Origin of the sequence: Candidatus Hydrogenedens sp., from assembly GCA_035361075.1 — a bacterium.
Lineage (GTDB): Bacteria > Hydrogenedentota > Hydrogenedentia > Hydrogenedentales > Hydrogenedentaceae > Hydrogenedens.
Genome location: DAOSBX010000001.1, coordinates 1 through 57,671 on the forward strand (window position 1 = coordinate 1; position 57,671 = coordinate 57,671).

The 57,671-nt window shown below is 35.4% G+C and carries 43 protein-coding genes; 24 read left to right on the forward strand and 19 right to left on the reverse strand.

Annotated features, from left to right (window positions below; all coding sequences use genetic code 11):
- Window positions 1–170: 170 nt before the first annotated feature.
- Window positions 171–1,376 (reverse strand): type IV pilus assembly protein PilM, encoded by a 1,206-nt coding sequence (gene pilM / locus PLJ10_00005; protein ID HOK08023.1) that lies wholly within the window; start codon window positions 1,374–1,376, stop codon window positions 171–173.
- Between the two features lie 735 nt (window positions 1,377–2,111).
- On the opposite strand from pilM, the gene rplM reads away from it, so the two are divergent.
- The 4 genes from rplM to PLJ10_00025 all read left to right on the forward strand — a co-directional run bounded on the left by rplM (window position 2,112) and on the right by PLJ10_00025 (window position 5,768).
- Window positions 2,112–2,546 (forward strand): 50S ribosomal protein L13, encoded by a 435-nt coding sequence (rplM, locus tag PLJ10_00010; GenBank protein ID HOK08024.1) that lies wholly within the window; start codon window positions 2,112–2,114, stop codon window positions 2,544–2,546.
- Window positions 2,547–2,570: 24 nt separating this feature from the next.
- Window positions 2,571–2,972 carry a 30S ribosomal protein S9 gene (gene rpsI / locus PLJ10_00015; GenBank protein ID HOK08025.1) on the forward strand — a complete coding sequence of 134 codons (402 nt, stop codon included), beginning with the start codon at window positions 2,571–2,573 and terminating at the stop codon, window positions 2,970–2,972.
- A 525-nt stretch (window positions 2,973–3,497) separates the two neighbouring features.
- Window positions 3,498–3,674, forward strand: coding sequence for a hypothetical protein (locus tag PLJ10_00020; GenBank protein ID HOK08026.1), 177 nt, complete (start codon window positions 3,498–3,500; stop codon window positions 3,672–3,674).
- 462 nt (window positions 3,675–4,136) lie between these two features.
- Window positions 4,137–5,768 carry a hypothetical protein gene (locus tag PLJ10_00025; protein HOK08027.1) on the forward strand — a complete coding sequence of 544 codons (1,632 nt, stop codon included), beginning with the start codon at window positions 4,137–4,139 and terminating at the stop codon, window positions 5,766–5,768.
- 127 nt (window positions 5,769–5,895) lie between these two features.
- Here the strand turns inward: PLJ10_00025 and PLJ10_00030 are convergent, their stop codons facing one another.
- Window positions 5,896–8,091 carry a hypothetical protein gene (locus PLJ10_00030; protein HOK08028.1) on the reverse strand — a complete coding sequence of 732 codons (2,196 nt, stop codon included), beginning with the start codon at window positions 8,089–8,091 and terminating at the stop codon, window positions 5,896–5,898.
- 158 nt (window positions 8,092–8,249) lie between these two features.
- On the opposite strand from PLJ10_00030, the gene PLJ10_00035 reads away from it, so the two are divergent.
- The 3 genes from PLJ10_00035 to PLJ10_00045 are packed head-to-tail and all read left to right on the forward strand — an operon-like array spanning window position 8,250 to window position 12,070.
- Window positions 8,250–9,560 carry a UDP-glucose/GDP-mannose dehydrogenase family protein gene (locus tag PLJ10_00035; GenBank protein ID HOK08029.1) on the forward strand — a complete coding sequence of 437 codons (1,311 nt, stop codon included), beginning with the start codon at window positions 8,250–8,252 and terminating at the stop codon, window positions 9,558–9,560.
- Between the two features lie 8 nt (window positions 9,561–9,568).
- A complete protein-coding gene (locus PLJ10_00040) occupies window positions 9,569–10,456 on the forward strand; it encodes a MaoC/PaaZ C-terminal domain-containing protein (protein HOK08030.1) in 888 nt (295 codons plus the stop codon).
- Between the two features lie 30 nt (window positions 10,457–10,486).
- A complete protein-coding gene (locus PLJ10_00045; GenBank protein HOK08031.1) occupies window positions 10,487–12,070 on the forward strand; it encodes an AMP-binding protein in 1,584 nt (527 codons plus the stop codon).
- Window positions 12,071–12,090: 20 nt separating this feature from the next.
- On the opposite strand, the gene PLJ10_00050 is transcribed toward PLJ10_00045, so the two are convergent.
- A complete protein-coding gene (locus PLJ10_00050; protein HOK08032.1) occupies window positions 12,091–13,743 on the reverse strand; it encodes a TIGR03663 family protein in 1,653 nt (550 codons plus the stop codon).
- 122 nt (window positions 13,744–13,865) lie between these two features.
- Window positions 13,866–14,561: a discoidin domain-containing protein gene (locus PLJ10_00055; protein HOK08033.1), complete on the reverse strand. Its 696-nt coding sequence runs from the start codon at window positions 14,559–14,561 to the stop codon at window positions 13,866–13,868.
- Between the two features lie 573 nt (window positions 14,562–15,134).
- Here PLJ10_00055 and PLJ10_00060 point away from each other — a divergent pair.
- Window positions 15,135–17,048, forward strand: coding sequence for an acyl-CoA dehydrogenase family protein (locus PLJ10_00060; protein ID HOK08034.1), 1,914 nt, complete (start codon window positions 15,135–15,137; stop codon window positions 17,046–17,048).
- A 90-nt stretch (window positions 17,049–17,138) separates the two neighbouring features.
- Here PLJ10_00060 and PLJ10_00065 read toward each other — a convergent pair whose 3' ends face one another.
- From PLJ10_00065 to PLJ10_00095, 7 genes are all read right to left on the reverse strand, one after another.
- Window positions 17,139–17,867, reverse strand: coding sequence for a glycosyltransferase family 2 protein (locus PLJ10_00065; GenBank protein HOK08035.1), 729 nt, complete (start codon window positions 17,865–17,867; stop codon window positions 17,139–17,141).
- A 76-nt stretch (window positions 17,868–17,943) separates the two neighbouring features.
- Window positions 17,944–19,005, reverse strand: coding sequence for a DUF1080 domain-containing protein (locus PLJ10_00070; GenBank protein HOK08036.1), 1,062 nt, complete (start codon window positions 19,003–19,005; stop codon window positions 17,944–17,946).
- A gap of 138 nt (window positions 19,006–19,143) precedes the next feature.
- Entirely contained in the window at window positions 19,144–19,605 is a 462-nt protein-coding gene (locus tag PLJ10_00075; GenBank protein ID HOK08037.1) for a hypothetical protein, read from the reverse strand.
- A complete protein-coding gene (locus PLJ10_00080; GenBank protein ID HOK08038.1) occupies window positions 19,602–20,879 on the reverse strand; it encodes a glycosyltransferase family 4 protein in 1,278 nt (425 codons plus the stop codon). Before PLJ10_00080 ends, PLJ10_00075 begins: the two co-directional genes overlap by 4 nt.
- A 23-nt stretch (window positions 20,880–20,902) precedes the next feature.
- Window positions 20,903–22,138, reverse strand: coding sequence for a glycosyltransferase family 4 protein (locus PLJ10_00085; GenBank protein HOK08039.1), 1,236 nt, complete (start codon window positions 22,136–22,138; stop codon window positions 20,903–20,905).
- A gap of 21 nt (window positions 22,139–22,159) precedes the next feature.
- Entirely contained in the window at window positions 22,160–24,505 is a 2,346-nt protein-coding gene (locus tag PLJ10_00090; GenBank protein ID HOK08040.1) for a glycosyltransferase, read from the reverse strand.
- 6 nt (window positions 24,506–24,511) lie between these two features.
- Window positions 24,512–25,585 carry a radical SAM protein gene (locus tag PLJ10_00095; GenBank protein HOK08041.1) on the reverse strand — a complete coding sequence of 358 codons (1,074 nt, stop codon included), beginning with the start codon at window positions 25,583–25,585 and terminating at the stop codon, window positions 24,512–24,514.
- A 117-nt stretch (window positions 25,586–25,702) separates the two neighbouring features.
- Between PLJ10_00095 and PLJ10_00100 the strand changes: the two genes are divergently transcribed.
- Window positions 25,703–26,929: a radical SAM protein gene (locus PLJ10_00100; GenBank protein HOK08042.1), complete on the forward strand. Its 1,227-nt coding sequence runs from the start codon at window positions 25,703–25,705 to the stop codon at window positions 26,927–26,929.
- Window positions 26,930–26,941: 12 nt separating this feature from the next.
- On the opposite strand, the gene PLJ10_00105 is transcribed toward PLJ10_00100, so the two are convergent.
- The 6 genes from PLJ10_00105 to PLJ10_00130 form a co-directional block, all read right to left on the reverse strand.
- Complete coding sequence (locus tag PLJ10_00105; GenBank protein HOK08043.1) at window positions 26,942–27,898, reverse strand: glycosyltransferase; 957 nt, start codon at window positions 27,896–27,898, stop codon at window positions 26,942–26,944.
- Window positions 27,895–30,024 (reverse strand): ABC transporter ATP-binding protein, encoded by a 2,130-nt coding sequence (locus PLJ10_00110; GenBank protein ID HOK08044.1) that lies wholly within the window; start codon window positions 30,022–30,024, stop codon window positions 27,895–27,897. The genes PLJ10_00105 and PLJ10_00110 overlap by 4 nt, the downstream gene beginning before the upstream one ends.
- A gap of 3 nt (window positions 30,025–30,027) precedes the next feature.
- A complete protein-coding gene (locus PLJ10_00115) occupies window positions 30,028–30,903 on the reverse strand; it encodes an ABC transporter permease (protein HOK08045.1) in 876 nt (291 codons plus the stop codon).
- A gap of 318 nt (window positions 30,904–31,221) precedes the next feature.
- On the reverse strand, window positions 31,222–32,838 hold the full coding sequence (locus tag PLJ10_00120) for a GLUG motif-containing protein (protein HOK08046.1): 1,617 nt from the start codon (window positions 32,836–32,838) through the stop codon (window positions 31,222–31,224).
- Between the two features lie 478 nt (window positions 32,839–33,316).
- The gene (locus tag PLJ10_00125) at window positions 33,317–35,788 is read right to left on the reverse strand and encodes a right-handed parallel beta-helix repeat-containing protein (GenBank protein ID HOK08047.1); all 2,472 of its coding nucleotides are present in this window, start codon (window positions 35,786–35,788) and stop codon (window positions 33,317–33,319) included.
- Between the two features lie 4 nt (window positions 35,789–35,792).
- Window positions 35,793–36,812 (reverse strand): hypothetical protein, encoded by a 1,020-nt coding sequence (locus tag PLJ10_00130; protein HOK08048.1) that lies wholly within the window; start codon window positions 36,810–36,812, stop codon window positions 35,793–35,795.
- Window positions 36,813–37,057: 245 nt separating this feature from the next.
- Between PLJ10_00130 and PLJ10_00135 the strand changes: the two genes are divergently transcribed.
- From PLJ10_00135 to PLJ10_00190, 12 genes are read left to right on the forward strand one after another with little or no spacing between them, the layout of a single operon-like run.
- Complete coding sequence (locus PLJ10_00135; GenBank protein HOK08049.1) at window positions 37,058–37,846, forward strand: hypothetical protein; 789 nt, start codon at window positions 37,058–37,060, stop codon at window positions 37,844–37,846.
- A gap of 42 nt (window positions 37,847–37,888) precedes the next feature.
- Window positions 37,889–38,875 carry a MoxR family ATPase gene (locus PLJ10_00140; GenBank protein HOK08050.1) on the forward strand — a complete coding sequence of 329 codons (987 nt, stop codon included), beginning with the start codon at window positions 37,889–37,891 and terminating at the stop codon, window positions 38,873–38,875.
- 24 nt (window positions 38,876–38,899) lie between these two features.
- Complete coding sequence (locus tag PLJ10_00145; protein HOK08051.1) at window positions 38,900–39,781, forward strand: DUF58 domain-containing protein; 882 nt, start codon at window positions 38,900–38,902, stop codon at window positions 39,779–39,781.
- 22 nt (window positions 39,782–39,803) lie between these two features.
- Window positions 39,804–40,739: a hypothetical protein gene (locus tag PLJ10_00150; GenBank protein HOK08052.1), complete on the forward strand. Its 936-nt coding sequence runs from the start codon at window positions 39,804–39,806 to the stop codon at window positions 40,737–40,739.
- Complete coding sequence (locus tag PLJ10_00155) at window positions 40,736–41,770, forward strand: VWA domain-containing protein (GenBank protein HOK08053.1); 1,035 nt, start codon at window positions 40,736–40,738, stop codon at window positions 41,768–41,770. Before PLJ10_00150 ends, PLJ10_00155 begins: the two co-directional genes overlap by 4 nt.
- 22 nt (window positions 41,771–41,792) lie before the next feature.
- A complete protein-coding gene (locus tag PLJ10_00160) occupies window positions 41,793–42,851 on the forward strand; it encodes a VWA domain-containing protein (GenBank protein HOK08054.1) in 1,059 nt (352 codons plus the stop codon).
- Between the two features lie 2 nt (window positions 42,852–42,853).
- Window positions 42,854–43,576 carry a hypothetical protein gene (locus tag PLJ10_00165; GenBank protein ID HOK08055.1) on the forward strand — a complete coding sequence of 241 codons (723 nt, stop codon included), beginning with the start codon at window positions 42,854–42,856 and terminating at the stop codon, window positions 43,574–43,576.
- A gap of 1 nt (window position 43,577) precedes the next feature.
- Window positions 43,578–44,432 carry a hypothetical protein gene (locus PLJ10_00170; GenBank protein ID HOK08056.1) on the forward strand — a complete coding sequence of 285 codons (855 nt, stop codon included), beginning with the start codon at window positions 43,578–43,580 and terminating at the stop codon, window positions 44,430–44,432.
- 1 nt (window position 44,433) lies between these two features.
- Window positions 44,434–46,305: a BatD family protein gene (locus PLJ10_00175; protein ID HOK08057.1), complete on the forward strand. Its 1,872-nt coding sequence runs from the start codon at window positions 44,434–44,436 to the stop codon at window positions 46,303–46,305.
- A complete protein-coding gene (locus PLJ10_00180; protein ID HOK08058.1) occupies window positions 46,287–47,096 on the forward strand; it encodes a hypothetical protein in 810 nt (269 codons plus the stop codon). The genes PLJ10_00175 and PLJ10_00180 overlap by 19 nt, the downstream gene beginning before the upstream one ends.
- Complete coding sequence (glnD, locus tag PLJ10_00185) at window positions 47,093–49,789, forward strand: [protein-PII] uridylyltransferase (protein ID HOK08059.1); 2,697 nt, start codon at window positions 47,093–47,095, stop codon at window positions 49,787–49,789. The genes PLJ10_00180 and glnD overlap by 4 nt, the downstream gene beginning before the upstream one ends.
- A 5-nt stretch (window positions 49,790–49,794) precedes the next feature.
- Window positions 49,795–51,219 (forward strand): PDZ domain-containing protein, encoded by a 1,425-nt coding sequence (locus PLJ10_00190; GenBank protein HOK08060.1) that lies wholly within the window; start codon window positions 49,795–49,797, stop codon window positions 51,217–51,219.
- A 13-nt stretch (window positions 51,220–51,232) separates the two neighbouring features.
- Here PLJ10_00190 and PLJ10_00195 read toward each other — a convergent pair whose 3' ends face one another.
- The gene (locus tag PLJ10_00195) at window positions 51,233–52,183 is read right to left on the reverse strand and encodes a hypothetical protein (GenBank protein ID HOK08061.1); all 951 of its coding nucleotides are present in this window, start codon (window positions 52,181–52,183) and stop codon (window positions 51,233–51,235) included.
- Between the two features lie 124 nt (window positions 52,184–52,307).
- Between PLJ10_00195 and mnmG the strand changes: the two genes are divergently transcribed.
- A complete protein-coding gene (mnmG, locus tag PLJ10_00200; GenBank protein ID HOK08062.1) occupies window positions 52,308–54,185 on the forward strand; it encodes a tRNA uridine-5-carboxymethylaminomethyl(34) synthesis enzyme MnmG in 1,878 nt (625 codons plus the stop codon).
- Window positions 54,186–54,188: 3 nt separating this feature from the next.
- On the opposite strand, the gene PLJ10_00205 is transcribed toward mnmG, so the two are convergent.
- Window positions 54,189–54,773 (reverse strand): sulfotransferase domain-containing protein, encoded by a 585-nt coding sequence (locus PLJ10_00205; GenBank protein HOK08063.1) that lies wholly within the window; start codon window positions 54,771–54,773, stop codon window positions 54,189–54,191.
- Window positions 54,774–54,883: 110 nt separating this feature from the next.
- Between PLJ10_00205 and PLJ10_00210 the strand changes: the two genes are divergently transcribed.
- Window positions 54,884–56,290: a trypsin-like peptidase domain-containing protein gene (locus PLJ10_00210; protein HOK08064.1), complete on the forward strand. Its 1,407-nt coding sequence runs from the start codon at window positions 54,884–54,886 to the stop codon at window positions 56,288–56,290.
- Window positions 56,280–57,656, forward strand: coding sequence for a PDZ domain-containing protein (locus tag PLJ10_00215; GenBank protein ID HOK08065.1), 1,377 nt, complete (start codon window positions 56,280–56,282; stop codon window positions 57,654–57,656). The genes PLJ10_00210 and PLJ10_00215 overlap by 11 nt, the downstream gene beginning before the upstream one ends.
- Window positions 57,657–57,671 lie beyond the last annotated feature (15 nt).

A 57,671-nucleotide genomic window follows, 5' to 3' on the forward strand; every position in this document is an offset into this window, starting at 1 on the left:
CTTTATAATCTATTTCTAATATGCTAATATAAAATAAAACTTATTCAGAGATCTCATATATATAAATGAAATAATAATTATTCCTAAAAAAAGTACAACAAGAGCAAGAAAATAAGGTAATATTGATTTCTTTACAGGTCGAAATTCTTCTGGAAGTAAGTTTATTCTTATCATATTTCTGCTAATCCTCGTGCTGTTAAACCGAAGGCGACAGCAAATTTGGCTGAATGTTCCTTAAATATATTTAAAGATGGTGAATTTGACAGTGCAACTTCTTTTGTTATTAATTCGACAACTTCTACAGTATCGACATTAAATTCTTCAACTAATGTTTCTCCAATAACTGGGTAACATGAAACCCCACCACATAATATAATTCTCTGAACGGGTTTTTCGTAGAGTTGGTGTTCAAAGAAATCGAAAGAACGGCGAACCTCAGAAACCATACGATTCATAGGGGCAGTCATGATTTCTTTAATAGTTTTTTCTCTGTATCTTGTGGTCTCTTCAATTGGAGTAGCATCTAATACAAGTTCTTCATCAAGAGGCGCTAACGGAGAGACGGGTTCTGGAATTTCTTCGGCTTCAACTGCTTCATGAGGTTCCGCTTCAACTACGTCTTGAAGTTCTGCCTTCGGTGCAATTTCCTTACTTGCATCTATTAGTTCTTTTTCCGCCTGACGTCTATCACAATGCTTCTCTTTAATGATGGAATCGAGGATATCTTTTGCACCCCACATAAGGTCTCTTATAAAAACAGATTTCATGTCCCGAACAAAGTGAATACTTGATGAAGAATAACCGATATCAAAAATAGCAATAGTTTCTTCTTTGTGTAATAAATTACTCCGTTCTATTGCATTGAGAATAGCAATAGAATCAATGTCAAACACAGAGCATTGAATTTCACATGATTGAAATATATTAAGTCGACTATTAATAGCCTCTTTTTTAGCAGCAACTAATAGAATTTGAGCTTGATGCCCTTTTTCGTTTCTTTCTTCTGAAATTAAATCCCACGAAAGATATACCTCATTTAAATCAAATGGAATATATTGTGACGCTTCTCTTTGAACAGCCTGATCTAATGTATCATTACTTTTTAATGTAATTTTTGGATAACGGACAACCGCTGTATTTCCTGGTAATGCAGTTACAATTAGACTTTGTTTATAGGATAATCCTGTTAATGCAGTGAGTATTGCATTTACTTGAGCTTTTACAGGGTCCATGTTTGATAGTTCTATATCTATTTCAGCGTATCCAACTTCTTCTACTAATATTTTTTTCCCATACTTGGATGCTTGAAGTGCTTTAACAGAATGAGCACCCAAGTCAATACCAATTACCTTTTTCGGTCGAGTAAAAGATTGCACTCTTTATATCCTTATGTTTTAGCACTTTGTTTAATCGTGTCAATTATTATATCATACCTAATCATATCTTAAAAGTCAAATTTTTCTTTACAAATTTTATCATATGATATTAATAATATCATATTACACATCAATTGTCAAGAATAAACTCAAAAAATTTAAATAAAATATTTAATTTAAAAAAATCCCGCGAGTGCCGTCGGACCATTGGAAACGTTGCGAACCTAATTTCAATAAAGTGGGTGTTCTCACGGTAGTCATCCGGCTTCCTTCCACTTTGAAGGCATGTCGTAGGCTACACGAATATTGCACTCGGCTTTGAACTCCCTAAAATTAGTTTTAAGGAACCACGTTTCTCGGTCCATATCGTACACCGCAGGAAAACATAATATCTTATAATACTATCTAATAATAACATGAATTCACTAAAAAAATCATTTTTTGTTTTTTTAATTAAAAAAAATATCCACAATTTCTAAAAATATTTTTTACAATTTTTAAAACAATATTTTTAATTTTTTATTTAATTTTAATTGTAACTAAAAAAATAAAATAAAAAAAATTTTTTCTACATTGAAATTAACGTTAATTATCAAACAAAATTTTTAAGTATGAATAAATGGGGAGTATTTGATAATCTTATCTTTTTTATGATATAATTTTTTTCCCGTTACATTGCTCCGAAAAAAACAAGTGATTTATGTTTTTGTATTTTTCCAAAAAAGGAGAACAAAAGTGAAAACGTATATACCAAGAGAAAGCGAAATTAAAAAAAAGTGGTATCTTATAGATGCTGAAGGTAAGGTTTTGGGAAGAATTGCGGCAGAGGCTGCAAAACTTCTTCGCGGAAAACATAAACCTTATTTTACCCCATTTATGGATTGTGGAGACCATGTAATTATTATTAACGCAGAAAAAGCAGTGGTTACTGGAAATAAAGAAGAGGATAAAATGTATTACCGCCATTCAGGTTATAAAGGCGGATTGAAACAGATGACGTATCGTCAAATGATAGAGCGTCATCCGACTCGTGCTATGGAATTGGCTGTTTGGGGTATGCTTCCACATAATCGTTTAGGAAGAAAAATCGTAAAACATCTAAAAGTTTACGCTGGCAGTGAACATAAACATCAAGCACAAAACCCAGAAGTTTGGGAAATCAAAGATTAATTTTTATAGGAGGATATAAAAACCGTGATAGACGCAAAAACAAAAGAAATTGTAGCAACAGGCAGAAGAAAAAGAGCGGTTGCCCGTGTCCGAATTAAACCTGGAACAGGGAAATTTACTGTTAATGGGAAACCCATTGAGGAATATTTAGCACGGGAAGTGTTGGTACGTATAGCAAAACAAGCTCTTGTCGTCACAGGGATGGACGGAATGTATGATATTCGTGCCCTTTGTGATGGCGGTGGTCTTTCAGGTCAGGCAGGGGCATTACGGCATGGTATTGCTCGTGCATTATTAGAAGCAAATGAAAATTTACGAACAACACTGAGAAATTACGGTTTATTAACCCGTGACCCAAGAGAAGTCGAACGGAAAAAATACGGGAAACCAGGTGCTCGCAAACGCTTCCAGTTCTCAAAACGTTAATCCATTTTTAGATATAGAAATTATAAAAGAGCGAAACCAGATAGTTTCGCTCTTTTTCTTTTGAACAATATTATATACTTTATAGATATAATATAATAATAGGTATAAATTCTATATTAATTAAAAAACAACTTTATAAGGTGTCATTGAATTATTAAGTTAGAAAATACTGTAGTAAAATTATTATGCACGTTTTATTTGGTGATTATATAATACGATCCGCTGGGGGATTGTTATGAAGGAGAAAAACGATGGAATTAATGAATATAGTGAAGATATCAGCAAAGGAATAAAGTGCTTGCAGGTACCTGCACGCAGCCGGACTGTTCAGAACTTGCCCGGACTGCCCATACTGTCAATCCAAACAGATAGGCTGGATAAGACATATCCAAGTGTTACTCCTGCGGTCACGAATGATCACAGAGAAAAGTAGGGGAACCCCAGATTGGATATAATAATCTATTGATTTTGGTGAAGTTGTTTGAATTGAAGATATCAATGTATAGGGCGAGATATGAGTTAAGAATGATTTTATCGCACTGTATATGGCTGTATCGGCTATTACGAGAAGGGAGATATCGTAGTGTGGAGATAGAGAATAAGCAGTTGGGGATGAGGTGGAGGCAGATGGAAATTATTTCGGGGGTTGTAGGCGAGGTAAGCGAGACAGTGGCGCAGAAAAGATGCCGGTGTTTGGGATAATTGAGCAAGAGGGTAGGGTAAGGGTGGAGGTGTTATCGCATGTTAAGGTAGAGACACTACTTCAGGAGATATCAAAAAAGGTGAAGCAGGGCAGTATTATACCGACCGGTATAAGGCATATGATACGCTTGTGATGAATGGGGAATATTTTAAGCATTTAAGGATAAACAAGGGACAGAGGTTTACCAATGGCAGAGTGTGTATTAGTGAAGTAGAAGGTTTTGGGAATTATGCTGAGGAGTGGTTGATGAAGTTTTATAGGGTGATTGCCAAGAATTTTGCTTATTACTTATAGAATTATAATTTTGGTATAATCATAGAAATGATGATTTATATGAGTTAATTTTAATCTCAATCCTATTAGTGGATTCAAAATGATAATTACCAGGTGATTTTACGTTAATAGTAATATTTATGGGTTGTCTATTTATAATAAATAATATTTGCGAATAGGAAATCTTGGTGAATAGATTTGGTCGAAGAGAATTCCTAAAAAAGACTTTGGCGATGACAGGGATGTATATCCCTTTTATTAACCATATTTCAGCCTTTGGGGAAGAAGAATGCATAACTCCCACACTCAGAGATTCAATGAAACGAGTATCCAAATGTTGTCTGGCTTGGCTTAATCCCGCCGAAAATTACCGACCAACAGGTGGTTATGAGGTTGCACATGATACGGGACGCTGGTGGGACGCGATGTTGAGGTATGAAGCGGTAAGTGGGGATAGGATACCACCAGATATTGAGAAGTATATGATGGAAAACCTATATACAATGACAAATAATCCTGCTGGGTTATTAATGAATATGTTTGGACCGCCTGAATCACAGGTAATCAACCTCCATAATATTCGTGAGACAATGCTTACTTATACTGCCTTGGTAAAATATAGAAAAAATGATTGGGCTTGTAAGCAGGGGAAAAAACTGGTTTCAGCTATTAACAGTACACTTAATCCAGATGGGCAATTAAATTATGAGCAATTAAAATCTCTAATAGAAGGGAGGAAAATCAATTCGGATCCGTTAATGTGTCCCTCCTCTCCTCCAGGAAAATGGTTTGACTCAACTGGTACTACGGGCAGAGCCATAGAGGCAATGCTGTATTTTTCAGAGGTTACAGGTGATGATAGTGCGTTTCAGCTTGCAAAACGTTTAGTGGAAGTGCATCTGTGTATGATTATAGATCCAAGTGGTAAAGTACGGTCTGAACTCCTTAACCCAAATCATGTGGGGCATAATCATTCATATTGTGGAACATTGCGAGGATTATTATTGTATGGGCTTAAAACTAACGAGCAAAAATATGTAGATGCTATTCTCAATACATACCGTAATGGACTATGGGGAACAACTATTAGTTACTCTGGATGGACTCCTCATGATTTAGGCAAACTACGTTTTCCCAATGAGGATGGTGACCCTGTGGGGGAACATGGTAGTTGTGCTGATGTTATGTTACTTGCACTTTGGTTAGGACTGCGGGTTGGACAGACCGACCTTCTGGATGATGTAGAACGACTAATTCGTGCAAGACTTTTACCATCGCAAATAAAAGACAAAAATAATCTGAGAAATGATGGTGCATGGGGTGTATACGGCCATCCTTTCGGTTTTGGTTCTATACTTGATGTATTTACAGCGGTACTCCATGCACTCGTAGAAGTAGATAGTCATACAGTATCCGTTCTTCCTGATGGAACATGTTCGATAAATCTGCACTTTACATGTGATACCCCATATGTGTCAATTGTTTTAAAAAGGGAAAAGGTAGCAACACTCTCTATTATTCCCAAGAAAAAGTCACAATTGCGAATTCGTATACCTTCATGGACTCCACGAAATTCTGTTCGAGTCCTTATTGATGGCAATGAAATAACACCTGTTTGGGATGGTTCTTGGATGGTTTTAGATGTTACAAAGATTGCGGATAGCAATACTATCCTCGTTCAGTATGAACTTCCTGAAAGAGAAACTACCGAAGTAATGCCTATCAGCAAGAAAACTTTTAAGTTATCATGGCGTGGAGATGAAGTTATCACATCTGAACCACCTGTACCGATTTATTCAAAAAAGGATAGTAGTGGGTAGGCAATACATCTTTTATGTTCGCTATATTTCAAAAAATAACTGCTATTGTGAATATACAAAACTTATTTGTGTAGTTCACAATTTTGCATTTTTTACTTTTTCAGTTTTCGGTAGTTGAAACTCCAATCTAAAATGAAAATGTTCCAGGAACTGTAAGTACTTTTTCAGATACCCTTTTTGGCTGATTTGCAGTCTTGTCCATTTGTATATATTTGCAGTATATAGGAACCTCAGGAAGTATACTTTGTATCTCAATAGTTAAATTATCAGTATTCGCTGTGATATTTAATATAGCACTTCTATACTTCACATTTTTTATAGAAAATTCATTTATATTCTCGGGTAGTTTTGGACTAATTTCTAACATATCAGGTTTAGGTGTTATTCCCATAAATCCGTAAACAAAAATTGAAGGTAATAAACTACTTTCAAAAAATTCACAGTCTATTCCTAAACCTCCTGGTGTGTTGCAACCTTGTAATGTTGTCCCTTGTTTTCCATCTTCATAATATTTCCTATATCCACCAGCAGTACGAACTTCTTTTTCCCATTCTACAATTTTTTTAAGACGTTGCCATGCATTATCAGGACCTAATGTTTGTAACCTTGCCCATAAGTCGTAAAAAGAAAAACCTAAAACCGCACCGCCATCCTGAACCTGTCCGCCCCATGGAATATTTTCAGGATGTGCCCAGCAGAAGATATACCAATCAATATTACGTAATGTTGTTGCACGGGGACCAAATCGCCAATGGTAGATATCATCGCCTTTCGAGGTGTCTGATTCAATAATTCGTTCCCCATTAAGCCATTTGAGAATTTCGGTTGCCTGTTCTTGAGATGCAATTCCATACCAGATACAATCGAGATTCAAGAATGTAAATCCGTAGTCGTGCTTATCTCCACTACGGTCAATACAGGTAAAAAATCGCTTTTTATCATTATCCCAGAACAAAGATTGGGCTTTTTCTCTGACTTTTTGGGCATGTTCACGAAGTTCTTTTGGGTCCAGGGCAAGGGCTCCACAGGGGATATTCCATTCTGGGTGTTGCAGGATCGCCTCTTCTATTTCTGCCATGGCAAGTAAAGATGCATGGTATTGATTTGTAGCATAACAATCATATCCACCAAAGGGTAACAAGTCCCAATAATTACTTCCTATTCCGTGTCCAATATTAAATTCTTTTCCTTTTTCTGTAATTTTGTAGCCAGGGATACCATCATGTCCTACCCAGGGGTTGACGATACAAAAATTAGCATTGCCACCTAATTCTTTCCGCTGATATTGGAGTGCTAACCGCATTTTATTAATTACCTGTCGTAAAAAGTCAATATCTCCTGTCCAGTTAAAATAATATCTGCAAGCTAAAATGTAAATAGGGTTGTTAATCGTATGGCGTGTATCAAAAAGGGAGAAAAAAGAGTCAATAAGGAATGTTCCAGAGCATGGTCCAGGTGCCAAACAGATACGAATCTGGTCTATAGTTCCATTCCATTGTGGATGTTTGTAAACGGGAATATGTGAATGAGCCCATCCAGGTGGGGTGAGTGCTGTGTTCTGATAATAGAAATAGAATCTTCTTTCAGGTGTAAACTCTGTATCTCCAACTCGTTTCCATTCCATATAAGGGAGTGAGTTGGTTTGTGTCTGAATATCTCGTTTCCAACGCAATTGAAAAAACGGAATATCCTCAGCAGTTAGATTTAAGTTAGAAATTGACGTAAGGGTGGGAGAACCTTCCCCTGTAATTTCCAATTTCCACTTGTTTTCAACAATACCATGCGAAATCACATTTTGTAGTTTCCACTGTTTAATTGCATTTTCTCCGCAATTAGAATCGTTTTTAGCATGTCGCAAATTATCGCCTACCCAGCCAGGAACCTGTTCCAAAGGTTGAAAATGCCAGCCTATCCCTTTATCTTTTTGTCCAAAGGTTTGTGTCCATAAGGGGAATGGCCAACCTGCATCATATGCATGAGAAAAGTGCTGATGTGTGTCAATATAGCCTTCATCATCAATACGAATAGATAAAAGGTCTTCCCTGTGAACCTCCTGTATGGGTTTATTCCTCTGCGGGTCTATAAAATCATTTACCCATGTATCTGCACAAAGTAGATATTCTTTATTAAAAAGGGTGTGACCATTCCCGAGTCTCTTAGAAAGGTGATACCATAAATATTCTGTCATTATTGTGCTAACTTCATTATCATCTGGAATTACAAAACGGGTAAAATTTTCAGGCAATAAATAATCCTCTGAAAAGGAGTTTAATAAAATAGAAAAGCATGCAATAGTTAAAAGAAGTAAGTGTGTTTTCAACATATCTATGTACCTTTTAGTAGAGGTTAATTTGTTAGCAAATATACATATTTGATAGATTTTTGAGTAATGTATAAGTATGATATATTGTATTTATTAAAAAACTTCTATTTGTTGAATGACGGGTTAACAATAACAGATTTAATATAGGATAATAAAATATGAAGATAACAGTTATTGGGACGGGGTATCAGGGGCTGGTTGTGGGTACTTGTTTTGCAGAAAGTGGGCATATTGTGACCTGTGTTGACTGGGAGAAGGAACGGATTGAATTACTTAAACGAGGTGATATTCCTATATATGAGCCTGGATTGAGTGAACTGGTTTCACGGAATATAGAAGAGGAACGGCTTTTTTTTACAGATTCTTTGGATGATGCAATTCAAAATTGTCTTCTTATTTTTTTATGTATGGACATAGTTTCATACCCATCAATAGATGATGTGGTTCAACCGATATTGGATGTCGCAAAGGTTATTGCACGAGTAATGACAGGATATCGAATTGTTGTTAATAAAATAACCTCACCACCGGGAACAGCGGATAAAATTAAGGCGGTAATGAAGGAACACACACAACACCCATTTGATATTGTTGTTAACCCGGATTTCTTAAAACAGGGCACAGCAGTTGATGATTTTCTCCGTCCGGATCGTGTCGTTGTCGGGTGTGAAGATGTCCGTGTTCAGGAAATTATCAAAGAGTTGTACAGTCCATTTCTTCGTACAGGTAAACCCTTGTTAATAATGAGTTTACGTAGTGCAGAATTAAGTAAATATGCAACAGCAGTTATGTTAGCTGGACGCGTCTCGATAATTAATCAAATAGCAGAGTTGTGCGAGGCTTGGGGGGCTAACATTAGTGAAGTTCGGGAAGCAGTCGGGGCAGATAGTCGTATTGGGTTAAATTTTCTATTTCCTGGTATTGGCTATGGCGGAGTATGGTTGCCAAAGGATGTGGATTCATGTATCCTTTTCGCTAAAGAGAAGGGAATTTCGTATCATATTTTCGAATCTATTCAAAAAGTTAATCAAGAACAGCGTGAAAAGTTCTTATCAATGGTTTTAAAATACTACAATAATTGTGTGGAAGGACGAGTATTAACGATTTGGGGTGCTTCATTTAAGGCACGAACGGATGATATACGTGGGGCACCTTCTATCTATATTATAGAGGAATTGTTAGGTCGTGGTGCTAAAATAAGAATTTTTGACCCATTGTCAGGACCTAAATTAAAAGAAAAGTTTGGAAATCAGATTGATATTGCTACAAAACAGTATCCACCTTTAGAAGGTAGTGAAGGTTTGATTATTTTAACAGAGTGGAATGAATTTCGTCGGCCTGATTATGAACGGATGGCACAATTAATGAAAGAAAAGGTAATTTTTGATGGACGAAATTTATATACACCTAAAACAATGGCTTCTTATGGTTTTCGATATTACAGTATCGGTAGACCCCCAGTAGAGTAGGATATTTTATGAGCAATGAATTAAGTTCATCATTTGTCGGTATAAAAAGTAGAGTGTTATCTATACCAATTTCACCAAGAGACTCTATGAAGTATTCCGCGGGAATACATGAAACCAATACTATTTTTTATGATGATAGAAATGAACCATTATTAGTCCATCCTATGTATGCAGTTGCTTTAACATGGAAAATCTCCTCACAATTTAGTACCTATTGGGATACAGCTGATTTTCCTATGAATGTTTTGGAACGGCAGGTTCATTATCTTGAAGAACTTCGTTGGTATCGTTCTTTTTTTGTAGGAGAAACATTGCATATCCAGGGAGAAATAAAAGCAGTGGTACCTCATCTTGCAGGAACATTATTCTGGATTGATTATACAGCCACAGATGATAAAGGTGAGGTTGTCTTCATAGAAGGTTTGGGGGCTTTATTAAGAGATATAAAGTGTAAAGATGAGGGAATAGGTAAGGAGTTGTTTTATCGTAATGCTACAGACCTCCAAAGGGGAGAAGAGACAATGTGGGAGGATAAAATTAATGTAAGTGTGGTAGATGCTCATATTTATGATGCATGTAGTGAAATACACTTCCCAATACATACATCATGGGCTTTTGCTCAAAAAGTGGGATTACCTGCCCCTGTTTATCAAGGAACGGCAACCTTGTCACAGGTAGTCCGCAAGTTCTATGAACATGATTTAGAACCACCTCAAAACAGGATTGAATATTTGTATGTCCGTTTTTCGTCTTTTGTTTATGGTGGGGATGAATTATTATTAAAGGTTAGACAAAGTAAAGGTGATGAATCTAATAAAAAATTGTATTTTTTTGAAGTGACAACACCGAGGAATGATTATGCAATAAAACATGGTAAAATTGTTTTTGTTAGTTAGAGTCCTAATGAATTTTGATAGGAGGAAAAGATGAAAAGTGAAGACAGAAAATTATTGTGGCACAGCGTAGATTACTGGGCAAGTGTTAAGCCCGAATCTGAGGCAGTTGTTTTTGGTGATACTCGTATGACATGGAGACAAGTAAAGGAAAAGGTCGATTTATTAGCAGGCTCTCTTGTGAGTATGGGAGTTGAAAAAGGAGATTGTATTGCCTTGTTATCTATGGCATGTCCTGAATTTATAACAACCTTTATGGCAACATCCAAAATAGGAGCAATATGGCAGGGAATTTCGCCAAAGTTTTCAAGGGATGAAATTTATTACTTCCTTTCAGATTCCCAACCGAAAGTGCTAATAGCATTAGACCACTATATGAATATCGGTTTATTAGAAATGATACTTGACTTTAAGAATAAATTTCCGTTTTTGCATGAGGTTGTTATCATTGGTGACCCAAAAGGAAGTGGTTTAATAGAGTTTAATGAGTTTTTATGCAAGAATACGTCTGAGTCGGAGAAGTTGTTGGAAAAAAGAATTAAAGAGGTCAATGAGAACGACCCAGTATTGCTAATGTATACTTCTGGCTCTACAGGGAAACCGAAAGGAGTTATTCATACCCATCGTGCAGTGATGTGTAGTGCACAGGTGGAAAGTAAGTATATGTATTGGGATTCCGATGCTCGTATATTGCTTCACTTTCCTATAAATCATGTTGCTGCAGATGTAGAAATGGGATATACCGCAATATATAATGGTGCCACGATTGTATTGATGGATAGATTTCTCCCAGAAGGTTCATTAATAGAAATTGAGAAGGAGAAAATTTCACATTTAGGTCAAGTCCCTGCAATGTATTTAATGCAAATGAGCACAGCCAAATTCCGTTCTATGGACTGGAGTTCTATGAAGGTTATGGTTTGGGGTGCTTATGCTGCGAATGAGCGAATGGTTAGAGTATTGTCAGAGGTTGCTAAGGAAAATAATTTTATGTTGTTAACAGGTTATGGCTCAACAGAAGTTTGTGGTTTTACAACGTTTGCCTCACCTGATGACCCTATTGAGTTACTGTTCAGTTCTACAGGACGCATTGTGCCTCCATACGAGGTGAAAATTGTAGATGAAGAACGAAAAGAATTACCAAAAGGGAAAATAGGGGAAATTGCTTTTCGGGGTCCAGTTATTATGAAGGAATATCTAAATAATCCTATTGCTACTTCTCTTGTTAAGGATAGTAATGGATGGTTTTATACTTCGGATTTAGGATGGGTCGATGAAAAAGGGTATTTGTTCGTGTGTGGTAGGAAATCGGAGATGTATAAAACAGGTGGTGAGAATGTTTTCCCTAAAGAGGTAGAAGATGTCCTTGAAATGCATCCTTCTGTGTTGATGTGTGCGGTAATTGGTGTCCCAGATAGCCTTTATGGAGAAGTTGGGCATGCTTTTGTTGTGCCTAAACCTGGAGCCATAATAAAGGAAAATGAACTGAGAGATTATTGCCGTCGCCATCTGGCAACATTCAAAGTCCCGCGTCGGTTTGATGTTCGACCTGTGCTTCCGATGCTTACTAATGGCAAGATAGATAAAATGACACTTCGCCAATGGATTGCTTCATAGAGGATTAAAAAATAAACATTTTAATTTCTGGTTTTAGTTGTTTGTGTTTCAATAAATTTGTCCCAGAGTTGTTGTTCAATATAGAGGTATCTAAATACACCAGGTCGAATGGAGTAAACCTCTTTCATATATGGGGAGTTACTTAAAAGTTCTTCGAGTCGTTCGGAAAATTCAGGAGAAATAATAATGAAGGGAACTTTAATATCTTCTGTAATAGGTATTTCCTGCCAAAACCCTTTTTTCTCAATTTTGCGAAGGTACCAAGGGATAGGCCAGTAATCATTATTTGATGATATAACAAATACAATAGGCTCACGGTTCTCATGTTTTAGTATGTCAGATAATTCATAAATACGTCCCATCATTTTTACTAACGAGGTAGTTGTATGAGCGTATACATAAGGGTTAGAGATGTCTGCGTAATAGATGTAATTCCCTTGATAAGTTAAATATCCCAAATGAATGGCTCCAATAAATAGTAGGATAAATAAAATAATTCTCAACCATATTCTTCGGAATGTAAACCAGAAAAATTGAAAACCGACACCAGCGAAGATAATCATACCTAAGAGTGGAAATAAAATGTTCCAAGGAGTTTTGTATGGAATGAGGGAGAACAATAGAAAGGTAGAAAAGAAAGAGATGAAGAGGAATATGTTTATTGCTATGGTAGTACGTTCTTTTTGGGAGTATGTTCTCTTTATGAATATTATGACGAGTTTAAGGACAAAAGAGATTATGCCGATGATGCAAAGAGGGATTATAATGCCTTCCGTCCATACAGGTCCAACCGTTTTATTAAAGTGAGTTATTATTTGTAAATAGTACCACCATGGTTTGTCATGAATTCCAGAAGAACCTTCTCCCGATGCTCTTACTATATATGTTTGATAGGCTTTGAAAAAGTCGATGAGACCTTGCCAGTTTGTGAAGAAGGAAGAATATAATAAAATCCAGGGGATAATAAACACAATAAAAAAAAGTAAAAGGTGTTGCCATGTCTTTCTTGTTGAAAACGTTGTGTTTGTGGATGGGTCATTTTCAGCAGTTATGTGTCGGGTTTTAAATAAAAAAAATGAGGTTGCTATGATTGCGAGACCTGTAGAGAAAAGAATGACAACAGTTGTTTCTTTCGTCGCAAAAGCAAGAGATAAAAAAAGCGCAGTAAACACTGTAGTTGATGTTTTGGGCTTATTAATATAAGCCCAGACAGAGAAAATGAATAAAGTGGCAAATAAAACAAAGAGAATTTCATGGATATAATATCTACTATAGAAGAAAAAGGCATGAGATATGGCAAGAAAGAGGGAAGACACTAAAAAAGCAATAGTACCGATGTATTTTTTAATAAAAAATAGAGGTAGAAAAAGAAGGATACTAAATAATAAGGGGACTATACGGAACATTGCCTCATTTGTATCCTTAAACTGATGTACTTTATAAAGATAAAAGACAGGAAGGGTAGAATAATATAAGAGTGGTCCGTGATGTTCGTAAGGGTCGTATTTGTAAATACCTTTTTCTAATAATATTCCTGCTTTGTAAGCTTGATTCGCTTCGTCACAATGCATCGGGCGGAGCGAGATTCCCTGCAAACGTGTTAAGATAATAACAGTTAAAAATAGAAGATAGATAATAACGAACAGTGTATTTAGTAAAATTTTTTTATCCATGGATTTATTTTTAGTTTTTATTTAATTATGGACACTTATAAATAAAAAGGCAAATTTGTAGTCAGATAAAAAAAGTGCCACTTTTACAAAAGTAAAAGTGGCACATATCTTCGAAGAATAGATTATTCTTTTCCGTAAATTTCAACTTCAATATAATGATTCATATCATTGTAAGAGTTGCCATTGCTATAAAGGCGAACATATCTGCCTTTTACACCATCATCAATACCAATAAGTCTGCCTTTATTATTCTCAATATATTCTTTATCTTTTCCAATACCTAATCCAGAAGAGTTGTCATAATCATTATTGTAAACTTGTTTTCCTCCATCTTTGAATTCAGGGTCATTACCAACTGTTACGATGAAATCTTTGTAAACGCGTTTTCCTTCATGGAAATGCCAGACAACAATCGCATAGATTGTAAGTTCTTTTTCGAGGTCGATTTGAACCCATTGAAGTCCAGCAGGAAGTTCAACCACACTCTTTTTACCATAATCTTTGTCGCCATCTGTAATTTGTTTTAGTTGTCCACGAGTAGGAGGAACACTGCTGGTTACAGGTTTATCTTTGGATGCAAGTTTGCAACCTTCGGGAACATAATAAGGGGGACGATCTTTGTAGTCTTCAGGTTCAAGATTAGGGCTATAGTAGTCAATAGGAGTGCCACCAAAGAAAGGTTCAGGGAGTTCAATTTTTAATTCAACCTTGCCCGCTGGTGGTGTGGCATCTGCACTCATAGCAGATGTGCTTGATAAGAGAAGTAAGCTAAACATCGTAAACATAAAGGTTGCAAGTGATAGTTTAAAGTAATTCATAATTAACTCCTTCTGATTGTTTTGGGTTAAATTAATTTATGGTCGAAAGACATGATATGTTTAATTTTCAGGTCCAACAGGACGATTAATTTTATCATAAATTTGACCCTATATTCATCTTTTGGGTTTTATTAAAACCTTCTTTGAAAGATTCATTATATAGAACGATTTTTTTAGCTATTATATTTAATGTCTTTTGTAAGATTGGGCATCTTTTATCAAACAACAAAGTGAATTTGTTAAATAGTTTATTTTAAATTCGGTAAATAGCAAAAATTAAAAGAATCATTTTTACTGAAATTTATTATTAAGTTAGAATGGAAAATCTATCTTGAAAAGGTTTTTATGTCTCTTTTAGGTATATAATGAATCATAGAAATTATTACGCAATTATTTTATAAGTGTTTTATTTCATTTGATTTGTTGGTAAAAGAGGGAATAGAGTTTTTCATAATTCAGAGATTTGTTGAATTTCATTTTGACAATTGTGTATAAATGGTGGTAAATTATTATTTACTTATCATTAAGTATATAAAACAATTGAAAATCTTAACCAAGATGAGGGTAAGACCTATGGCTACAAAAGAGGATTTAAAAGCAAAAGATGCAGCAATGGAACTTGCCGAAGAGGCACGAGAAACAGAATGGAAATTCCCAAGTTTTACTGCTGAGATGTTTCGTGGGAATTTTCGCTGGGATTTACTACATCCCTATCCTGCTCAATCGGAAGAAGACAAGAAGATTGGTGATGAACTGATAGCAAAAATTAAGGACCTTCTTGATAAGTATGTTGACCCGATTGAGATAGATAAGACAGGAGTCTATCCTAAAGAAGCGTTGGAAAAGATGAAAGAGATGGGCTTATTTGGAATGAAAATAAAGCCAGAGTATGGTGGTTTAGGCTTGTCGGTTACAAATTATGCCCGTGTTTTATCATTTATTGGGAGTTACTGTCAAAGTACAATTACATGGTTGTCTGCACATCAGAGTATTGGTGTTCCTGAACCCCTTCGGACGTTTGGTACGGAAGAACAAAAAAAGAAGTATTTGCCTCGTGTGGCAAAGGGTGAAATTTCAGCCTTCGCTTTAACGGAACCAGAAGTCGGTTCAGACCCAGCTCAGATGAAAACGACGGCAACACCATCCCCTGATGGTTCATACTATATTTTAAATGGTACGAAATTATGGACGACCAATGGTCCAGATGCAGATGTGATTGTTGTAATGGCAAAGACGCCCCCAAAGATTAAGAACGGAAGAGAAATTCCTCAAATTACAGCATTCATAGTTGAAACAAGCTGGCCAGGTGTCGAGGTTGTGACTCGTTGCAAATTTATGGGTCTTAAAGGACTGTCCAATGGGATGTTAAGATTTAATAATGTGAAGGTTCCTACTGAGAATATTATTGGTAAACCTGGCATGGGATTGAAGATTGCTCTTACTACATTAAACACAGGTCGCTTAGGTGTGCCATCTGCAGGTGTCGGGGCAGCGAAGAGATTTCTTGAAGATGCGGAATGGTGGGCAAAGAACCGTGTTCAGTGGGGAAGACCAATAGGACAACATCAAGAAATTGCTAAGAAAATCGCTAATTTCGCCGCAAATACATTTGCTACTCAAGCCATGGTGTTTATAACATGTTCCTTTGCGGACAAGAAGAATGCAGATATACGATTAGAAGCTGCTGCGGCAAAATATTTTGCAACTGAATTTGGCTGGCAGGGTATGGACGATTTACTTCAGACCTTAGGTGGTAGAGGTTATGAAATGGCAGAATCCCTTTATAATCGTGGGGAAAGGCCTTTCTTTGTTGAACGTGTTATGCGTGATATGCGTGTTGGTCGAATCTTTGAGGGTTCTTCTGAAATTATGCACCTAATCATGGCTCGTGAGGCTTTGGACACTCACTTCGGTTTAGTAATGCCAATTATGAAGCCACAAAAAGGACAAAGTGTGTTAAAGGCTGTTTTGAAGGCAATAGGATTTTATATGAAATGGTATCCAAAGTTATGGTTACCCACATCCATTAATTTCAATGTGAAGAAATTGAACGCTACGAATAGAGACCATTTGAAGTATACTGCGAAAACATGCAAGAAACTCGCTCGTAGCATTTTCCATACAATGGCTAAGTATGGTCCGAAATTAGAGAATGAGCAATTAATTTTAGGAAATTATGTAGATATTGGTGTTGACCTTTTTGTAATGGCTTCCTGTTTGTCTTATGCTGAGTATTTAATGAATAAAAATCCTAATGATGATTCGCCACAAGATTTGGCTGATTTGTTCTGCAAGAATGCACGTCAAAGAATAGAAAATAATTTCAAGGCAGTTAAGAAAAATCACAACTATATGTATAGGAAAGTCGGTGATAAATTGTTGGAAGGAAAATATCGTTGGTTAGAATTTGATGTATATGAAGGTTTGCCACCAAAGTATCGGGATTATGAAAAAAATTTACCAAAGTTTCCTGATGCAACAACATAAATATCAGTATTGAGAAGTATAAACTCTGGATAACTATGATGGTCGGAGAGGCTAACTATAGCCTCTCCGACAGTCTTATGTAGTGCAGTGCTAATTATATAAACCTTTGATTGCATTTAAACGGATTTTAAACAAATCGCAAAACATTTTAACAGAATCTTTTAAGGGGTGAACTCTCGATTCTTTGCGATTTCTCCAACGTGTAGGAACTTCTTTAATTTTAAGATTATGTTTTTCTGCAATAAACAAAATTTCAGCATCAAAACTAAACCGATTTAAGGTTTGTCTTGGGAAAATAATTTGAACAGCTTTTTTAGTAAAGCATTTACATCCACATTGTGTATCCTTAAAGTGAGTTAATCTAAAAAATCGTAGAATAAGATTATAAATTTTTCCCATGAGTTGTCGATAGAAAGGTTGAGAAATTTCAATTATTGATTCAGGTAACGCTCTTGAAGCTATGGCTACATCATAACCTTGTTGAATTTCATTGATAAGTTTTTGAGTTTCTTCAATAGGGGTAGAAGCATCTGCGTCATAAAAGCAACAAATATCTCCATTGGCATGATGAAGCATGGCTTCTTTGACAACTTTACCTTTTCCCTCGTTTGTGGTAAATTGAATAACTTTGATTTGTTCAGGATATTGTTCCGCCCAATGATTGGCTTTCTGGACTGTGTTGTCCTTACTACCGTCGTCAGAGATTATAATTTCAAAGGAAAAAGATTGCTTTTTCAAATACTCAAATACATAGTTTAAAGTTGCTTCAATTTGATGTTCTTCATTGTATGTGGGGATTATTAAGGAAAAATAAGGCAAAACAAAAACTCCTTTACCCCTCAATGTTGTTAGTATTCAATTGCAAAATATTAAATCAGTTTCTAATTATTAGTTCTTAGTTCGCTGGTTGGTACCATACATTTCTATAACGAACAGGGTCACCGTGGTCTTGAAGCATAAGCACACCTTTGGGTGTTTCCTGCTCACTTACACCACCTGGGGTCGGTCCTTTAAGTTCTACATTGTCATGAATAAGGATGCCATTGTGATATACCGTAATGAAAGCGTTTTTAATTTTTTTGCCATTCTCGTCGAATTTAGGACCTGTGAAAGTGATGTCATATGTTTGCCACTGTAATGGAGGTAGGGAAGCACAGACTTTTGGTGTCGCCGCTTTATAGATGCCTCCACAAAGATTATCCGCAGGTAAATCACCAAAACTATCTAACACCTGGACCTCGTATCTTCCAAAGATATAAACGCCACTGTTACCTCTTGCTTGGCCTGTCTCGTTAGGCATGAATGGACACATGAACTCAATATGGTATAACCCGTCTCCGTATTCTTCTTTTGTCCATAAACTTGTGGCTACTGTTTTAGCGGAACCATCTTCAACTAACTGCCAATGGGGTTTTACATCCCATTTATCTAAACTTTTGCCATCCATAAGAACAACAGCCCCTTCTGGTGGTTGTTGCCCTAACGTAGGTGATGTTAGAAAAACACGTTTGAGTTCGAACGTGGCTTTCTCTTTTCCTTGTTCAATGGTTCCTTTAAATGTTTCGTTCTTTATTTGTCCAAGAACCTTTCCTTTACCACCATAATTCTTCCCAAAATCTACATCACCATCAAAATTGATTTCCGCCATCTTTTTTGCTTTTTCCTTGTCTTGTTCCAAAATTCCAGCGGGTCCAGAAGGTGCTTTCATCCCTTTTATTTCTACACGTTGTTCAGGCTCATTCCCTTGGGAGAAAAGGAGTAGGCAACGATAACGACCATTTCCCTGGGCTATTACTTGGGCTTTGAAATTTTTACCTTCCCATAGTTTTCCACTTATGCTTCCTTGATAATTACCCATAACATAATCATCACTTTCCTCTGCATATATTGCAAGAGTTGACAAAAGAGCAAATGCAAGTAAAATGGAAATTAAAAAATGAGATTGTACATATTGCATGTATCGGTCCTCCATAAAATAAAAAGTTAGTTTTTAGAAGTAAAAAACACTTACCGCTTTATATTTTAAGACGATTGATGTTTAAAATGAAAATTTGTGTTTATAATTTTGAAGTAAGCCGTTTAATTATCTGGTGTTTTATATCTTTTTATATTTGAATAAATGTATATTTAGGTAAATGTATATATACAACAACTGACCTTTTATTCTGTTTTTTATAGACTTTAATAGGATAGAAATAAGAGATGTGGTTAGGGTTTTATATTCATTATGGATTGTAAATATAAAACGATGTTTTGCTTTTGACAATTGGCTTAAAAAAATTAAACGAGGACTTTCGAAGAGAATTACGAAATAATCTAATTTAGTTTTACGGATTATTTGAAGTATTTTTGGAAAAGTGGATATTGCAGAACGAAAATTAAGATGTTGTCCATCCCAAGGGAGAAAGACAATTTTGTCAGTTATATCTTTTAAGCAATCTTTTGGGAACGATTGTGGAACAAATATTAACAATTCATCTTCAGAATATTGTTCTCTTAAGAATTTTGCTGATTGCAAAAAATGTGGTCCATAACTATAAAACAAACCTATTTTCATTTATGATTCTCCTGTGTTGGCAAAGATTGTTCAATTAATGGAATATAATAATTGTTTACTATTTTTTCCCAAGTATGATTTTGAATGACATAATTTCTTGCATTACTACCTAATGTTATTCGTGTTTGGGAAGTATTTAAAAGGTTTTCTAATTCCTTTGCCAATGCAATGTAATTTGAAGGTTCGAACAGGATACCCGTTGAATTGTGTTGTATTATTTCTGATAATCCTCCAATATTACTGGCACAAACAGTTCTTCCAGTCGCCATTGATTCTAATACAACTAAACCAAATGGCTCTTCCCATAAACTTGGCACTACACAAATATCAGCGATTGCATACATTTTGAGTAGTTGTTCATGGGATAGCCAACCAGTAGGGATAAACCATTCATTGTACAAAGATATATTGAAAGAGGTAAGGTATATTTTAAAATCATTTCTTTTCTCTCGAAGTCGTTTTCCTGCCTCAAATAAAATGGACATTCCTTTTGTAGGTTCATCACATCTGCCAGACATAAGAATTATTTTTTCTTCATTATCTTTTTTGGGTTTGGGTAAAGGTATTTGTAAAAAAGGCTCTGGTTCTATACCTCCTGGGATAACAACACTACTAATTTTATATTGTTCTAATTCTTTTTGGAAGGTTTTGTTATAAACAATAATTTTATCCCATTTTTGCACTGTATTGTGATAATTACGAATAAAATATAATGAATAGGCTTTGCTCCTTATATAATCTTTTCCCCAACTCGTTATATTTGAGGTTTTAATTTCATATTTTAATCCTTCCAAAGAACATTTTCGGCAATAATCAGGCGTTTCGAATATGCTTAACTTACATGGTTTTTGATGTTTAAATCGTAATGGGTTTCTTAAACAAAAAATTTCGTGTGCAAATATTCTCGAGATAAGTGGTATATGTGGGTAGTACATCTTTATCAAATGTGTGACGGGTATTTTTATAATAAATCCATGTTGTAGAAAAATTAGATTTGGTTTGAATGAGTCTAAATAGAGTTTAATGCGATTGAATATTTCATAGGGGTTCCATTTTTTTTCTGGAATTAAAACTCGCTCCGCTGGGAAAGGAAGCTGGGTTGGGTCAAATTTTCCACGGTCAGTAGCCCCATCTTCTGCTATACCGATAAAGAGAAGAGGATAACCTTTTTCATGCAATTTTTTTAAGACATGATAAGTATCTACATCAGCACCGCCATTAGGTTTCCATGAAAAATTAAAATCTATAAATATTATTTTTTTCTCAGTTGCCAATCTATATTATCCTGTCTCATTTTTTATTTTGGTTTATTAAAAATAAGTGGCTCATAGTAATCCTCAACTATTTTTTCCCATGTATAGTTTTTAATTACATGATTTCTTCCAGCTGTTCCTAAGTTGCTCCTTAATGTTTCATTTGATAATAGAGAGTCTAAATGAGTCATTAATATATTTTTATCCGTTGGTGGGTATAATAAACCTGTTTCTCCATGTAGAATGACAGATTTAAGCCCACCTATATTGCTTGCAATGATGGGTTTACTGGAAGCCATAGCCTCCAATGCTACGAGCCCAAAGGGCTCTTCCCATAAGCTTGGGATAACACAAATGTCAGCGGTTGTGTATATAGAAGGTAACTCATAATGACTATACCAGCCAATAAATTTTACCCAATCGGGGTAACCTGTACTCCATCCCGAGGTGCATATAAGTTCAAAATCAATTCTTTTATTTCTTAATTGTTTGCAGGCTTCGTATAGTACATGAAATCCTTTAACCTCATCTTCGACGCGACCAGGGAATAGAATTTTCTTTATATCATGGCTGTAAATATTCGTATTTTGTGATGGATGGAACATCTGTGTATCAACACCACCTGGGATAATCCTCGTATTGGGATGGTAACATTTCCAGCAATTTTGCATAGTATCAGAGTATACGATCACTTGTTTTACTCTACTTAATGAAGATGTTAATATGTTAAGATAGTTCGTCTTATATGCTTTGGTTAGAATATATTCTTCAAGCCATGCATTGAACTGGTAAGATTTCAAACTTTCTTTTTGGTGGTGAAGGAAACATTGACGACATACATCTGTAGTGGATAAATAATCAAGAGGGCATGGTTTGTTGTTTCGGTATTTAACAATGTCTTTGTGACACAAGAGTTCATAAGCGTATTGACGCCAGATGATTGGAATAGAAGCATCCTTAAAAAATAGGGTGATAATGGGTTTTAGAAAAAAGCTATCCCCGATTATAAGAATATCGGGATTAAAGTCGGATACTGAATGAATAAAATAATCTTTTATTGTTTTTAGTGAGGATGTTTTGAAATTTACATTTAACTTTTTTGTAGGGAAAGGAAGTGTCTCTGGGATAAATACCCCTCTTGTTAGTTTTGTTGATGATAAAGATAGAAGCAAGACATCATAGTTCTTTTTGTGAAGTATCGAGAGGATATTAAAAACATCGACATCCGCACCTCCTCTGGGTGGCCAATTAAATAATGTGTCGATAAAACATATTTTCATAGTTCTATTAGTTTTTGATAATTATCTATGTTGTAATGAGCCATACCATTGGCTACCCCCATGGTCAAGGTGTAATACAACAACATTGTTTAGTCGATGTTCAGGACCGAATGTTTCTATGATGGATTTACCAAAGAACCAATCTGCTCCTTCAAAGTGATTGAATTCTGGATAGGTAATTTTGTTAAAGACCTCTTTTCGACAGCACTGACAGAAGCCGATTGGAATACCCTGAGCTTCTTTTCTTCTCCATTCGCCTGGGCTATTTAGTAATTCTTCATACTGTTCCCAGGGTTTTATCAAACCTAAGATTATCTTAGAAGTCGTCTCAGGTGATAACATTTTTCGACCATCGGGAGCAACAAATAAAGTAGAAGATTCCACTTTATTTAATTCTGCAAAGAAGTTGGGTGGTACTACAATGTCTGCATCTAATAAGACAATCCAATCCCCTGAGCATAATGGTAAAGAAGAATTGATGAGTACACCTTTTGATTTCCAGAAACTCTGATTGAAAGGTGAGCGGATAATTTTAATTTCTGGGAATGTATTTTCAAAACAATTTATGATGTCATCTGTCGCATCCAATCCTGGGACATAGGCTATGACCACCTCTATTTGTGCAGGCTTTATATTGGTTTGATGAACAAGGCTTAGCAAAGATGCTTTTAATCGGTTTGCATAACGGGAGCAAACATAGAGTACCGAAAACGTTGCTTTCCTCTCCTCTTTATGTTCTTCAATCTGTTTCCATAGTGTTATCCCTTGAGTAACAATTTCACCATCTATGTTCCAAATGGATATTCTCGGTTCTAATATCCCAGGAAGTCTTGTCGGGACAAAAGCAGAGTTTGCGAATTCTGTTGGAGCAACAACTTCATTGTCTCTGATAAGGATATAATAGCCATCTTTGTCAATATGTAAAGTAAGTTTATGGCTTTGAGCTATCATGGGGCAGACGAGTTTTATATGAGGTCCAAAACTAAATCCAATTTGTTCTGCAAAGCCACCTCCAAAGGTCACAGAGATAGTTAATGGTGGTTCTGTTCTACACAAAGGAGTGCTCTGTAACTCATTACGGCTAAAAGAAAACCAACGCACCGCTCCAGGCATATAGTGGGTCATGTGATTTTCTATCTCATAATCTTCAGGTTGAACTTCTTTCCATGGTTTTTCATGAAGCATTATTTGAATTGCATTATTGTATAACTCTTGAAATTGAGAATAGATATTTAAGTGTTCTTTTTCAACTTTATCTAAATAATATGGAGGTGATTTCCGAAATATTAACGGGTCTCTTATAATATCTCCATCGATAGGTTTCGGCGTAAATATTAGTTTTATAAAGTTATTTTTACCTTTGTCACAAACATATCTTAACGAGCAGGATGCACATTTTGTACCCCATTCCTTTTCCTTTTGCTTTTGGAGTTCTAATATTTTTTGCTCTAATAGTGTCGTATTTTCGGGAAGTGGTTGAGGTTTCTTCTTTGATTCCCAGTGTCGAGTTAATTTATGCCATGCCCATAGAGGGACGTATAAGCCAGGATGATTGAGTATCCATGGCAAAACTAACTGGTCAATACCGCTGTGAAATGAAGTTTTTTCTCGTATCTTCATTTCCAATATTTTTCTAATTTTGGAGGCTTTGAAATTCCATAAAAGTTGAGCGAGTTCAAAGGAGGATTGAAGGTAAAATTCAGTATCGGAGAAATACTGTTGTGTGTTGATAATGGCTGGAAATAATTGCGGTTCGACAAGACAATAAGGAATTCCTAAAATGTTAACTGGAACATTTGAATGGTAAAATGTTTTGCTTATTTTAGCCCAATCTTTTATTGTTTCTTGATTTATTTCTATGTTTTTATTATTTATGAATGGATATTTATGAACAAATGTAATTGAGGCAAACGTTTTAAGTACTTCTATAATATCTTCTTCTGATGAGTTTAGATTAAAAGGAAATGGATAAACACAGTAAAGCCGTATAGGTATGTTTAATTCATTACCTATATGTGCCCAGTTTTTTAATTGGTCTAATGAGAGATTTGTAGCAATTAGAAATATATCAAGCAAATTAAAGTTTTTAAGATTTTCAATATTCTTAGGCGGTTCGGTAAGATTTGTTCCCCAGGAGACATTACATTGAATAATGTCATTTATAAATTGTAAAAGATTTTTTATATTTCCAATGTCCTCATGTGAACCTGAAAAGAAATCGGTTTTATCTACCTTAAAAGAATCATAATTAACACGAGCCCATTTTTTTAAGTCTTCTAATGGTATGATTTCATTAAATCGGTTATATTGGAAGATAAAACCTCGTTTTGTTCGCATCTTTTTTGTTATTTCAAATTCTTGACTCATAGACTTTTATTTGATTAACGATTTTAATTGTCTAATTGAATTGTATAATTTTGGAAACTGGTTTTGAGTATATATTTTAGCTAAAAGCCATTTTCGTTCCCATTTCCATTTTCCTTGGGGGTTCATGGCTTTATCTCTAAAAGTCTGATTCCAAAAATAACAGACCGTGCTACAACCTTTACAGCCATTTTCGCCAATGGCTTTTTCAATTTCATCTTTAATTACTGGACTGTTGATAATGTCATCCAATAAAGTAAAATTTATATTCCTTGTTTCATCTTTTTCCCATATCGGATAATGCCAACAAGGGACTACCCAACCTTCTTCATCAATGCCAATATGAGATTTGGGAATAGAACAATTTTTACCAGGATGCATAATTAAATCGGGATAACGAAAGCTGAGTTCAAATCCCTTAATCATGTCTTTTGATAAAGAGACATGTCGACGTTCCTTTTTATCTCGTTCTAATATCTCATACAGTTGATTGATTGCAATTGGAATAAGTTCCATAGGGACTAATTCTTTTTGATGATACGTCTCGGTAAAAGAAAAGCCATGCCAGACGAGGGGGTAGGATTTAAAATACTCATAAGTTTCAATAGATTTATCATAATTGCTTTTTTGTATCACTGTATTAATAGCCACCTTGGCTCCTTTTTCGATGAGAGATAAAAATGCTTCATTAGTCCGTTCAAAAGTCCCTTCACCACGAATGGAATTATGTACTTCACCGACACCATCAACAGAAATATTCAGAATAACATTAGGGTGATCAGCATAATACTGAATATCTTCACGTGTAAATCGTGTCGCATTTGTAAGTACCCATATTTCAATAGAATGTTGAGATAGTTTGTCAATCATCTCTTTGAGATAGGGTAAAAGGGTAGGTTCACCACCTCCAATAACTACACGTTGAAATTTCTTTCGGATTGCAAAATCAGAGATGTGGAGTAGTTGTTCTCGTGAGAGAGTTTTCTTCTCTCTCGAAACTACAGGGCACATTCTACAGTTAAGGTTGCAACACGAAGTCACGCAAACTGTTATTTGTTCCCAGTTATAAAATTCGTCTGCCATTGTTTCTTAATAGGTAAAGTTATTAAAATTGTGATTGAAATTACATAAAGTATACCATTGAATATTAGTTGAATATAAAATAGAAAAGATATGAAACCTTGAACTGCTGAGATTTTTATGGCTTACGAAAAGGAAAGTTCTCGATTAATTCATTGGCAGGTTAGTAAACAATTAGAATTAACAGAAATTGTTTTTTTTCTAACAAACCGATGCAATCAACGTTGTTTAACGTGCTGGCAATGGGAGGAGGATTTTAAATCCGTAGGGAAAGAGCTCTCTGATGAAAAGTGGATAGAATTACTTTATGATGCTATCGGATTAGGTGCTCAGCATTTATATATTGTTGGCGGTGGAGAACCTATGGTTCGTGGAGCATTAGTCTTAAAATTAGCAGAGATAGCAAAACAACATGGGATGTTCTGTGTCTTACATACAAATGGGACACTGTTAAAAAGGGAGCAAATGGATAGATTCATCGAATTAGGTTGGGACCAAATTATTGTGAGTATTGATGGGCCCAGTGAGGCAATAAATGATGCAATACGAGGTGAGGGGACATTTAAAAAAGCAGTGGATAGTTTGAGTTATATAAATGAGCATCGGTGTTTTAAGCCACATCCGACTCCTGATTTGGGAGTTAACGTTACAATTACGAATAAGAATTACATGTATATTGAGGAAATGGTGTCTTTAGCTTCAAAAAATGGTTGTGGAGGAATTCATGCTACTCTTGTACAACCTTTTAATAAAAATGCTGAACAGTTTGTATTGAGTGACACTGAACAGAATGAGTGTATTATGTATTTAGAAAAAGCAAAGAACATGGCTGAAAATTTAGGAATGTATCACACATTTGATTCAGTTTTAAAGAGTTTGAACATACATAATGATGAAGTGGAAAAAGAATATGTGAAAGAAAATGGTATTAGAGAAGAAAAAGGGGAATTTATTGACACCTATTGTTTTGAGCCATTTTTATCTATGACTGTTTCTGCAGATGGCAAAGTCAGCCCTTGTTGTATGTTTTGGAATGAACAAAACCCTTCGGTATTGGAGTATTCGCTAAAAGAAGTCTGGGAAGGTGAATTTTTTAAGTTGCTGAGAACACAACTTCAAAAGAACAAAGATAGTTTGCCAGATATATGTGTTCGTTGCCCTTCTCAGTTGAGGAAAAGAACAGAGGGTATTAGAAATGAATTAATTCAAAAATATATTAATACCACAAAGAACCCAATATTATTGGCTCAGCGATTTGTAAAAAGGCTACGAAATGAGGGCTTACAATCTGCATTTCAAAGATTAAAGGAATGGCTCTTTTTGCAGAAGAAAAAGATACAGTTATAGTTAAATCCAATGCTATTGTTTTTTGGAAACCTGTTTTTTGCCTTTTTTCCAGCCGAAGAGATGAGATAATCGCTGGCAGATAGTAAGAAAAACAATTTCGATGGTGTTTTTTAACGGAAGGTTTTGTTGGGAGCATTTGTTTAATTGGTACTTTATATCTCGAATACCGCTTCGTATCCCTGTAGTAGGGGGTACCATTAAATAACCAGGCCAGTAGTTCTCATAAGACGGCATGTTCGATGGGTTTGGGTATAATTCGTCCATATTCAGTTCACGGTGGAGAACAATACTGCAACCGTAGCCGTAGTTATACCATGTACGTAAGAAAGAACGGAAATTTGTATCAAAGTCATGATACACAATAGCATCTTTTTGGTAAGCAAACCGCCAACCTTTTTTCCATAGATGAATGCTTGCAGAAATGTCCTCTCCACCTGGGTTACGTATGTCTTCAGCAAAACCACCGATATCTAATAAAGGTTTTTTTATGAAGGAACAATTACACGTAACTAAATAGTGAAGTTTTTCTGGGGGTTCTAATACATGATGGAATAAAGAATGTCTTGCAAAAACGGAGGCTTCTGATACTGCTTTTACACGTCCACCCACACCAACAATTTTATTAATGGGGTCAAGTGTTGAAATTAATTTTTTTAGCCAGTGTGGATGTACTCTACAATCCGAGTCTGTAAATGCAACGATTTCTCCATCCGCTACTTCTAAACCTTTGTTACGAGCAATACCAGGACCGCTGTTTTGTTTTAGTCGTATATATCGGAATTTATATGAATGCCATTTTTTTGACCATTCATGACAAACTTCGGGAGTTCTGTCAGTTGAGGCGTCGTCTACAATAATAACTTCATAAGGTTCATCATATTCAAGTGAATCAAAAGATGTAAGTAGGTGGTGCAACCGTTCAGAATCATTGTAAGCAGGGACTATTATAGACGCTTTGATTTCACTCATATTGTTATTTCATCCTGATTACTATCTTCTGGAAATGAAAATTGAATACCTCCGTCGAAAAGTAAATGAGAACCAGTCTGTAAATTGAAAACAGATTTTTGTTCAGGTGTTGCAATTGCTTGTATTATTCGCGCATGAAGTGAATATTCAGGGTTAATTGCAGACATTCGGAATGAATTTTTTTGGTGTGTAAATAAAAAAACGTTTGGTAATTTATTACCTATTGCATATATATATTCTGATGGGTTGTAATTTTTATTTAAATGGATATATTCTGTCTGTTCTGGCGGAATTTCAGTAAATTCCCCTGTTTCGAACGATGTTTTCCAGTGTTGATATGCATATATAAGACCAACGGAAATGTTATATTCTTCTAATGATAGTGGCTCCTTAACAATGAGCCATATTTTTGAGTATAGGAGATTTTCTTCGGTTTTAGGAAGTAATTCCCACTTTAAGCGGATCGGAAAGCGTTGGGATTCTCCTTCCCATATCCATGTGTCATTTTCTTTATATGGTGTGTTCCATAGAAATGTTTGGCTGAGAAACCACATCCCCTGTAGTCGAAATTGAGTATGGAGATGGACTGCTTGAGTAAGAAGTTTTTTATCTTTTTTTGATATGAATTCAATAAATCCTTCCCCTAATCTTGCTTCAATGTCTTTTAGTGTAATGGTTCGTTGTTGTATCCATGCTGTTTTCCATGCTTCATATTCTTCTTTTTCAGCGAGAGAAATTCTTATGTTCCCGATTTTATGTTCACCCATTTGAAGAAGTGAACTTGTCTCGGGAATTTGAAGATGACAACATATAAACCTTGACCTTCCTATATAGTCAGTATTGCCAATGGTTAAGGATGAACCTGGTTCAGAGGTTTCAAATTCTATTTTTAACAGAGGATATTCATCGGAGTTTAGGCTGGTTAATAGAAATGTAGAATTTTCACCAATTTTAGGTGGAACCATTGTTGTCCAGCCAAGATTTCCAGGGACAATCGGAGCAAACTTATTCTCATTTCCATTGTAGAAAAAGTGGTCATATATCTCTGGAAGAAAAATACGGAATTCTAATGCCTGTATTGGTATTTCTTTATTTAATTTATATCTTGCATTTAATTCAATATGTTTATTTTTAATTTCAACGTTCCATTTCCATTCCACAGGTAAACGATAAAGCGTTCCTTGGGCTATTAAGGATTGGTCTTCTCTTTCGGTTACAAGCCAGTCTCCCATAGAAGATGGGTGAACTTGTTGTAAGTGAACGAGAACGCCTTCTATCCCTAATGGAGATGTAATTTCCTTTTTATCATGAAATAGGGAAAGTTTACCGTGGCTGAAAATCGCCTCAATATTTTTGTTTGGTGAGGAAATCGTATGAATTCCCTCTGCTCTGCCAATTTGACGTAGGTAATAATCAATGGTAGCGGAAACAGAACCGCGATCGATAAGTTTTCCTTTATCAAGTAAGAATACTCTATTGCATAGGGCGTTAACCGTGCCAAGGTCATGAGATACAAAAACGATGGTTTTACCTTGTTCACGAAGTTCACCAATACGCTGACGACATTTTCTCTGAAATTCCTCATCGCCTACGGAAAGCACTTCATCCACCAGAAAAATGTCAGGATTGACAAATGAGGCGACTGCAAAACCAATGCGAACATACATACCACTGCTATATGTGTCAACGGGTTGGTCAATAAATTCACGGATACCTGAAAAGTCTATGATTTGCTCAATAACCTCATTGACCTGAGCACGACGCATTCCTAAAAGGCCAGCGTTTAAATAAATATTTTCTCTACCTGTCAGTAAGGGGTGAAAACCAGCGCCTAACTCCAGTAAAGAAGCCACTCTACCATATACAATGACTCTCCCTTCTGTAGGTAGAGTTACGCCAGCGATGATTTTTAAAAGGGTGCTTTTACCAGATCCATTTTTACCGATAATGCCCACTGTTTCACCACGATAAATATCGAAACTAACATTATTGAGGGCACGAAAATGTTCACTTTTTTTACCACGTATCCAATCTAATACCCCTCCCTGTCCTCGCAGGTCTCTGAAACCTCTGCGGATTGGGTATTCTTTAACAACATTTTTTATTTCGATAATAGGTTCATTCATTCGTTACATATAATCGGAAAAAGTAGGAGATTGTTTTCTAAATATATAGATGCCAATAAGTAATGAGAATATACTAACACATATAGTATAGACTAAAAATGAAGGTTGAGGTGCTTTACCATAAAGAATACATTCCCTCAAATTTGTAAGTATTCCTACCATGGGGTTCAAAATGTAAAGATGATAGAACCAATTTGGCAAGGTTTGATTCTCGCATGCTCTTTTCACCCATTCTACTGGATAAAACACAGGTGAAGCATAAAAGCCAAAGGTTAATCCAACATTTACCATGTTACCTATGTCTCTGAAATGAATGTATCCAGCAGAAAGCAGAAGTCCTAATCCTGCTGATAGACAAAACAGAATTGGAAGGATAATGATAAGCCAGAGAACATTAATTGTAATTGTTCCTTTAAAAAACAAGTGAATGATGATAAGAGTTATAAACCCGATAGATAAGTTGACCATAGGATAAATGATGGAGGAGAGAGGAACAACTTCACGAGGGAAAAACACTTTCTTTACAAGATTTTGATGGTGAATTAATGATAAGGTCGCTCCAGATACAGATGTTGAGAAATACTGCCAGAAAATTAATCCACATAGGATTTGAGTGGCCATTGGGATTTCAATGGTATCGGAGATAGTCAACCTCTGTTTGAATACAAATGAAAAAATAAAAAGGAGCAGTAACATCAACGTAATTGGCTCTATAATTGCCCATAAAAAGCCCAATATAGCATAACGGTATCTTGCTTTAATTTCACGCCAGACCAATCCCCATAAAATTTCCCTCGCTCTTATTAAGTCGATTAAAACGCGAGTAACTACTTTCTGGTCTTTACTATCATAATATATTTTATTTTTTGCTAAGTTCATATCCAAATCTAAACTATGGTTGATGTAGCCTTTTCTATTTTTTGAAACAAATAAATTATAATCAAAAAATAAGTTATATACTTTTTTAACAATGATTATAACTGAATTCTAACAGAATTTAGAATTGAGAAGAGATGTTTTTAATGTCTCCAGATGTGTATTAAACATTCTTACTATATCATGAAGGGGAAAGCGTAGTTTTAAAGATAAATTCAGGAATTCTTATATTTTGATAGTATATAGGTGTAAGAACGATATCATGTTCATTCTCAATGAAGTTTTGTCAAAGATACAATAAATAGATAATGTTATATTATATTATTTCATCTGCTCCTGTTTACGCATACCGCTTATAAGCGAAATAATTAAACTGAAAAAGAAAATATCAAGTAAGTATTTCCACCAATAGTTACTCTTTAATGATTTGCTACTGCATCCGCAACTATTTGTTTCTGGCTCTTCTGGTAAATCTTTGTTTCCTTCTTTATTTTCTTCTTTATTTCCTTCTCCTACTGTCCCTTCTCCTTCCATTCCTTCTTTATTTCCCTCTTCTATAGTATCAATTATCCCCTGGGTTGGTCCTAAGGAGCGTAGATATGGGTAACTTTGTCCGTCATCTATTGTCCAGACATTGTTGAAATCCCAACCTACATATGTGGCTTTTTGTTTCATTTCATTAGTTGTTTTACCTATTCCGCCGTCGGAAGTATTTAGTCCAGAAGTCGTCTTATTCCAATAAGAACTTGTTATTGTGCCTCCTTCGTTATAGCCTACTAACCCACCTAATTGTATAGAAGCTCCCTGAGCACCTGTCCCTTTCACTTGACCTATGGAATAACATCGTTGAATTGTGGAGGCATTATACCCTACTAAACCACCACCCAATAAACCTGAGTCTCCTTCGCTTCCAGGAGACACTTCACCATTTACAAAACTTGTAGAATAACATTCACTGATTATACAATTTTGGGAAGCACTGTCTTCATCTGATATGCTGTTAAAACCAACTAAGCCACCAACACTTGCGAATGTTATACCTGAAACACTCACGGAACCTGAAGAATAACATAGAGTTAATACTCCTCCATTTCCACCTATAAGTCCCCCTGCAAGAAGAAACTCTCCAGAGCTACTTACTGTCCCTATAGAATAACATCGCGTTATTGTTCCAAAATTAATACCTATAAGTCCGCCAGTAACTGGACCTCCCCCAGAACTATTTACTGTGCCTTTGAAATGACATTGCGTTATTGTTCCAAAATTAATACCTGTAAGTCCGCCAACAAAAGTGCCCGCTTCTTCTCTTCCTCCTCCATAACTATCAACTGTGCCTGTGGAATAACATTGCGTTATTGTCCCAAAATTAATACCTGTAAGTCCGCCAACAAAAGTGCCCGCTTCTTCTCTTCCTCCTCCATAACTATCAACTGTGCCTGTGGAATAACATTGCGTTATTGTCCCCAAATTTACGCCTGCCAATCCACCTATAGCCACATCATACATAGAGCCTTCTGTTATATCTATATTCTCTAACCCTAAATTATAAACCTCTCCTCCCTCGGCTATTCCAGCAAATAAACCGACAAATCCTCCTGCAGGATTATTGGTATTGATGTATAACCCAATAATTTTCTTATTATTACCGTTAAATTTACCTGTAAATGCATTAGCATCTCCAATAGGTTCAAAACCAGTGCCTCCATTCCAATTCCTTGTAGCAGTGGCATCTATGTCTTGTGTTAATTCATATTCGCCATTTAGCGGGTAAGCAGAGTCTTTACCAATTTTTTGTAATTTTTCAATTGTATCTATATATATTACTGCTTGTGCAGGTGGGACTATGAAAAATAAATAATAGATACTTAGAAGAATAATGAAAACAATGATTAGGTTTATATATCTATATTCCTTTTGAATATTAGCAAACGTAGACATTTTTGTTCTCCTTTTTTTGTCTATTACTTTACCAAAAATGTTACTGTTTAATAAAACAGCATCATAAAACGTATCTATTTGTTTATATTTATATTTATATGTTTTAAAGTTTTAAAATTTTATACCTTTTTAAAAATCATTTTTCAAATTGTTTTAAGATTCGTTGATTTGGTATATACCGAATTATTCGTTAAAAAGATGAGGACAGTCATCATGAAATAGAACTGATAACAGAGATATCTACTATTTGTTATTATAGTGGGTTACTTTTTGGTAAACTGGATATCTTAACCATATATTTTCACATTTAAGGTATATATAAGGCTATTAATGGTGAAACATATTGGATACAATGTTTAAAACAAGATTTTTTATTTATATAGGGATTTTTTTAGTTATAAGAATTTACATCACTATTTCAGGAGAAGGGCGTTATCCTTGTGTTTATTAATACAGTTGAGATATTTTCACAGCTATTTTATTTGGGTTGTGGAAATGGTGGTAAGGATTTCATTGGGTCGAAGGAACTTCCATCTCCACCAATTCCACTTGGTCCTGAAGGGGTTTGGACTGGTATTGGAGCCTGTTCAAGAGGGACTCCACCAGGGGATAAGAATGGTTCTACGAATTTCTCAATGTCAAATGGAGCTTGTTGCTCTTCTTGCTTTAGAGGCATAATTTCCTCAGTAGATACTTTGAATTCGTTATCTTCTATTTTCACTTTCCATATTTTACGGTTCTTTAATTTTTGAGGTTTTGGTTTCTCAACAGGCCAGGTACGACGGAATTCATTAAAATAACAGCCAATTTTATCAATTGGAATCTGTTGAAACTTTAGATTTTTCAATGCCAATGAGCGAATTTCTAACCAATAATCATCTTTTTCTGGGTAGAGAAAGAAAGGTTTAGCTATAATACTTGAATTGTCAAAACCTCTTTCTTGCCATTTTGAAAAAGGAATTTTTTCTGAATCATTTTTTTTGTAACTTTGCCAGGCAACTCTTACTTCTTTGCCAAAATGGTAAATAAGGTTAAAATCGAATTTATTAGTTTCTGGGTCAAATGGAGATAAGTGATATATCACAGCACTTTCTTTCTCAGTAGCCATATTAGAAATACCACAGAAGTCGTCTCTTTCATAGGAAATGATATTACGAAAGACTCGATTATTTGTGGGTTTTTTTCTATCATCTTGATATAGTGATAAGAGTTCTGGATAGCGAGTACTGTATGGGGGTTCTTTAGGTTTCATTGCTTCAAGTCGTTCGTCCATGACATCCCAGCAGTATGTCTCCCATCGTGCATCTATGTGAACGGCAGGTATGCAATCAACAAAGATATTATTTTCTACTAAATTATCCCGTCCTCCGCCTATCATGACACCACATAAAGGTACGCGATAGATTATATTGCCGTAAACAGTTACACCACTTGTGCAATCATCTAAATATATTCCCCAAGCCCATAGTGGAGATTCATATTGAAATGAAAAGTCGCCTTCTAAGGAGTCTTCATGTCCTAATCCGAAACCATAAACATCGTGGAATATGTTATACCGTAGGATATTCCCTCGATTTGTCCAGTCTCTACCCATATAGAAAGCACCAGCATCACCTGTTTCCTGGCATACACGATAGATACGATTATATTCGATGATATGGTCATTTCCCCCTAATATAATTGCGGAATGAGGTGAATCATGAATATCATTATTGGCTATTCGGTTTGATACACCATTTATTGATATTGCTGGATGGTAAGTTTTGAATATCTGGGCAAAATTATAAATGTGATTGTTTATTATTTGGTGTCCGCCAGGAGTTAATGTCTTTTTATCTCCGCCATTAACAGAAATGCCCGAACCACCCAATTCGAATAAATCACACCCTTCAACGCGATTATTTTTGCCCCCATTTATAGAAATGGCTGAACGATATATCCCAGACAAGGAAGATTTGGCTATTAAGCAGTGTTCTGAATTATTAATAACAATGCCTGTGTCATTTGAGCCGATAAAATTAATTCCAATAATGTTAATATAACGTGCATTTTTTATCTGGATTAGGTTGTTCAATGTAGCAAGTATATAGTTTTTTTCTGTACTTTGCTCGCGTAGAGGTGGATAATAATACAATTCATTTTTGTTACTATCAAAATACCATTCTCCCTCGTCATCTAAGAGGGACAAATGATTTTGTAAGAAGAAGCGTCTACCTTTTTTAGCTTCATAGTTGAATTCCCCATCAATTTCAATCGTATGCGTATTCATATCAATCGATTTTATCTTAATTATTTGGAATGCCCAATTGTAATTGGAGAAAGTTGCTATTTCTAATGGTGATACTTCAGTATTTGCAAAAATGGATGGTAAGAGTGAACACTGAAACGCATGTTTTGCATTTTCAGGGATTACATTTGTTATGAAAGCCCATGCTCCACCTGGTAATTGTTCCTCACTTTTATTTGGCCATCTTGCTAATGTTTGTATTTTATCGTTGAATAGTAATATTCTTGGTTCTGATTGAGGTTTTTCTATTGTTGTTTTATAAATGTTTCCCTGATAAGTCTCAAGATTATTAATTTCTTTTCCCCCAATAATTTTAACAGTTTCCCCTTTGTAATTTTGCCATAGTACTGGAAATTCTTCACTCCCAGAATCAGCTTCATTTAATTCTAATGGGGAAGAGAGAAAATAATTTCCTTGACGAATAAGAATAACCCCTCCTTTTTTTTCTCTTTTGGCTATTTCCTGACGAAGTGCATCTCGGGCTTTTTCTAAGGTGTTGAAAGGTCCATCTGACATGTCTGGTAATGGTTCGGGTAAAGTTCCTGACCAGGTATCATTCCCGATGGGTGATACATAAAAAATGGGATATGAATCACTATAAGGGTTAGGGGCAATAGCAAAGATAAAAGACAAAGTAGATAAAACAAATACTTTTTGATACATCTTTTTATATCTCCGTTCTAATGGTTGATTTTAATTCTGATTTGGTGAGTCGTTTTAACGTATCAATATATTCTTGGGACACAACAGGATGTTTCAAAAGTTTTTCTTGCTGAATCCATAAATTATTAAACCATAATATTGTTTTTTCATGACCTATTGTATGAATAAAAACATTAAAAAAATCATCTGGCTCATCAGGGAGTAAATGAAATTTTTTGCTTCCCCAACGCCAGGAGGTGTTGATTATTTTTGCAATCAATTCTTGGGATTTGATAGGTTTGATAACTTTTCTACATGCAATTAATTTAATTCTGTGCTGACTTGAGGAACTACGTTTTATAACAAAATCACCAGAGGCAATTTCTGGCAAAGCAATGCTTGTTTTACTTTGTTCATCATACAAACGAAGAATTATCTCAATAATTTTTGACTTTATTTGGTTCGTTTCCTTTATGGAAAAAGTATGTGGTTTTTCTACATTGGTAAAGAATTGCAAGTCTTTATTAACGCCGAGTTCATCATAGCCAGCAAGCCACTGGGTTAAATATGCATATATCTTTCGATGAAAATCTTTCCTCTTATATCGGTCAGGAAAGAAAAGATAATCTCCTAAAAAAGGTTTAACAACATATTCAGGACACCGTTTATACAGTGTGATTAAAAGGTTATGTTCTGCTTTTGCAACCTTTGAAAACTCTTCACCGTCTTTTGCTACAACAAAAGCAAAATAAGCATTTTTCATTCTTTGGTTTTCTGCTTTTAGTTGAAATATGAATTGATACTTTCCTTCTTGAAATAGATGAAATTTTAAAGAGGTTACTGGTGATGTCCCTAAAATTTTCTGGATTGTAGGTATAATAAATTTGTCTTTTATACTTAGATAAGTGTTAAATGAATTTACCAAAGTGTCGAACTGGTAAAAACGTTTTAATTCATTTCCCCAGTAATCAAACATAGGACGGAATCCCGTCCATAATAATTTGATGGGTATCCCTCCAAATTTTGGATGTGCTATTTTTTTCATCTTGTTTATAACCTATGTGTGCGGATTTTCTTTTTGATAATTACTTTATAGTTTAGTGAAATTATATTACTTTATGTGGTATGCTTTCTCTTTGGTTAATACAGAATAAAATCTAATTCCCTGTATTCTAATCATTTTATTTTTTCGTTTCAATTATAAATCTATTTTAGGAACTCCTCCTGATATTCGTATTATTTTACAAAATTATGAAGGGACATATTTTATTTTTCATCACGATAGTCTTTATGAGCATGGGTATTTGTTCTTTTTCGGAACAAGTGCCACAAATATCCATTCACCAGATTGAGAAAAGAATATATGTTCAAAAGCTTTTTCAAATTATGATTACCCTTCAAAATATAAAGAAGGAAACAGAACCTTATTGTTTTTTCCCTCCAGAGTATGAAAACAAAAATGAGAATTTGTTTTTGGAAGTAAAGAATATAAAAAGTAATGAATCGGCAGATAAGGTAAATTTAGAAATATGCATGGAAGGTGTTGCGAAAGAAACAGGGACGTATGAAATTGGTTCAATAAAAGTCCCTTATGTCCTTCTTTCAGGAGAATTAGAATCTGAATTTGTAAAAGATAATACAAGAGCCCTTCCAACATCCTATTGGGATATACCCCCAATTTACATTGAGGTCAAAAAAGATAATACAATGTATACATTAATTTTTGTTGGGGGTATTATTGTATTAGTAATTTTTGTTGGTATAGGTTTGTTTGTTTATAAGGGAAAAAGGGGTGAACAAGTGGTTCAATTGGAAATCACAGATGCCGAAGTTTTACACACAGCAAGGAAATTCAGGTTAGACGGAGATTATTATGAGTATTTCCGAACGTTATTGCATATAGTTCAAAGATTAAATGAAAAAGAGAAGAAGACAGAATTGGAAATGTTAATAAATAAGATAAATGAAAAGATGAACGATGTCGGATACAGAGGCTTCAAACCCTCTGAGACAGAGTTAGAATGGTTCTGGAAAGAGGTTGAAAATTGTATAGATAGGTATAAAAAACAAGAGTCTTAATGTATTATGTGAACATAGTTATTTAATAGAAAGGAGATAAAAATGTCAACCAGTGTTCAAGCAATAAGAGCACGTGTAGAACGATATGCAGATTTGATGAATCGTGTTCGGCAGGAGATAAGTAAAATCATTGTTGGTCAGCAATATATGATAGAGCGAATGTTGATAGGATTGTTAGCCAATGGGCACGTATTATTAGAAGGGGTCCCAGGGCTTGCAAAGACGACAGCAGTAAATACACTTGCAAAAACATTAGATTGTTTGTTCCATCGGATTCAATTTACCCCTGATCTTTTACCAGCAGATTTGATTGGGACATTGGTTTACAACCCTAAAACGGGAGAATTTACCACGAAAAAAGGCCCGATTTTTGGGAATATAATATTGGCAGATGAAATAAACCGTGCCCCAGCAAAAGTTCAAAGTGCCTTATTGGAGGCAATGCAAGAACGGCAGGTAACGATTGGCGATAACACATATAAATTGGAAGAACCTTTTATGGTATTGGCAACTCAGAATCCAATAGAACAGGAGGGAACTTATCCGCTACCAGAGGCTCAGGTTGACCGTTTTATGTTGAAATTAAAAGTTACATACCCAAACCGTAATGAAGAAAAAGCCATTTTGGAAAGGGTCGATTTGCTTCACCAACCTTCTGTTTCCACAGTTTTGTCCAAACAATATGTTTTAGAAATGCGTGAAGTAGTAAATCAGATATATGTGGATGAAAAAATAAAAAACTATATTGTTGATATTGTCCAGGCAACACGTAATCCAGATGTTTTCGGGTTAAAAATAAATCATTTAATTGAATACGGTGCTTCGCCACGTGCTTCTCTTTACCTTCAACAGACAGCTCGGGCATGGGCATTCTTACAAGGAGAAGGGAATGTGTTTCCGCATGATATAAAAGTGATGGCACCTGATGTATTAAGACATCGAATTAAAGTGTCCTATGAGGCGGAAGCAGAAAATATTACCAGTGAGGATATTATTCAAAAGATTCTTGACCATGTGCCTGTTCCGTAATTAAAGGGAGTATCAGGATATATTATGTTGACCTCCGAAGTATTAGCAAAAGTCCGTAGAATACAAATACGGACAACAAAATTAGTGAACGAGATTCTTGCGGGCAGATATGAAAGTGTTTTTCGTGGGCAGGGTGTTGAGTTTAAAGAAGTAAGGGAGTATGTTCCAGGGGATGATATACGAAATATAGACTGGAATGTCACGGCGAGAACAGGTATTCCACACGTAAAAGTACTTACAGAAGAACGAGAACTAACTATTATGCTTGTGGTCGATGCAAGTGGTTCTCAACGATTCGGTTCTGTAACACAATTTAAGCTGGAATTGTCTGCGGAGGTCTGTGCGGTACTTGCTTTTTCAGCGATACAGAACAACGATAAAGTTGGTATGGTCGTATTTACGGATGATGTAGAACTCTTTTTACCACCTCGAAAAGGAAGAAAGCATGGATTAAGGGTTATTCGAGAGGTATTGTACCATGAACCTAAAAGTAGAATGACCGATTTAAACAAAGCATTGCAATTCTTAAGTCAAATATTGAAGAGGAAAACAATTATTTTTATCTTATCCGATTTTTATGGGAATGATTATGAAAAAACACTCCGAATTCTTTCACGGCGTCATGATGTTATTGCGTGTATTATTACTGACCCGAGAGAATTAGAATTGCCTGATGTAGGGCTCATATCTACTATAGATGCGGAGACAGGAAAAGAGGTTATTATTGATACTGCTAATAAATATTTGCGAGAGCAATATATGAATCGTGCAAAGGCAGAATATGAAAGAAAAAAGAAAATTATTTATCAATCTGGAGCAGAATTTTTAGATATACGTACAGATAAACCATACATTGACGAGTTATATCGGTTTTTTAGAGCTCGTGAAAGAAAGTCAAATCGTTAAACAGGGATAATATAAAACGATTATGTTGTTCAGTTATCTTTTAACTACATATATATTTGTATTGGCTAATAGCTCGGCTGTTGTTGAAATTACCGCACCGAAGATACCATGGTTTCGGTCATCAGAATATACGGTTCAAGTTGAATCTATGGGGAAGAGGGAATGTCCAGACTGGAAAAATGCTTATAAAGATATAGAAATAATAGAAAAACCGACACATAATGAAACTGATACAAAATGTAGTAAAAAGTTTTTATTAGACCCGTTAAAGGCAGGAAATTATTTAATTCCATCCGCAGTAGTTAAAGAGAATGATGGGAGTATGTGGAAAACATCAGCGTTTGTTTTAGAAGTGCGAGAACCTACAGAGGAGGAATTGAAAAATATCCAAAACACGGCAGGTGTTATTGAACCACAAATTAGAAAGTCATTAAAAGGAATTATCACAGTAATTCTTTTGATAGGCATACTAATGGCTGGATTGGCAACGGTAGTTTATTTTGTCAGGAAGCGAACTGGCTTAAAGCCAACCACCAGTGAAGTGATAGAACTGCCATGGGAAAAAGCATTTCGCCGATTACGAGATTTGAAATCTAAAGATTTTCCATCACAGGGATTATTTGAACAGTATTATGTCCAATTAACATGGATACTCCGTTATTATATTGAAGATAGGTTTAAAATTAATGCCCCTGAACAGACAACACCTGAATTTATAGAGACCACGATGAAGGAGAAAGTATTAACTACCGAACAGCAAAAGTTATTGGCATCTTTCCTTAAACATTGTGACCAGGTAAAATTTGCTAAATTAGTACCTACAGTGGAGCAGATGGAATCAGGATTTAATTTAGTATGGAATTTTGTAGAAGATACAAAATGTCCGCTTACGGATGATAAGCCATTAACAGCCAATTTACAAGCAACGGAAAAAGAAGTTATGGTAAGGGAACAATGAGTCCAATTCTACAAAATAAAGGAATGTTTTTTACTTACCCATATATGTTTTTATTACTAATTCCTGTATTTATTCTTTTTCTACTACAAATAAGAAAAGAAAGTACCGCCTCAATTGTGTTTTCTACCAATTCGTTAGTGTCACAATTGGTATCGTATACAAATGCCTGGCGTAAGTTTATAGCCCCATTATTAAGTTTTATTGCATTTATCTTCTTTATTATTGCTTTAGCAGGTCCTACGTATGGTGTGAAACTTAATAAAGACCGTGCTAATGTAATCGATATTATGTTATGCCTTGATATTTCAGGTAGTATGAGCCAACAGGACTATGTATTAGACCGTCGTCCTCGTGACCGTTTATTTGTAGCAAAAAAGGCTGCAATGCATTTTATTGAACATAGAAAGGAAAAGAAATCAAACCGTTTTGGATTAGACCGCATCGGTTTAATTCTATATGCAGGATTGGCATGGACACGTTGTCCGTTAACATTGGACTATGAAGTTTTGCTAAAAGCATTAGATAAGACCGATTTTGCCCCTCAGGAAAAGGATGGAACCGCAATTGGTTCGGCACTCGGGCTGGCAGTGCGAAGACTAAGTGAAAGTGAGGCAAAAAGCAAAGTTGTTATTTTATTAACAGATGGAATTAATAACCGTGGTGATATTACCCCCTTGGAAGCAGTGGAGATGGCAAAAGAGAAAGGAATCAAAGTATATACAATTGGTGCAGGAACTTCTGAATCAGGTTTATCAATGACAGCAGGTGGTATGATTATTCAAAATCAGCCTATTGATGAGGCATTATTACAAAAAATAGCAGAAGATACAGGTGGGAAGTATTATCGGGCTACAGATACTGAGGGATTATTAAAAGCATATGATGAAATTAGCCAGTTAGAGGCGACAGAAGTAGATATTGGGGATTTCTATGAATATGAAGAGGTCTTTTTACCTTTTGTGATAATAGGCACACTGTTTATGTTAGGTTCTGTTTATTCAAGACGTATTTTATGGGACCCTTTACCGTAAAGGAAGGAAAATAAAGAGTTATATGTATTTTGCATTTTCATGGAAATATTTACCGATTTGGATATTAATAACTGCCATTGTAATATTCCTTGTTATCTTCTCTCTGTTTAGGTTAGAAAAACAGAGACATAAGCGAATTCAGAAATTTGTGGAGTATACCCTTGTACCACGTTTATCTGTCGGTGTTAACCCCTTATTCCGTAAACTTACAATATTTGCGGTTGTGGCAGGTATTTTCTTTTTAATTTTGACTCTTGCTCAGCCTCATTGGGGCTCATCATGGGAAAAAACACAAAAATTGACACGTGATATATTGTTCGTTATTGATACTTCGGAGAGTATGTTAGCAGAAGATTTACCACCAAATCGTCTGGAACAGGCGAGACAAAAGGTATCTATTCTTATGTCCCGTTGCCCAGCAGATCGTTTCGGTATAATTGCCTTTTCGGGAGAGTCAGCATTGGTTTGTCCGCTAACATTAGACCACGCCTATGTAAAAACCATACTTCGTGCCCTTAATACAGATATGCTAAGCAAAGAAGGGACAGATATTTCAGACGCTCTTAATGAAGTTGAACAGGTATTTAAAGAGGATATTCAAAAGTCTGGGGGAGGTGATAAATATGCCCGTGCTGTAATTATTATGAGTGATGGGGAAGACCTTTCTGAAAATGTGGAATTAAAAGCAGAGTCTTTGGGTGAAAATGTTTCGCTTATTGTTTTAGGGATGGGGACACCTGAAGGAGCAGAAATAAAATTTCCAGAATGGATGAAACGATATGTACGAACATCAAATTTAAAACAAGTACATAAATCTGTTTTAGATGAGAAAAAATTAAAGGATATTGCTATTAAAGGGAACGGATTTTATGTCAGAGCGACCATGGACGACTCAGATATTAATTTGATATTAAACGAATTAGAGAAAATTAGATTGTATTATCAATCAGATGAATTAAGGTACCAAAAAGTGAATCGCTATCGTTGGCCTTTATTTATTGCATGTATTATCTTCTGTTTTGAAAATGTTTTATGGCTAATGATGACATACAGGAAAAACACATCATTTCAGGTGGGTTAAATATGAACACTTTTATAATAGAAAAACTAAAAATTGTTTTGCTAATAGTTCCTCTGTTTGTGTTTCTTGTAAATTTTGACATACCTGCTGATGATGTCTACAAAGTCTGGGAAAAGTCTCGTAGTTTAATTATGGATGGAAAGATGGAAGAAGGTTGGAAGTTATATGAAGGAGTGTTGATAAAAAATCCGAAAGATATAAATGTAGTTTTAGGTGCTGGATGTCTAAGATATTACCAAGCAGAAAAGAGTTTACAAAACAAGTCTACTGATAATATAGCGAATTATGTAAAAGAAGCGGAACAGAACTTTAATACGGCTGTGCTTCTTGCAGATAAACCTGAACTAAAATCTAAAGCGTTATTTAACAAAGGGAATTGTAGTTTATTGTTGGCAGATTTTCAAAAGAGTAATCCTGAGGCAATACAGGAATGTGTTACACTATATCGTAATGCTGTTCAATGTTATCGTGAAGCCTTAGAGATACAGCCTAATTTTAGCGAGGCAAAAAGAAATTTAGACCATGCGTTATATGAATTAAAGCAATTACTTCGTCAATCTCAGGAAAATAAACAAGACAAGGAGAATGAGCAAGATCAAAAACAGGATTCTGAACAGAAAACAGCAACTATGTTTTTGAACACGAGAACAGAAGTTCCTGACGCAGAAGTACATGTATTAGAGGAACAACCTAACGTTGTAGAATTAAGAAAGAGAAATAAATAATATGTATAGTAAGTTTAAGGTTAAAATGTTAGGATGGAATTGTCAAAGTAACAAGAGTGTAAAAATTGTTATTATAAGTTTATTTCTCATTGCGAAGTCACTATTTGCAGATAATAGTGTGCCTCCATTATTAAGTAAGCCAGAAGATATACAAGAATCCCAGAAGCCTGTCGAGGCAGAAGTTACAGCTGTAAAAATAATGGGAGAGCAGGGGAAAAACGTTCCTGAAGAAGAAAGTAATAATGGTAATGCTAGCCTTTTGGAAGGGAATGAAGCAGTATCCTTCATCTTAAAAAGATTGGGTGTCAATGGCTTTGATGTGATATATAAAGATAAGCAAACGATACAGGATGGAAATCTATCAGAACTCCAATTCCCGATAAATGAAGGTATTAAGTTCTTTATCCAACCTCAAGGTGGAAAAGAAACGGGTGTTTTTGACCTTAACACACGAGTTCAGATGGAAGTGGAAGGGAATTGGTTAAATATAATAGAAGCCATGGCGAAGGCAAAAATAGGAGACCCACTTGTTTATAAAGGTATTTCCAGAGAAGGGAATGATTATATAATTATATTGACCTTGGTTCGTGATAGTGAAAAGAATCAGCAAGGAGGGAATGATAATCAACAAGAGGGTCAAGATGATAAGGATCAACAGGAGCAGAAAAAAGAAACTCAAATGGAGGAAAATAAGGAAAATAAAGAAGAAAAAAAGGAAGATGAAAAGAAAGAGGATGCTAACGAGAAAAAACAAATTGAGTTATTACTGGAATCTCTTGAAGAAATAGACCAGAAAGAACAAAAAGAGATGTTGAACGACCGAGAACGTATTATGTTACCTGATAAATGGTGGTAGAATGAAGGTAAAGATTTCTAAAAATAATAGTTTTTATCTTTATCGTTTTGTAATGGACTTCATTATTCTTTTCATTTTTATAATGCAGGTATGTTTTTCTGTTGATTCTCCAATTCAGGTTCAAGTTGAACCTTCCGAAGTAGGGGTAGGTGAAAGTTTTGAGGTTACAGTGATTGTTCGTGGTTCGAATGTAGGGGAACCAAAATTTGAGGTTTCAGATGGTATTCAAATATTGCCTGATCCAGTATATTCAGGAATGAGCACAGAAATACGAATGACATTTGGACAATCTCAAATTATAACAACAAAAGAACGTCGCTATCGTGGAATAGCTAATAAAGAAGGAGAATGGTCTATCCAAGTGTCTGTGTTTGTAAATGGGACACAGCAAGAGTCACCAGATGTTAAAATTAAAGTTGTTCCCGCTAATTCTGCAACACCAACCAATCCCCAAACGCCTTCATTACCTCAAAAACAACAGAAAACTCCCTTTACCCGTAGAGGGCAAACAATTTCGCCTGGACAAAGGTCGGCAAATAATGCTGAATTAGATAAAATATTGAAAGTTGAGAGTGAAGTATCAAAGAAGATTGTATTCCAAGGTGAAGTTTTAACATTAATTTTAAGGGCTAAAATACTTGAATCGCAAAATTTTTCATTGAGGACAACTACTGGAAATATTCCAGATTTGCCTGAATTTGAGGGCTTTTATGTGGGTAAGATACAACAAAATAGTCGACGAGAAAATACGACAGAGGGAATGTATAAGATTATAGAACTTGTAATCCCAATTTGTCCAAAAAGTGTTGGTACTTTAACAATAAATCCATGGGTTTGGGACAATTGTTATGTCCAATATAGTACATGGGGTTGGCCAGAAACTTACCCAATTGTTAAGAATTCAGAACCAATAAATTTGGAGGTTAGACCTCTCCCTCCTTCTCCCGAAAATTATTTTGGAGCTATAGGCAAATATACTTTGACGTCAAATGTATCTCAGACGGAAGTAAAGGTTGGTACTCCAATTTATTTGTCTATGACGTTTCGTGGTGAAGGTTACCCAGATTTTTTAAGACCACCTGCAAAACCTAATTTAGATTGGGCATATATATCTGACCCAGAGGTTGTATTGGTAAATGCAGAGACATGGGATAATGTTGAAAAGACCTTCCGATTTTCTATTACTCCAATGAAACCTGGTGATTACCAGATACCCTCCATTGGATATGACTATTTTAATCCACAGTTGGGACAATATGCTTCACTTCGAACAAATGCATTTCCACTAAGAGTGATAGGGGATGCTTTGGAAGGGAATAATGTAATAACAGCAGGGGGAACTCCAAGGATTGAGGCAAAAACAGTGGATGTTGCCAATTCAGAATTATTACCTATCATAACGGAAGGGGTAAATTTAAAGCCAGTGGGTTCACATAAGAAACTTATTCCCTATGTTATTTTTATATTTCCACCTATTTTATCAATTTTATCTTTGGGATTAGGTTTTAGAAAAGAATACTTAAAAAATAATCCTATATATCGAAGGAAAATATATGCTTATGAAAATTGCATAAGGAAATATGATGAATTGCGGAATATGGGCAATATATCTGTTGCGGTAGAACAGGCATTAAAGCAGTACATAGGTGATATATTTGGGGTTGTTAACACTTCGGGATTGACTTCAGATGATGTCGAAAAAATAATAAACGATAAAAGAGTAGACCGTTCATTGAAGGATAGGATATTGAAAATACTTAAAACGTGTGAACGAATACGTTATAGTGGGGCTATTGTTTCACAAGAGGAGAATAGAGGTTTAGAAGATGGATTCCGTGCTCTCGTTGAGGAATTATGGAGAGTGATGAAATGATGGTAGTTTGTAGTTTATATGTGTTTATCAGTTTTAGTTTAGGGGCTGGAATTTATGACCAGTCATTCCGTGAAGGCAACGATGCATATTATAAAAAAGATTTTTATACTGCAATACTAAAATATGAAAAATTGGTTGAATCGGGGGTTGAGGACCCTGTCCTCTTTTATAATTTAGCCAATTCATATTATCATTGGGGTAAGAAAGGAATGGCTATTGCCAACTATGAACGTGCACTTGAGTTAAACCCTTCTTTCAAAATGGCAAAAGAACAGTTATCAAAAGTGCTGAACGAGACAAAACGTAACTTAGCCGTTCCTGAAGAGCCAATGTGGTGGAAATATTTATTTATATGGCATTATGGCATTAGTCAAAAATGGACATGGAGGATTGCTTTATTCTTATGGGTTTTAGGTTGGATAATATTAGGATTTATTCTATGGCAAGATAAATCATTACGAAAAACGTTATTTATTGGAGGTTCTTTGATTTTAACTGTAGGGATTATCTTTTTTATGTCTGGTGTTATTAAAATATTGTCTCCTCCATTGGGAGTTATTATTGTGACGGAATGTTCTGTACATATTACACCTTCGGATAATAGTCCCCCACGATTTAATTTATATGAAGGAGACCGAGTTCAGGTCGAACGTGAAGATGGCGAGTGGATGTTAATTCGAACCGTAGATAATGAACGGGGATGGATTAAAGACAAGGATATATTTATTTGGCGAGCTCCATATCGGACTGTTTCACAAGAGTATTTAAATGAAAAGAAAGAGATGTCGTGAAAAATTTTGTTGAAATTTTGCAAGGTTTATCTTTATCTCCACATGACAGGATGTCGCGAGATGAATATTTAGAATCTGCCCAAAACTTTTATCTCTTACGATGGAAAGAGATTGAAGAAAAACATCGGCAAGGTTTTTCAGGTAGGAGTATTCTTAAACAATTATGTGAGAGTGCTGATGTACTTATCGAGGGCTCTATTTTTTATAGTATTAATGAGACAGGATTAGGAAAGAATTTTTTAGAAAAAGTAACATTGTGTGCGTTAGGTGGATATGGTAGAGAAGAGCTTTCCCCTTATTCCGATTTGGATTTATGTCTCCTACATTCAGAAGATGTCAATCTCAAAGACATAGAGGAATTTATTCAAATTTTTACTACAATCTTATGGGATATAGGTTTACAAGTAGGTATATCAGTTTATACAGTCCCAGAGGCTATAAAACTTATAGAAGAGGACCCAAAGACATTTACTTCTTATTTACATATTCGTGAGATTATAGGAAATAGTTTGTTATATGATGTTATGAAGAGTGAATTGGGAAAAATTCCAGAAAATGTAAAAGCAAAAATATTTGAATTGATTTTGCAAAGGCTAAATGAATCTTTTTTACAATCAGGTCGAGATTTATTTTCCAGCGAACCCGATATTAAAGAAAGTGCAGGAGGATTAAGAGATTATCATGCAACATTATGGGTTGTAGGCTTAGAAAATAGACCTGCAAAAAATCTCGATGATATACAGAAAAGTAATTATATAGAAAATTCTGATTATTTAGTTCTTTCAGATAGTCTTGATTTTTTATGGAAAATAAGGAACGAACTCCACTTTACGAAAGGCAAAGCATGGGACCTATTAACCTTTGAGATGCAGTATCATATATCTCAGGTATTTAATTATAAAGATTCTGCTGAAGAAGCCATTGAACGATTTATGCAGGACTTTTATTCTGCGACACGCCAAATTCGATGGTTATTTGAATATATTGTTCGTAGGGTAGAACAAAAAAAATATGTGCATGGGGTGTATGAGTTATCTACAAGTGGATTAGATGAAAAATCAAACTATGTTATCTATAACAGATATTTAACACCTAAAATAGATGATAGTAATTGGTTCGTAGAAAATCCTGTTCGGATAATGGAATTGTTTTGGGAAGTTTCTCGCAGAAAAATACCCTTAGGATATACTTTTCAAGATTGGATACAAAAGTATTTATATCTGATTAATGATAGTTTTCGGAGTAATGAAGTCGTTACCAAATACTTTTTAGCAATTTGTAGTACACCTTTATCAGCTGGGTTTACTTTTCGTGAGATGGAAAAATTAGGGGTGCTGTCCCAATATCTGCCTGAATTTGGGGCTGTTCAGGGGATAATTCGTTATAAAAATTTCCATAGTTATCCTGTTAATGAACATATTATAAGAGCGGTTGAGGCTCTTGAAAAAATACCTCATTTAGAAGGTACTATCGGTGATGTATTACGGAAAACATTGAAAGAGATTGAACAGCCAGAATATTTAATATTATCAATTCTTTTGCATGATTTGGGAAAAGTTGAAGGAGAAAGTCATATCGAAGCAGGGGTTCAGATAGCGAGAACTATATGTAGTCGTATGGGGCTTAGTGATGATGATATAGAGCATGTCGCTTTTCTTGTAGAGAATCATCAACTTATGATAGATGTCGCGTTAAACAGAGATATTGATGATATTGAGATAATCCAAGCATTTTTATCTGTGGTAAATAATGAGAAATATATAAAAGAATTATTAATTATGAGTTATGCTGACCTTTGTGCAGTAGGTCCAAATGTATGGAACGAATGGAAGGGTTCCCTGTTAATAAGACTATTTTTAAAAACACTTGCAGTAATAAATCAAATATCTGTTCAAGATTATTCACAGGAAGAGTATTTTATCAAACGGATAGAACAGATTGTTGAGAAATCACCTAATATAAACCGAGATGAATTGGAATATCATCTAAATTCTATGGGCTCAGGTTATCTGGATGCATTTTCTCCAGAAGAAGTCATTATACATATTGGCTGTGTGTATGAAGCACAACGAGAAAAATTAGCGATTCGTTGTTGGTCAAATGACAGTATCGGTATGAGCCATTTTGTTATTGCAACGCGTGATAAACGGGGACTATTTTCACAAATTGCAGGATGCTTTGCTTCACAACTTATTGATATATATAGTGCTTCTTTATATACACGGGAAGATAACTGGGTTGTAGATTGTTTCCTTGTTCGTGATGCAGTCCAACAAAGGCCTTTAACAGCGGGGCAAATATTAGCTATAGAGAAGACGTTGAGGTCAGTGATTCTTGATGGTAAAGATGTTCAGGTTCTTGTTGATAAAACACGAACTAAATTGTTTGCCTTAAAAAAGTCAACAGCTCCACTTCGTACTTATATCCGATTTGATAATAAATCTTCTGCTTTTCATACTGTTATAGATATTGAAACAACTGACCGAACAGGGTTGCTTTATGACATTGCCTCTGCTTTTTCTATTATGGGTATGGATATATTTATAGCCCGAATTAATACTGGGGCATACCGTGTTCGTGACTCTTTTTATGTTCAGTTTCAAGGTGCTAAAATTACACATAGAATATTGCAAACGGCTATTCGTGCTGGATTATTAGAGTCTATCGACTCTTCAACCACTAAACAGGAGTAAAAAACATGAAAAAAACACTCTATTTTTGGTCATTGTCAATTTTTGTCTATTTATTATTTTTTAATTTGTTATTTGGAATATGTTATGCAGATATTTTAGAGGAGATAGAAAACAAGTTTATTGAGATTCATGAAAAAGTAGGTCGCTCTGTTGTAAATATCGAGAGAGAGTCGCAGGTCAGTTCATTGGGAGTAGATAGAGAAGAACTTTTTAAACAATTCGGTCTTCCTCTTCCTGAAGGTGAGAAACTTCCTAAAACACCGCCTCCAAAACAGATGCAAAAAGTAATGGGAACAGGTTCTGGTTTTATCTATTCAAAAGATGGATATATTGTAACAAACAACCATGTAGTAGAAGATGCTGATAAGATTACCGTTAAGACGGTATCAGGCAAAAAATACCCTGCGAAAGTGATTGGCACCGATTCGGAAGCTGACCTTGCGGTGCTTAAGATTGAACCAGAAGAAGAGTTAATACCTGTGGTTCTTGGTGACTCAGACCAGTTGAAGGTAGGGCAATTTGTAGCGGCAATTGGTAGTGCTCGTGGGCTTGAAGGTTCCGTTTCATTTGGTCATATTAGTGCGTTAGGTCGTGAAAACTTAAGGGAGCTTCAACTTCAAGGGTTAACATTTCAGCACTTAATTCAGACTGATGCGGGGATTAATCTTGGAAATAGTGGAGGTCCATTAACTAATATAAAGGGGGAAGTGATAGGTATTAATGTGGCTCTAATGTTAGGTGCAAATCGTATTGGTTTTGCTATTCCGATAAATACAGCAAAACGCGTTATCCCGCAGTTAATACAATCTGGCAAAGTGATCAGGGGGTATTTAGGGGTTGCTGTGTCTGATGCGGAACGCTATTACAAACCGTTAAATATGCCTTCCCAACGTGGTGCCTTTGTAAAAAGAGTCCAGCCAGGGACACCTGCCGAAAAAGCAGGGATAAAAGTTTATGATGTTATCTTGAAAGTAAACGAGCACGAGGTTGAAAATGCTCAAGATTTGGTAAACACGGTGTCATCATATATGCCTGGAACAGAGGTTACACTTGAAATTTGGCGAGATGAACAGACAGTTTCATTGCCTATCATACTTGGAGAAAGAAACCTGCAGGTAACTCAATCAATCCCACAAAAAATAAGTTTTTTGGGTATGAATTTTGGTGATGTAAATAAGCAACAACAAGAAAAGCAAGGTGCAGAATATAATGGTATTTTAATTGAGTCCATAGAAGAGGGAAGTCCCGCAGAGGATGCAGGTTTACTTCCCGGCGATATTATTATTGAAATCCAGAGAAAATCAGTTTCATCTATTAATGACCTAACATCTATTATGTCAAGTTTAATAAGTGAAAATAAGCCTGTAATTGTTCGCTATGTCAGAGGAAAAGAAGAACCAGATATTACTGTTATTGAAGTGGCACAGTAAGTAAAAGGACAAGTTATTTTTTTACGGTAATTTCGTAGACTGTTCTGAAAAAAGAATCTGGATGTCCGTTTTTTGGACTTTTTGCAATGCACTCGACAGTATATTTCTTTTCAGCATTGAATCTTAATGTAATCTGGTTCGAGGTCTCTTTTTGGACGGTACCATCTACTTTCCATGTATACGAATTATATCCTTCTATGGCGGATAATTTTACAGGTTGTTTTAGTGTTGCTGAATATAAAACAGGAGGGTAAGCAACCACTGTCGTTTTAGAACTTGCTTTACCCAAAGGAATATCAGCATCTCTTTCCTCGACTTCTATAATGTATTCGCCAGCCTCAGGGAAAGTATATTCAAAGTTTATTCTCCCTTCACCTTGTGTTATTACTTGATTATTTATTCGCCATACGTAGAAATGTTCAGGGTCAGTAGCAAGCTGAATTTGTAATGTTTGGCCTTCATAGTACATTTCTGGAACATTGATGCTAAGATTAACTCTATTGGAACGAGAGGCTAAACCGAGTCTCTGTTTTAGTTCTTTTACTGTGATTCCTTCACGTTTGGCACGATTTTCTAATGTATCGGGGAGTTCATCTAACGGTGCATATACAGTTATAAGATATTTCCCGACCGATGTCTCAATGGATAAATCATAGGTTCCTGTTTCCAACAATGCAGGCTTTACAAGAATACCACCCTCTATAGGTTTTAGTGTTATCATGTGATTGTATTGGTTGGAGCCAGCAAGAAAAGACCACCGCTTTATATTTTCTTTTTTTAAGGGTTGATTATTAAAGAAAAGGTTTATTTGAACTTCCTGTTCTAAATTATGGAAGGTAATTTCTTCGGGAATGGCTTTTAATACTGGTGATTGAGCATTTAATGACAGATGAAGAATAACGGTTATTATGAATAAAATTGCATATTTAATAGTTTCTAATTTAAAATTTTTATGGTAAATCATCTTATTACTCCTGTTTCGAAGGTATTATTGTATTTACGTAGTTATTTCCATTGTATCAAAAAAATTAAATTATATCTAATAAAAATACAGATTGTTTTGACTTTCTGTTGACAAAAGAGGGAACATGAATATCCGAGATTTTGATATTATTGTTGTGGGGGGAGGTCATGCAGGGATTGAAGCCTCATTGGGCGGAGCCCGACTGGGTTACCGAACAGTTATGATTACATTGCAAATTGATAATATTGGAAAAATGTCGTGCAACCCAGCAATTGGTGGGGTTGCTAAAGGGCAGTTAGTGAGAGAAATAGATGCACTGGGCGGAGAAATGGGACGTTGTATAGACCGAACAGGAATTCAGTTTAAAATGCTAAATCGTTCTAAAGGTCCAGCAGTGCATTCGCCGAGGGCACAAGCAGACCGAACTCTTTATCAATTAGATATGAAACATATATGTGAGATGCAGGAAGGTTTATATTTGAAACAAGGAGAAGTGAAAGATATTCTTGTTAATAAAAATGAAGTTGTTGGTGTTCGTTTGACTACTGGTGAAGAAATTACGGGTAGGACTGTTATTGTTTGTACGGGTACATTTTTATCGGGTCTATTACATTTTGGTATGCACTCTATTATTGGTGGTCGAGCAGGAGACCCACCTTCTGCTTATTTGAGTGATTGTTACCGTAGGTTAGGTTTTGATGTTCAACGGCTTAAAACAGGGACATGTGCACGAATTCATCGCCGTAGTATTTGTTTAGATGGCTTGGAAGAGCAAAAAGGGGATGAGAAACCCAGACCATTCTCATTTACAACACCGATAGAAGGTTTTAACCCCAATAAAATTTCCTGCTGGATTACCCATACCAATGAGCGAACCCATGAAATTATCCGTAAAAATTTAGACCGTTCCCCATTATATTCTGGGAAAATAACAGGGATAGGTGTGCGTTATTGTCCGAGTATTGAAGATAAAGTGGTTAAATTTCCAGAGAAGACAAGTCACCATATTTTTTTAGAGCCTGAAGGGATAAACACAGCCGAAGTATATGTTAATGGACTATCTACCAGTTTGCCAGAAGATGTTCAATTGGAAATGTTACATTCGATTAAAGGTTTGGAGAATGCAGAAATTATACGTCCAGGTTATGCAGTGGAGTATGATTTTATACCGCCTACTCAATTAAAACTAAACCTTGAAACTAAATTAGTTCATGGTTTATTCCATGCGGGGCAGATTAATGGTACGTCGGGATATGAGGAAGCAGGTGCACAAGGATTGTATGCATTATTGAATGCTGTGCGTTATCTGGAGGGAAGAGGACCGCTGATTATTGGGCGTCATGAAGCATATATAGGGGTGATGGTGGATGATATTGTGACGAGAGGAGTAAAGGAACCGTATCGACTATTTACGTCAAGGGCTGAATATCGATTACATCTTCGCCATGATAATGCGGATATAAGATTGGCACATTATGGATTCAGGAATGATGAAATAATTGAAAGGGCACGGAAGAAACAAGATGAAGCAAAAAGGGAAGTAGAGAGATTGGAAAAGTTTGTTATTACACCAAATAAGCAAATTAATGAATGGTTGATGAGTTTAGGAGAACCTCCATTAAGCCATCCCACAACCGCAGGTATTTTAGTAAGAAGACCTAAAGTGTCTTTACGCGACTTTTATAATTTTTTCCCGAGAGATACAAAAATGTCGGTAGAGGCAGAAGAATTGGCAGAAATACTAATCAAATACCATGGGTATTTTGAACGGGAAGAAAAGATGGTTGAGAAGTTTAAGAAGTCTGAAAATATGCTAATACCTCAGGATTTTGATTACGATTCGGTCGAAGGGTTACCACGAGAAAGTAAGCAAAGATTAAAAGAGGTAAAGCCTTCAAATTTAGGGCAAGCATCACGTATTCCTGGGATTCGTTCGTCTGATTTGGTAATTTTACATCTGTGTTTAGAACGATATGCAATGATGCGCGAAAAGACGGAATAAAATTTATTGCCCTTTACATCGGTATAGTTCAGGGTTAATCACCGACTTCATTTTTTCTATGTCAAGTTCACCATCGAGGAAATGAATTATTTTCATAATAGTGTTATCGGTGTCATGGAAAAGATTTGAAAACTCTATTTTTAAGATTTTTAAATACGGATTTATTTGGAGTAGATTTAGAGTTTGTTGGATATGTTTTTCATAAATTTTGTATAAGTCTTCACTTTTTATTTGTTCTAATGTTAAATGTGTTTTTCTTGTTATCATTTTTTGTTGCGATTCAATAATTTCTTGAATAGAACGCATCATGAAAATAATTCGTGCAGGAAACTGGATGTTCAATTTAGCAAGAGTTGGAGAAACAATTTTTACTGCATAACCTTGATATGAATTGAGCCAGGAGAGGTCCGAGTTTTTTGTTAATGCTTTTATTTTAGAGTGCTCATAATAACCATAGGGATTGTTATTATCGGGTAGTCGTTCAGAGTCGAACAATAATGGTATTCCACCAGCATAGAGAATTTGCATAACGAGGGAAGTTCCCGAACGGGGTAAACCTGATATAATAATTAAGTAATCTCGTTTCATATTGATTTAGATAGACAATTTATTTTTAGTAATATTTTGCTATATTTAATCGTTAAATATAAAAACACTTACTTTTCCAGATAATTTAGGTAACGACATAGGAACTTATTATGAAAAACAAACGAAGGAATTTAGGTTATTTTTTTATAGTTAGTTGGTTTACATTTTTTCTTTTAACTCAAGTCAATTGTGCTACATTTTCTTATGGAAGTGTGTCACAAAACAAAATATTTAAGGCAAAGGAGAAAGTTATTCCTGCTTTAGTTCATTTAAATCCTATAAAACCAGTATATACGTTAGGTAAAAAAGAAGAAGTAATAGTTATTGGTAGTGGTTTTATCATCTCCTCGGATGGTTATGTTATTACGAATGAACATGTGGTAGGGGAGAGCAAGAAGGTGAAGTGCATTTTAAGTGATAAACGAGAGGTTGATGCTGATGTTATTGGTACAGACCCCTTTACAGATATTGCTGTGTTAAAACTTCCTGCAGATGAGAAGTATCCGTATGTGGTTCTGGGTAATTCTGACAAAATTGATGTTGGTGGAATTGTCTTTGCAATGGGTAGTCCTCATGGGCTTGCTCGTTCTGTTTCTATGGGAATTATCAGTATGACAGACCGCTATTTGGAAGACCAACGCGGTGTTATTTCAATGTTTAATAATTTTATCCAAACCGATGCGGCGATAAATCAAGGGAATAGTGGTGGGCCGTTAGTCAACCTTAAAGGTGAAGTTATAGGTATCAATTCGAGAATGCTAATAGGGGCGGAAAATGTTGGTTTTGCAATTCCAATTAATATTGCCAAGGAGGTAGTGGATAGTATTATCAAAACAGGTAAAGTACAAAGAGGCTGGGTAGGAATAAATTTGCAAGAAATGAAAGCAATAACAGAAGATATGAATCAAAAGGGAGTTGTTATCTCTGATGTGGAAGTGGACTCACCTGCATATAAAGCAGGAATTCAGTCTGGGGATATTTTGGTTGCGGTTAACAATGAATCTATTCATGCACGATTTCAGGAAGATTTGCCCCTTGTGCGTAAAAAACTTGCAGATTTAGAGCCTGGCAAGGAAGCACAATTAACTGTGATGCGAAACGGTGAGACGAAAGATTTTCATTTAATACCAGAGGTATATAGTCCTTATAAGGGACAAGAAGTTGAGTTCACAGAATGGGGGTTTACTGCATCCGAAATAACCAATGAGATGTTAAAACGATTAAGAATACCAAATAGAAACGGAATATATATATCTGGGGTACAGGATGGAAGCATTGCCAAAAATTCTGGTTTGCTTGCAGGTGATGTCATTTTAGAATTTGAAAAACAACCCGTAAATAATCTCGAACAGTTCCTGAAATTATATCAGGACGCTATTGAAACCAATAAACAAAAGATACTGTTGTTTGTTCAACGAGGAGTTGTTACGAGATTTATTCTAATAAAGGATATGAAGGTTGATGGATTAACGATAAAAGGTATTGAGGAAAAACGGAGAAATTCTGATGAGCATTAATTTGTTTGTTGCAGTAATATCCATTCATAGTGTAATTTTAGGTTTTACATCACAGCAATTAGAGACGATTTATAAAAAAGTCTCCCCATCAGTGGCATTAATTCAATATTCATCAGAGGTTATGAATCAAATTACAGGTGAGGTATCCCGTAGAGATGGGAATGCATTGGGTTTAATTGTTTCTTCCGATGGCTTGGTTATGGTGCCAGGGTTCGTTGAGACGGAGAATATCGAATCCTTTAATTTTAGGGTTCGAATTCAAATTAATAATGAGGAGAAGGAATTTAATGCTACAAAATTGAAGAAACCTGATGATATAAATGTATTGTTTTTAAAAATTGAGAATAAAGAAGGAATTAAATTCCCTTTTGTATTATTTGCTAATGACCCCCAATTAAGAGTTGGTTCTGCCATTGCTATGGTAGGTGTTTTAGGGGAGACATTGGATAACGTGCGTTGTATTACGACTGCACATATAGGGGCTATTTTAGAAAAACCGCGGTTAACATATTGTATTGATGAAAATGTCAGGCTGGGGTTTGTTGGAGCGCCTGTGATAAATGAGCAAGGGGATGTGGTTGGTGTTATTGGATTTGATTTGAGTAAGGCAGAAGGAGGCGAGGTGTATACTCGTAGTGGGCACCCATTGGTATATCAGTATGAACTGTTCAAGAAATATTTAGAAGAACCACCTAAAATCCAATTAAAAGAAGATGAACAAGAGGCATGGCTTGGCGTGATAACTCAGCCTTTAACTGACGATTTCGCAGAGTACTGGGGACTTCCTAAAGAAGGGGGACTTATTGTAGCTACAGTCGTTAATCCTTCCCCAGCCTCAGAATGTGGATTAAAAGTTGGAGATATAATTACCAATTTTAATGGAGTACCTATCCATGCAAAATATGATAGCGATGTTACTGGTTTTACAAAATTAGTTCGAGAGGCTGGGGCTGGAAACCATGTAAAGATTGAAATTTTGCGAGATGGGACACCTATGACATTGACCACATTGCTCAGTAATCGCCCAAGACGGTCTTATGAAGCGGAGGAATATGAATGGGAATCTGTTGGACTAACAATTCGTGAGATAACCCCAGATTTAAGAATAGCGTTAAGCATAGATGAATCTGTTCAAGGAGTGTTTGTTTATCGTGTGAAATCAGGGAGTCCAGCACAAGTCGCAAGATTAACCCGTGGTTTTATTATTCAATCTATTGGGAATTATCCTATAAGTTCTATTAAAGAATTTAAGGAGTTAGCTAAAGTAATTGATGAAAGAAAACCTAAAGAAATTACAGTGTTTGCAAAAATAGGGAATATCTCTGGATTCTTCAGGATTCAACCAAGGTGGGGTGAGTCAGAATAAAATTTTTGAATGATG

What these genes read in the sequence shown, in the direction of transcription:
- PLJ10_00055 (HOK08033.1), bottom strand. Translation starts at nt 14,561, where the DNA reads ATGAATTACTTTAAACTATCACTTGCAACCTTTATGTTTACGATGTTT.
- PLJ10_00215 (HOK08065.1), top strand. Translation starts at nt 56,280, where the DNA reads ATGAGCATTAATTTGTTTGTTGCAGTAATATCCATTCATAGTGTAATT.
- PLJ10_00050 (HOK08032.1), bottom strand. Translation starts at nt 13,743, where the DNA reads ATGGATAAAAAAATTTTACTAAATACACTGTTCGTTATTATCTATCTT.
- PLJ10_00110 (HOK08044.1), bottom strand. Translation starts at nt 30,024, where the DNA reads ATGAATGAACCTATTATCGAAATAAAAAATGTTGTTAAAGAATACCCA.
- PLJ10_00175 (HOK08057.1), top strand. Translation starts at nt 44,434, where the DNA reads ATGAAGGTAAAGATTTCTAAAAATAATAGTTTTTATCTTTATCGTTTT.
- PLJ10_00030 (HOK08028.1), bottom strand. Translation starts at nt 8,091, where the DNA reads ATGTTGAAAACACACTTACTTCTTTTAACTATTGCATGCTTTTCTATT.
- PLJ10_00090 (HOK08040.1), bottom strand. Translation starts at nt 24,505, where the DNA reads ATGAGTCAAGAATTTGAAATAACAAAAAAGATGCGAACAAAACGAGGT.
- PLJ10_00075 (HOK08037.1), bottom strand. Translation starts at nt 19,605, where the DNA reads ATGAAAATAGGTTTGTTTTATAGTTATGGACCACATTTTTTGCAATCA.
- PLJ10_00035 (HOK08029.1), top strand. Translation starts at nt 8,250, where the DNA reads ATGAAGATAACAGTTATTGGGACGGGGTATCAGGGGCTGGTTGTGGGT.
- PLJ10_00140 (HOK08050.1), top strand. Translation starts at nt 37,889, where the DNA reads ATGTCAACCAGTGTTCAAGCAATAAGAGCACGTGTAGAACGATATGCA.
- PLJ10_00045 (HOK08031.1), top strand. Translation starts at nt 10,487, where the DNA reads ATGAAAAGTGAAGACAGAAAATTATTGTGGCACAGCGTAGATTACTGG.
- PLJ10_00115 (HOK08045.1), bottom strand. Translation starts at nt 30,903, where the DNA reads ATGAACTTAGCAAAAAATAAAATATATTATGATAGTAAAGACCAGAAA.
- PLJ10_00120 (HOK08046.1), bottom strand. Translation starts at nt 32,838, where the DNA reads ATGTCTACGTTTGCTAATATTCAAAAGGAATATAGATATATAAACCTA.
- PLJ10_00095 (HOK08041.1), bottom strand. Translation starts at nt 25,585, where the DNA reads ATGGCAGACGAATTTTATAACTGGGAACAAATAACAGTTTGCGTGACT.
- PLJ10_00125 (HOK08047.1), bottom strand. Translation starts at nt 35,788, where the DNA reads ATGTATCAAAAAGTATTTGTTTTATCTACTTTGTCTTTTATCTTTGCT.
- PLJ10_00100 (HOK08042.1), top strand. Translation starts at nt 25,703, where the DNA reads ATGGCTTACGAAAAGGAAAGTTCTCGATTAATTCATTGGCAGGTTAGT.
- PLJ10_00160 (HOK08054.1), top strand. Translation starts at nt 41,793, where the DNA reads ATGTATTTTGCATTTTCATGGAAATATTTACCGATTTGGATATTAATA.
- PLJ10_00205 (HOK08063.1), bottom strand. Translation starts at nt 54,773, where the DNA reads ATGAAACGAGATTACTTAATTATTATATCAGGTTTACCCCGTTCGGGA.
- PLJ10_00145 (HOK08051.1), top strand. Translation starts at nt 38,900, where the DNA reads ATGTTGACCTCCGAAGTATTAGCAAAAGTCCGTAGAATACAAATACGG.
- PLJ10_00210 (HOK08064.1), top strand. Translation starts at nt 54,884, where the DNA reads ATGAAAAACAAACGAAGGAATTTAGGTTATTTTTTTATAGTTAGTTGG.
- PLJ10_00085 (HOK08039.1), bottom strand. Translation starts at nt 22,138, where the DNA reads ATGAAAATATGTTTTATCGACACATTATTTAATTGGCCACCCAGAGGA.
- PLJ10_00150 (HOK08052.1), top strand. Translation starts at nt 39,804, where the DNA reads ATGTTGTTCAGTTATCTTTTAACTACATATATATTTGTATTGGCTAAT.
- PLJ10_00040 (HOK08030.1), top strand. Translation starts at nt 9,569, where the DNA reads ATGAGCAATGAATTAAGTTCATCATTTGTCGGTATAAAAAGTAGAGTG.
- PLJ10_00170 (HOK08056.1), top strand. Translation starts at nt 43,578, where the DNA reads ATGTATAGTAAGTTTAAGGTTAAAATGTTAGGATGGAATTGTCAAAGT.
- PLJ10_00130 (HOK08048.1), bottom strand. Translation starts at nt 36,812, where the DNA reads ATGAAAAAAATAGCACATCCAAAATTTGGAGGGATACCCATCAAATTA.
- PLJ10_00135 (HOK08049.1), top strand. Translation starts at nt 37,058, where the DNA reads ATGAGCATGGGTATTTGTTCTTTTTCGGAACAAGTGCCACAAATATCC.
- PLJ10_00070 (HOK08036.1), bottom strand. Translation starts at nt 19,005, where the DNA reads ATGCAATATGTACAATCTCATTTTTTAATTTCCATTTTACTTGCATTT.
- PLJ10_00165 (HOK08055.1), top strand. Translation starts at nt 42,854, where the DNA reads ATGAACACTTTTATAATAGAAAAACTAAAAATTGTTTTGCTAATAGTT.
- PLJ10_00060 (HOK08034.1), top strand. Translation starts at nt 15,135, where the DNA reads ATGGCTACAAAAGAGGATTTAAAAGCAAAAGATGCAGCAATGGAACTT.
- PLJ10_00180 (HOK08058.1), top strand. Translation starts at nt 46,287, where the DNA reads ATGGAGAGTGATGAAATGATGGTAGTTTGTAGTTTATATGTGTTTATC.
- PLJ10_00190 (HOK08060.1), top strand. Translation starts at nt 49,795, where the DNA reads ATGAAAAAAACACTCTATTTTTGGTCATTGTCAATTTTTGTCTATTTA.
- PLJ10_00020 (HOK08026.1), top strand. Translation starts at nt 3,498, where the DNA reads ATGATTTTATCGCACTGTATATGGCTGTATCGGCTATTACGAGAAGGG.
- PLJ10_00155 (HOK08053.1), top strand. Translation starts at nt 40,736, where the DNA reads ATGAGTCCAATTCTACAAAATAAAGGAATGTTTTTTACTTACCCATAT.
- mnmG (HOK08062.1), top strand. Translation starts at nt 52,308, where the DNA reads ATGAATATCCGAGATTTTGATATTATTGTTGTGGGGGGAGGTCATGCA.
- PLJ10_00195 (HOK08061.1), bottom strand. Translation starts at nt 52,183, where the DNA reads ATGATTTACCATAAAAATTTTAAATTAGAAACTATTAAATATGCAATT.
- PLJ10_00105 (HOK08043.1), bottom strand. Translation starts at nt 27,898, where the DNA reads ATGAGTGAAATCAAAGCGTCTATAATAGTCCCTGCTTACAATGATTCT.